Source organism: Streptomyces tauricus (assembly GCF_014650955.1).
GTDB classification, from domain to species: Bacteria; Actinomycetota; Actinomycetes; order Streptomycetales; family Streptomycetaceae; genus Streptomyces; species Streptomyces tauricus.
Genome location: NZ_BMVY01000003.1, coordinates 1 through 57,671, shown reverse-complemented (window position 1 = coordinate 57,671; position 57,671 = coordinate 1). Strand labels below are relative to the sequence as shown.

The window sequence follows — 57,671 nt, the reverse complement described above, 5'->3', positions numbered from 1 at the left end:
GCCGGCAGCGGGCGTCGCCCTGTGGGATTCGGCGTTCACGCGTCGTATTGTGCCGCGCTCGGGCGGACGGCGCACACGGCCGGAGGCGGTCCCGGCGCTCGAAGAGCCGGACCCGCCTCCTGAGCGGCCCGCCGGGGTCAGCTCTCGGCCGACGCGACCTGGTGGGTCGGGTGCGAGTTCTTCGGCTGGCCGAGGCCCGCCGCGCGCATGGCCATGCCGACCACGCCGCCGAGGACGACGATGACCATGCCGGCCCAGAAGCCCAGCGGGCTGGCCAGCACCATGAAGGCACCGGAGACGCAGAAACCGATGAAGGCGATGATGACACCGGTCCAGGCGGCCGGGGTGTGGCCGTGGCTGCTGCCCGCCATGACGTTGCTCCTCGTTGCTGTACGTGTATGAGCCGGACGCTCCCCCCCATTGTCCCGCACCGCCACACCCACGTTCCCACTGGGGTTCACGGACGACCACACCCCTTCAAGGGCGCCCCAGGGGCGCGGGGAACGGCGCAATCTTTTGTCTTTGCTTTTCGGGGGCGCGGGGAACGGCGCAGTCTTTGACCTTTGCCTTCAGGGGCGCGGGGAACGGCGCAATCTCACGCCCCGGTAGGGTCCTCGCCCCGGTCGAGCGCCTTCCAGATCTCCTCCGGCCGGTCGGGGTCGACCACCGCACGGACCCGCCGAGGCCGAGGCGTCCCGTCCCGCTCGTACCGCCCCGACATGGTCGGCCACGACCGCCCGTACCGCAGCGCCAGAAGCCCCGCGAGCAGCAGCAGCAGACCGCCCACCGCGGCCACGTACGGCCACCCGGTGTGCGTCATCGTGCCCACGGTCGCGGCGGTGTCCCCGGTGGCCGCGGCGGCCTTCTCGTCCAGCGCGGAGCTGTCGGAGAGGCCGAGGAGCGCCGAGGCGATCGTGCCCGCCCCGGAGAGCGCGAGGAGTCCGGCGACCAGGAAGCGCCCGGCCCGGCGGACGGCGAAGACGGCGACGAGGGAGGCGAGTCCCACGATGGCCAGCGAGGCGGGGACGCCCGTGACGTCACTGCCGGAGGCGCTCAGCGGGAAGTCGCCACCGGCCACGGTCGCCGTGCCGCCCGACCAGCCGCGCCGGGTGGCGAGCAGCACGAGGGCCGCGCCGAGCGCGCCGGACAACAGGGCGACGGCGAGGCTTCGGCGGCCGGCCCGGGCGGGCCCAGGGGCTTCGGATCGGGGGTGCGGTACAGCAGTCACGTACCCCACTATCGCCTGAACTCCGGGCGAACCGTCACCCGGGGACACGTGAGCCACGTCGCACTGCCCGCGAATGTCTCCTTGTCGACCTCGTCACGCGTGCCGTCTCGTGCCCTCTCGTGCCCGTCGGGCGGACGCCCGTCAGGAGAGCCGGTTGGCCGTGTGGACCGCGCGCAGGACCGCCGCCGCCTTGTTGCGACACTCGGTGTCCTCGGCGACGGGGTCCGAGTCGGCGACGACCCCGGCGCCCGCCTGCACGTACGCCGTGCCGTCCCGCAGCAGGGCCGTACGGATGGCGATGGCGGTGTCGGAGTCGCCCGCGAAGTCGAGGTAGCCGACGCAGCCGCCGTACAGACCGCGCCGCGAGGGCTCCAGTTCGTCGATGATCTGCATCGCGCGGGGCTTGGGGGCGCCGGAGAGCGTGCCGGCGGGGAAGCAGGCGGTCAGTACGTCGAAGGCCGTGCGCCCCTCGGCGACCTTGCCGGTGACGGTCGACACGATGTGCATGACGTGCGAGTAGCGCTCGATGGACATGAAGTCGACGACCTCCACGGAGCCGGGCTCGCAGACCCGTCCCAGGTCGTTGCGGCCCAGGTCGACGAGCATCAGGTGCTCGGCGCGCTCCTTGGGGTCGGAGATCAGTTCGTCGGCGTACGCCTGGTCCTCCTGGACGGTGGCGCCGCGCGGCCGGGTGCCCGCGATGGGGTGGACCATCGCCTGTCCGTCCTCGACCTTGACCAGGGCCTCCGGGGAGGAACCCACGACGTCGAAGCCGTCGAAGCGGAAGAGGTACATGTACGGGGAGGGGTTGGTCGCCCGCAGGACCCGGTAGACGTCCAGCGCGCTCGCCGTGCACGCCGTCTCGAAACGCTGGGAGGGGACGACCTGGAAGGCCTCGCCGGCCCGGATGCGCTCCTTGATGTCGTCGACGGCGACCTGGTAGTCGGGGCCGCCCCACAGCGCGGTGTACTCGGGGAGTTCGGACGGCGGGAGTGCGGCCGGGGGCTGCGAGACGGGCCGTGAGAGGTCCGCCTCCATGGCGTCGAGGCGGGCCACGGCGTCGTGGTAGGCCTCGTCGACGCCCGTGTCGAGGTCGTTGTGGTTGATCGCGTTGGCGATCAGCAGGACCGAGCCGTCCCAGTGGTCCAGGACCGCGAGGTCGCTGGTGAGCAGCATGGTCAGCTCGGGCAGCTTCAGGTCGTCGCGTTCGCCGGGGCCGATCTTCTCCAGGCGGCGCACGATGTCGTAGCCGAGGTAGCCGACCATGCCGCCCGTGAACGGCGGGAGCGCCTGGCCGTGGGCGAGGTCGTGCGGGGTGTGCAGGGTCTCGATGGTGGCGCGCAGGGCCGCGAGGGGGTCGCCGTCGGCCGGGACCCCGACGGGCGGGGTGCCCAGCCAGTGCGCCTGTCCGTCGCGCTCGGTGAGGGTGGCGGCCGAGCGGACCCCCACGAAGGAGTAGCGGGACCACGTGCGGCCGTTCTCCGCGGATTCCAGGAGGAAGGTGCCGGGGCGTTCGTCGGCGAGCTTGCGGTAGAGCGCGACGGGCGTGTCGCCGTCCGCGAGGAGCTTGCGGCTGACGGGGATGACACGCCGGTCGGTGGCCAGCTTGCGGAAGGTGTCGAGGTCCATGGCGGCTGACCTTACTGATCCACGGCCGGTACGCCGGAACCGGCGTCTCCGGACTCCCCGCCGTCTCCGGACTCCCCGACGCCCCCGGCGTCCTTGAGGAGCACGTCGGCGTCGAAGCAGGTGCGGTCGCCGGTGTGGCAGGCGGCGCCCACCTGGTCGACCTTGACCAGCAGGGTGTCGGCGTCGCAGTCGAGGGCGACGGACCTGACCCACTGGAAGTGCCCGGAGGTGTCGCCCTTGACCCAGTACTCCCGGCGGCTGCGCGACCAGTAGGTGCACCGGCCGGTCGTCAGCGTGCGATGCAGCGCCTCGTCGTCCATCCAGCCGAGCATCAGCACCTCACCGGTGTCGTACTGCTGGGCGATGGCGGGTACGAGCCCGTCGGCGCTGCGCCTGAGGCGTGCGGCGATCTCGGGGTCCAGGCCGCTGGGCCTGCTGGGCGTGGGCGTGCTGGTCATGCCGACCATTGTGCCGCGCCGGCCGTACGTACCCGGACGGCGTCCACTGGATGAGAGGCGCGGTGGGGCGGAAACCCGTCAACGGGATATCGGTGGCCCGCAGAAGTGGGCGGACCGCCGGGGCGGTCGTAGGCTGGCAGACATGTCGACCCATGCGAAGCGTGAACGACTCCTCCTCGCCGATCTGTTGGAGGCGGAGGGACCGGACGCCCCCACTCTGTGCGAGGGCTGGAACACCCGCGATCTCGCCGCCCATGTCGTGGTGCGCGAGCGCCGCCCGGACGCCGCCGGCGGTCTCCTGATCAAGCAGCTCGCGTCTCGGCTCGACCGGGTGATGGCGGAGTTCGCCGAGAAGCCGTACGAGGAGCTGATCCAGCTGATCCGTACGGGGCCGCCGCGTTTCTCGCCGTTCTCCCTGAAGCAGATCGACGAGGCGTCGAACGCGATCGAGTTCTACGTCCACACCGAGGACGTACGCCGTGCCCGGCCCGACTGGGTTCCCCGGGTGCTCGACCCGGTCTTCCAGGACGCCCTGTGGTCCCGTCTCGAACGCGCGGCCCGTCTGATGGGCCGGGGCGCGCCCACGGGTCTGGTCCTGCGGCGCCCGGACGGGCAGACGGTCGTCGCGCACAAGGGCACCCCCGTCGTCACGGTCACCGGTGAGCCCTCCGAGCTGGTCCTCTTCGCCCACGGCCGCCAGGGCGTGGCCGATGTGGAGGTCGACGGCGACAAGGACGCGATCGTCAAGCTCCAGGAGACGAAGCAACTGGGTCTGTAGGCCGGTCATGGCCACCCGCGCTCCGCACGGGCGCGGGTGGCCGCACAGGTGGCGGCCTCACCGCGGGAGTTCCGCGCGCCGCAACGCCCCGGAGCCGAGCCCCGCCAGCCCGCCGAGCGCGCACACGCCCGCGCCGGCGGCGAAGACCGGGCCGGTCCCCCAGAGCGCGATCGCCGCGCCGGTCAGCGGGAACGTGAGCGGGGCGAGCCCGAGGCTGAAGAGGCTCGCCACGGAGGTCACCCGTCCGACGAACGCGGGATCCGACTCGGTCTGTATCAGCGCCCCGCACAACGCCCCGCTCAGCCCGGCGAGCAGGCCGACGGCGAGCGCCACGCCGACGGCCGCGGCGAGCGTCGGCACGTACGCGACCGCCCCGACGGCGACGGCTCCGACGGCGATCGTCACGGACAGCACCAGCCCCGCGCGCGGCACCCGCCCCCGCACGGTCAGCAGCAGGGACATCGCGCCCGCCCCGGTGCCGAAACCCGCCAGCACCCAGCCCATCCCCGAGGCGCCCCAGCCGCGTTCGTCCGCGAGCAGGGCCAGTCCGACGTTCAGCGGTCCGACGAAACCCAGGTCGCTCAGCGCGATGACCAGCATGAGCCGGGCGAGGACGGGGTTGCGCCGGATGTGGTTCAGGCCGTCCCGCAGTTCCCGCGCGGCGGTGGGCCGGGCGGCCCGCTCCCGTCCGGCGGCCGCCTCCCGCGGCAGGCGTCCGATCCGGACGGCCGCCAGCAGCGGCAGCGCCACCGCGAAGAAGAGCGCCGCCGCGCCGAAGGCCGCCGCGGCGCCGCCGAGGGCCACTCCGAGGCCGCCGAGCGGGGCGCCCAGGACGCCCGCGAGCCGGTTCGCCATGCCGCGCATGCCCTGCACCCTGGCCAGTTGGCCGCGGGTGGTGATCCGGGCAGGCAGCGCGCCGAGCGCGGGCATGAGCGCGGCGTCGACCACGCCGAAGAGCAGGGCGAGCACCCCGAGCAGCCACAGTCCGGGGCTGCTCACCAGCAGCACGACGGCGACGGCGGCCACCACCGCGCACCGCACGCCGTTGCCGGTGATCAGCACGCGACGCGGGCCGAAGCGGTCGGCGATCACTCCCCCGCCCAGCATGAGCAGGGCACGCGGCACGGCGCTCGCGGCCATCACGAGCCCGGCCTGCGAGGGCGTACCGGACTGCACGGCGGCCCAGGACAGCGCCACGTAGTAGACGTTGTCGCCGATCGCCGAGGAGGTGTACGCGCCGAGCCAGCGCAGGACGTCGGGGTCGCGGTGGGCGGGGCGCTCCCCGGCCGGCGGGGCACCTGCGGAGATCGCGGGCGTGACGGTCACAGCGACGGCCTCTCAGGTGCGAAGTCTCAGGAACGAGGTCTCAGGAACGAGGTCTCAGGTGCGGAACGGGAAGGCGAGCGCGTGCAGCGCGACGTTCTCGCGCCCCTCGGTCTCGCCGGCGGCCTCGGCGGCACGCCCCTTCTCGTCGTACTTCTTCGCGAGGGCCAGCAACTCCGCGCTCAGCTCGGCCAGTTCGGCGGCGGTCAGCCGTAGCAGCGACTCGTTGTCGGGGGCGGCGGAGTTCCACTCGGGGCCCCAGGTGAGGCGTTCGTCGAGGTAGCGGCGGTACATGTCGGACCGCTGCTGGTGGAAGAGCCGGGTGGCGGCGAGGTGCGCGGCGGCCCGCTCGGGTGCGTACCGGAAGTCCTGGTCCCGGATGCTCACGCCCTGCGTGGCGGGCTGCCACCAGCGCTCACGGCCGTCGCCGCTGCGCCCCTCGGCCGCCTCGATCAGCCCGTGCTCGGCGAGTTTGCGCAGGTGGTAGCTGACCAGGGAGACCGCTTCGTCGACCTGCTCGGCGAGCTGGGAGGCGGTGGCGGTGCGGGCGACGCACAAGCCCCGGTAGAGCTGCATCCGCAGGGGGTGGGCCAGGGCCTTGAGGGTGCCGAGGTCCGTGATCGGTTGGTTCTCCGTGCCGCTCATGGCACCGACCGTAGATACAGAAGAAAAGTTGCGCAATAAAAACTGCGCAACTTTTCTTTCTCATCTCCCCGCTCCGGACAGACGAGAGCCCCGGCCGCGTCCAGCGGCCGGGGCTCTCGTCGACACGACGTCAGGGGGACGTCACCGCACAGGGTGCCCGGCCTCCCGCAGCGTCTGCTTCACCTGGCCGATCCGCAGATCGCCGAAGTGGAAGACGGAGGCGGCCAGCACGGCGTCCGCGCCCGCGGTGACGGCCGGCGCGAAGTCGTCCAGCCGCCCCGCGCCGCCCGAGGCGATGACCGGCACCGTGACGTGCTTGCGCACGGCCCCGATCATCTCCAGGTCGTAGCCGTCCTTCGTGCCGTCGGCGTCCATCGAGTTGAGCAGGATCTCGCCCGCGCCCAGTTCGGCGGCCCGGTGCGCCCACTCGACGGCGTCGATGCCGGTGCCCTCGCGGCCGCCGTGGGTGGTGACCTCGAAGGTCCCGGCGGCCGTCCTGCGCGCGTCCACCGACAGGACGAGGACCTGCCGGCCGAAGCGCTCCGCGATCTCGCGGATCAGGTCGGGGCGGGCGATGGCGGCCGTGTTGACGCCGACCTTGTCCGCGCCCGCCCGCAGCAGCTTGTCGACGTCCTCGGCGGTGCGCACGCCGCCGCCCACCGTGAGCGGGATGAACACCTGCTCGGCGGTGCGGCGCACCACGTCGTAGGTGGTCTCGCGGTTGCCGGAGGACGCGGTGATGTCCAGGAACGTCAGCTCGTCGGCGCCCTCGGCGTCGTACACCTTGGCCATCTCGACGGGGTCGCCCGCGTCGCGCAGGTTCTGGAAGTTGACGCCCTTGACGACCCGGCCGTTGTCGACGTCCAGGCAGGGGATCACTCGTACGGCGAGGGTCATGAGGCGGACTCCTCCCGAGGCCCCGGCGCCGCCTCCCGGTACGCCTCCACCTCGACCTCGACGACCAGGCCGGGGTCCACGAAACCGGAGACGATGATCATCGAGGCGGCCGGCCGGACCACGTCGAAGAACTCCTTGTGGGCGCGGCCGATGTCCTCCACGTCCCGGGCGTGTGTGAGGTACATCCGCGTACGGACGACGTGCTCGCGGCCGAGGCCGAGCTGCTCCAGGGCGGCGAGGGCGACCTTGAAGGAGTTGACGGCCTGCTCGTACGGGTCTCCCCCGGCGATCTGGCCGTCCACCACGGAGGTGCAGCCGGAGACCAGCACGAGGCCGTTCGGCAGTTCCACCGCGCGGGAGTAACCGAATGCCTCCTCCCAGGGGGCGCCGGTCGTGACGCGTCGCACGGCGCTCATCCGGCCACCGCCGCGAGCGCCTCTTCCAGGGTGAACGCCTTGGCGTACAGGGCCTTTCCGACGATCGCGCCCTCGACCCCGAGGGACACGAGGTCGGCGAGGGCGCGGAGGTCGTCCAGCGAGGAGACGCCCCCGGAAGCGACGACGGGACGGTCGGTGGCCGCGCAGACGTTCTTCAGGAGCTCCAGGTTCGGGCCCTGGAGAGTGCCGTCCTTGGCGATGTCGGTGACGACGTACCGCGCGCAGCCCTCCTTGTCGAGGCGCGCCAGCGTCTCGTAGAGGTCGCCGCCGTCGCGGGTCCAGCCGCGGCCGCGCAGGGTGGTGCCGCGTACGTCGAGGCCGACCGCGATCTTGTCGCCGTGCTCGGCGATGACCTTGGCGACCCACTCGGGGGTCTCCAGGGCGGCGGTGCCGAGGTTCACGCGGGTGCAGCCGGTGGCGAGGGCGGCGGCGAGCGTGTCGTCGTCGCGGATGCCGCCGGACAGCTCCACCTTGATGTCCATGGCGCGGGCGACCTCGGCGATCAGCTCCCGGTTGTCGCCCGTGCCGAACGCGGCGTCCAGGTCCACCAGGTGCAGCCACTCGGCGCCGGACCGCTGCCAGGCGAGGGCGGCCTCCAGCGGGGAACCGTACGACGTCTCCGTGCCGGACTCGCCGTGCACGAGCCGGACGGCCTGGCCGTCACGGACGTCGACGGCGGGGAGGAGTTCGAGCTTGGCCATGGTCTACAGGGTTCCGATCCAGTTGGTGAGCAGCTGGGCTCCGGCGTCGCCGGACTTCTCGGGGTGGAACTGGGTGGCCCACAGGGCGCCGTTCTCGACGGCCGCCACGAAGGGCTTGCCGTGCGTGGACCAGGTGACGAGCGGTGAGCGCATCGCCGGGTTCGCGGTCTCCAGGGACCAGTCGTGGACGGCGTACGAGTGCACGAAGTAGAAGCGCGCGTCGGCGTCGAGGCCGGCGAAGAGCTTCGTGCCGGCCGGGGACTCGACGGTGTTCCAGCCCATGTGGGGCACGATGTCGGCCTGCAGCGGCTCGACCGATCCCGGCCACTCGTCGAGGCCCTCGGTCTCGACGCCGTGTTCGATGCCGCGTTCGAAGAGGATCTGCATGCCGACGCAGATACCGAGGACCGGGCGGCCGCCGGCGAGGCGGCGGCCGACGATCCAGTCGCCGCGCGCGTCCCGCAGGCCCTTCATACAGGCGGCGAAGGCGCCGACGCCCGGGACCAGCAGGCCGTCCGCGGCCATGGCCTTGTCGTAGTCGCGGGTGATCTCGACCTCGGCGCCCGCGCGCGCGAGGGCGCGTTCGGCGGACCTGACGTTGCCGAAGCCGTAGTCAAAGACGACCACTCGCTTGGAAGGGGTACTCAATTCCACACCTCCAGGCGGACGACACCGGCCACGAGGCACATGGCCGCGCCGATGGACAGCAGGATGATGAGGCTCTTGGGCATCTGCTGCTTGACGAAGGAGTACACGCCGCCGAGCAGGAAGAGCCCGACGACGATCAGGACGGTGGAGAGGCCGCTCATGGCTTACAGCGCGCCCTTCGTGGAGGGAAGGATGCCCGCCGCGCGCGGGTCGCGCTCGGAGGCGTAGCGCAGGGCCCGGGCGAGGGCCTTGAACTGGCACTCCACGATGTGGTGGGCGTTGCGCCCGTACGGCACGTGCACGTGCAGGGCGATCTGCGCCTGGGCGACGAAGGACTCCAGGATGTGCCGGGTCATCGTCGTGTCGTACTCGCCGATCATCGGCGCCATCTTCTCGGGCTCGGTGTGCACGAGGTAGGGGCGGCCCGAGAGGTCCACGGTGACCTGGGCGAGCGACTCGTCCAGCGGGACGGTGCAGTTGCCGAAGCGGTAGATGCCGACCTTGTCGCCGAGTGCCTGCTTGAAGGCGCCGCCGAGGGCGAGGGCGGTGTCCTCGATGGTGTGGTGCGAGTCGATGTGCAGGTCGCCCTCGGTCTTGACGGTCAGGTCGAACAGACCGTGCCGGCCGAGCTGGTCGAGCATGTGGTCGTAGAAGCCGACGCCTGTCGACACATCGACCTTTCCGCTGCCGTCGAGATCGATCTCGACGACGACGGAGGTCTCCTTGGTGTTCCGTTCGACACGGCCTACGCGGCTCATGCGCTCTGCTCCTTCGGGTCCTTCGGGCGGGGTGTGGGGGTGGCTCCCACGGATTTCGGCGGCTCACGCCGTAGGTCGCGCGACAGCTCACGGACCGCGTCGAGGAACGCGTCGTTCTCGGCGGGGGTGCCGGCGGTGACCCGCAGCCACCCCGGTACGCCGTTGTCCCGGACCAGGACGCCCCGGTCGAGGATCCGTTGCCAGGCCTCGTGCGATCCGCTCGCGCCGTCGAACCGGCCGAACTGGACGAAGTTGGCGTCGGACTCGGTCACCTCGAAACCCAGCGCGCGCAGTTCGGCCACCAGCCGGTCACGCTCGGTCTTCAACTGCTCGACGTATCCGAGCAGGGTGTCGGTGTGCTCCAGGGCGGCCAGCGCGGTCGCCTGGGTGACGGCCGACAGGTGGTACGGCAGCCGTACGAGCTGGACGGCGTCCACGACGGCCGGGTGGGCGGCGAGGTAGCCGAGGCGCAGCCCGGCCGCGCCGAACGCCTTGGACATGGTGCGCGATACGACGAGATTCGGCCGATCTTCGAGCAGCGGGAGCAGTGACTCACCGTGACTGAACTCGACGTACGCCTCGTCGACGATGACCATCGCGCCGGCGGTCCCGGCCCTGGCCGCCTGCGCCGCCTCGTACAGCGCGAGGACGGTGGCGGCCGGAACCGCGTTGCCCGTGGGGTTGTTGGGGGTGGTGATGAACACGACGTCGGGCCGGTGCGCGGCGATGGCCTCCGCAGCGGCGACCGCGTCGATCGTGAAGTCGTCGTTGCGGGGGCCGGAGATCCAGCCCGTGCCGGTGCCGCGCGAGATGAGCCCGTGCATCGAGTACGAGGGCTCGAAGCCGATCGCGGTGCGGCCGGGCCCGCCGAAGGTCTGCAGCAGCTGCTGGATGACCTCGTTCGAGCCGTTGGCCGCCCACACGTTCTCGACGCCGACCACGTGCTTGCCGGTCTTCGTCAGATAGGCGGCCAGCTCGGTGCGCAGCTCCACCGCGTCCCGGTCGGGGTAGCGGTTGAGATGGCGCGCGGCCTCGCGCACCCGCTCGGTGATCCGCTCGACGAGCGGTTCGGGCAGCGGGTACGGATTCTCGTTGGTGTTCAGCCGTACGGGCACGTCGAGCTGGGGGGCGCCGTACGGGGACTTGCCGCGCAGCTCGTCGCGGACGGGCAGGTCCTCCATACCGAAGGAGCTGCCGGAGGAGCTGTCGGAGGAACCGCCGAAGGTACTCACTTGCCGGGCACCTTCCAGCCGAACCGGGCCTTGACCGCGGCGCCGTGGGCGGGGAGGTCCTCCGCCTCGGCGAGCGTCACCACGTGGTGGGCGACCTCCGCGAGCGCGTCGCGGGTGTAGTCGACGATGTGGATGCCGCGCAGGAACGACTGGACGGACAGGCCCGAGGAGTGGCAGGCGCAGCCGCCGGTCGGCAGGACGTGGTTGGAGCCGGCCGCGTAGTCGCCCAGCGAGACGGGCGCCCAGGGGCCGACGAAGACCGCACCGGCGTTGGTGACCCGGTCGGCGACCGCGTGCGCGTCGGCGGTCTGGATCTCCAGGTGCTCGGCGCCGTACGCGTTGACGACCCGCAGGCCCTCCTCCACGCCGTCCACCAGCACGATCGCGGACTGCCTGCCGGCCAGCGCCGGGACGATCCGGTCCTCGATGTGCTTGGTGGCGGCGACCTGCGGTTCCAGTTCCTTGGCGACCGCGTCGGCCAGGGTGGGCGAGTCGGTGACGAGGACGGCGGCGGCGAGCGGGTCGTGCTCGGCCTGGCTGATCAGGTCGGAGGCGACGTGCACGGGGTCGGCGCTGTCGTCGGCGAGGATCGCGATCTCGGTCGGTCCCGCCTCGGCGTCGATGCCGATCCGGCCCGCGAAGTAGCGCTTGGCGGCGGCGACCCAGATGTTGCCGGGGCCGGTGACCATGTTGGCGGGCGGGCAGGACTCGGTGCCGTACGCGAACATCGCCACGGCGGTCGCGCCGCCCGCCGCGTACACCTCGTCGACGCCGAGCAGCGCGCAGGCGGCCAGGATCGTCGGGTGGGGCAGGCCACCGAAGTCGGACTGGGCGGGTGAGGCGAGCGCGATCGACCCGACGCCTGCCTCCTGGGCCGGGACCACGTTCATGATCACGGACGAGGGGTAGACGGACCGGCCGCCGGGCGCGTACAGCCCGACGCGGTCGACGGGCACCCACTTCTCGGTGACCGAGCCGCCGGGGACCACCTGGGTGGTGCGGGTGGTGCGGCGCTGCTCGCGGTGGACGATCCGGGCGCGGCGGATCGACTCCTCCAGGGCCGCGCGGACGGACCTGTCGAGCTGTTCGAGCGCGTCGGTGAGGGCCTGCGCGGGGACCCGTACGGACTCCAGACGGACGCCGTCGAACTTCTCCGCGTAGTCGATCAGCGCCGCGTCACCCCGATGATGCACGGCCTCGCAGATCGGACGCACCTTCTCCAGGGCGGCCGAAACGTCGAAGTCGGCTCGGGGCAGCAGGTCGCGCAGGGCGGGGCCCTCGGGGAGGGCGTCGCCGCGCAGATCGATTCGGGAGATCACGTAGCTAATTCTCTCAGACGGCCGTCGGGCGTCGGACGGCTGTATCAATCGCTGATACGAGCCGCTACTCCCCGGGCGGCGGGTGGCTTGATCCGGCCCCCCATGGTCACGCAGAGCAACGACGGTCACTCTCGGCGTTCAGGCGCCGACTCAGCGGGCATCACAGGGACGGCTGTACGAACTCGCGAGTAACTGAGGAGTGAGAGAAAACCGTGACCGATGGGGCCGGCCTGCGCGTCGGCGAACTGCCCGACGACCTGAGCGCGGCCGAGGCCGGCATGTGGCAGGCGTTCCGCAACGGGAGCGTGTACGACCTGCGTGCCGGGGACACCGTGATCGACGATCCGCACGGCGGGCACCCCTGGGGCCCGGAGCGCACGGTACGGGCCCGGATCGTGTGCTGGCTGCTGCTGGACGGGCCGCCCGCGCTCGACGGCCGGGTGGCCTCCCTGAAGCTGGCCGGGGTCCAGATCGTCGACCCGCTCGATCTCGCGGGCGGCACGATCGAGCCGTACGTCGAGATGAAGGGCTGCCGTTTCGAGAAGGAGATCGTGCTGCCGGAGTCCCGGTTCACGACGCTGCGGCTGGTGGACTGCGCGATACCGCGGCTGGAGGCGGCCCGGCTGCACACCGAGGGCGATCTGCATCTGCCGCGCTGCCGCTTCCACAACGGTGTGCGCCTCACCGACGCGCACATCGGCACGGACCTGCTGCTCAACCAGGCGGTGATCTACCGCGACCGGCGCGACAACTCCCTCGTCGGCGACGGCATGACCATCGGGCAGGATCTGCAGGCCGAGATGATGGTGTCGCACGGCGAGCTGAGCCTGCGCGGCGCGAAGGTGGGCGTCTCGCTCAGCCTGCGCGGCAGCCGGCTGGCCAACCCGTACGGGCGCCGGGCGCTGAACGCGCCGCAGCTGACCGTCGAACGCACCCTGTACCTGACCCCCGCGGGCATCGGCGACCCCGTGCTGACCAGCGGCCGGACCCCCGCGCACGGCACCCGGGTACAGCGGTTCGAGTGCGAGGGCGGGATCCGGCTGGACGACGGCCGGTTCGGCGACGCGGTGGACTTCGAACAGGCCCGCCTCACACTGCGCGACGACCAGGAGATCTCGCTGCGCCGCGTCCAGGTGCCCGAGCTGCGGTTCCTCGGCCGGCGTCCGCAGCGCGGCCGGGTCGTGCTGAACGGGGCGCGGGTGGTCACCCTCATCGACCAGGCGACCAGCTGGCCGGGCGCGGGCCAGCTGCAGATGGGCGGCTTCCAGTACGAGTACCTGGTACCGCGCGGCCCGTTCCCGCTGGCCCGGCGCCTGCAGTGGGTGGCGGCGGCCACGCCCGAGTACAACCCGGAGCCGTACGAGCGGCTGGCGACGGTGCTGCGCAACGGCGGCGAGGACGAGGAGGCGCGCGAGGTGCTGCTCGCCAAGCAGCGCCACCGGCGCGAGAACCTGCCGATCGCGGCGAAGCTGTGGGGTTACGTACAGGACTGGACGGTCGCCTACGGATACCGGCCGGGGCGTGCGGCCGTCTGGATGGGCGTGCTGTGGGCGGTGACCTCCTTCGCCTTCGCGCACGCCGCCCACCCGCCGCTCAAGAGCGGTGAGCATCCGCCGTGGAACCCGTCGATCTTCGCCCTCGACCTGCTGCTGCCGCTCATCGACCTCGGCCAGGCCGGCTACTGGCAGCTGCGCGGCGGCTGGCAGTGGCTGGCCGCGGCGGTGATCCTGCTGGGCTGGGTCCTGGCGACGACGGTCGCGGCGGGCGCGAGCCGCACACTCCGCAGGCACTGAACGGCGCCGGCCGCATGGGCGCCGTACAGCCGCCCGGCACCTGAGCAACAGTCACCTTTTACCTGCCCTTGACCAATCCCCACGCAACCAAACCACGGTTACGAAAGCGTCACCGCACATCCCCTGGTACACGTCCGACCTGCGGTTTTCAATGGACCCACCATGGCACTGCTGCGAGCGCTCCTCCGTACGGTCCGGATGGCGCGGAACACTTCGAGTCTCGCCGCCGGTCTGCCCGACGACGACGAGGTGCTGCTCGACGCCCCGGACGAACGGCTCGGCCCGGCCCTGGTCGCGGCGGGCCGCGGTGAGTACGGCCCGGCGGGCAAACTCCTGTCCACCACCCGCGAGTCCGCCGAGTGGGAGAACCGCGACCGGTACGCGACCCGCCTCGCGGCCTTCGCCCTCTCCCGCGGCGAATGGTTCGACGACTGGCGCTCCGCCGCCCCGCACGACCCGGACGCGGCCCTGGTCAAGGCCGAGCTCGCGGTGTGCCGGAGCTGGCGCTCACCGGCCCGCGCCGAACTCCTGCGCCAGGTCGGACCGCTGATCTCCGCCGCAGCCGAGGGCGCCCCGCGCGACCCCGTGCCGTGGCGGATCGCACTGGACCACGCCCGCGGCACGAACGCGCCGCACACCGAGTTCGAGCAGCTGTGGGCGCAGGCCGTCCGCCGCTCCCCGCACCACTACGGCTGCCATGTGGCCGCCCTGCAGTACCTGTCCGCCGCCTGGTACGGCTCGCACCGCGAGTGCTTCGACTTCGCCGAACGCGCCGCCCACGACGCGCTGCCCGGCTCCCTGGTCCAGGCGCTGCCCGTGCGGGCGGCCTTCGCCTATCTGACCGAGGGCGGCGGGGCCGCCGTCGGCCGCGCACGCCTCGACTCGGCGGCCGACCTGGCGATCGCCCTCTCCGCGGAGTACCAGGACGCCGACCCGTGGCCCGCGGAGGTCCGCAATCTGCTCACCTATGTGCTGGTCAGGCTGGAGCGCTGGGAGGACGCGCTGGAACAACTGCGCCGGATCGGCCCGTACGCCACCTCGTTCCCCTGGGACCGCGTCTCGGACGATCCGCTCGGCCAGTTCCTCGAACTGCGCGACGGGATCCGCCTCCAGGTGGCCTCGGACCGACCCCTGAGGGCACCGATCGGGGATCTTCCGCATCCACGGAGTGAGCACGGCGGACGTACGCCCTCCGGTGACCATTAGGCTTTCGCGTCGTGACCACCGTCCGGCTCCCACTCTTCCCCCTGAACTCGGTGCTGTTTCCCGGGCTCGTCCTGCCGCTGAACATCTTCGAGGAGCGCTACCGCGCGATGATGCGCGATCTGCTGAAGACCCCGGAGGACGAACCGCGCCGGTTCGCCGTCGTCGCCATCCGCGACGGCCACGAGGTCGCGGCCACCTCACCCGGTATGCCCGACCAGACGGCCGTGCCGCAGCGCGGGCCCTCGGCCGGGTTCGGCGACGACCCGCTCAAGGCCTTCCACTCGGTGGGCTGTATCGCCGACGCGGCGACGATCCGGGAACGGGCCGACGGCAGCTTCGAGGTACTGGCCACCGGGACGACCCGGGTACGGCTGGTCTCCGTGGACGCCTCCGGGGCCTATCTGACGGCCGAGCTGGAGGAACTGGCGGAGGAGCCCGGCGAAGAGGCCGGGGCGCTGGCGGAAGGGGTGCTGCGGGCCTTCCGGCAGTACCAGAAGCGGCTGGCGGGCGCGCGGGAGCGGTCGCTCGCCACCGGGGCCGACCTGCCGGACGAGCCGTCCGTCGTCTCGTACCTGGTCGCGGCGGCCGCGATGCTGGACGTCCCGGCGAAGCAGCGGCTGCTCCAGGCACCGGACACGGCCTCCCGGCTGCGCGAGGAGCTGACGCTGCTGCGGGCCGAGACCGCGATCATCCGCAATCTGCCCTCGCTGCCCGCGTCGGAACTGACGCGCGGGCCGACGAGCCTCAACTGAACGGGTTCACGAGCCCCAGTCCGTAAGAAGGGTCTTCTCTTGGCGAAGAAGGCGAAGAAGCAGCAGCAGGCGGGCGGGACACCGGCGACCGTGGCACTCACCGCGGCCGGGGTCGAGTTCACGGTCCACGCCTACGAGCACGACCCGGCGCACCCCTCGTACGGGGAGGAGGCCGCCGAGGCCATGGGCGTGTCCCCCGACCGGGTCTTCAAGACGCTGGTCGCGGACGTCGACGGGGACCTGACGGTCGCCGTCGTACCCGTGGCGGGCTCCCTCGACCTGAAGGCGCTGGCGGCGGCGGTCGGCGGCAAGCGGGCCGCGATGGCCGACCCGGCCGCCGCGGAGCGCACCACGGGGTACGTCCGCGGGGGCATCTCGCCGCTCGGGCAGCGCAGGCGGCTCCGTACGGTGCTGGACGCGTCCGCGCGCGGGCACGCCACGGTCTGCGTCTCCGCCGGGCGGCGGGGGCTGGAGGTCGAGCTGGCCCCGGACGACCTCGCGCGGCTCACCGACGCGGTGGTGGCGTCCGTGGGGCGTGCGTGAACCCTCGACGGGGGGCGGGTTCTCGGTTAAGTACCGAGGACATGTCGAAGAAGACGCGCAAGCGGAAGTGGCGGGTTCGTAAAGGGCGGGCGAACCACGGGCGGCGCCCGGCGTGAGCGGGGGCGCTCCACTGGTCCGTGAGTTGCCCCCGGGCCGGCGGGTCGGCCGCGGGTGCGTCGTGGCCGGGCGCGCGGTTCCCCGCGCCCCGGTGGGGCGCCCCTGCGGGGCTGCCCCGCCCCAGGTCGCCGTCCAGCCGGGGCGCCGTCAGACTTGTGGGCTCTTCGGGTAGTACGGGGAGTCGAAGGGGTCCGGGTCCCTGGGGGCGAAGAGGGCTGTCAGGCCCAGGTGGACCAGCAGGGCCGAGACGGACCAGGCGAGCAGCGCGCCCTTGGCACCGAGCTCCAGCGGGGCGTCGAAGGTGACGCCCTTGCCGGCCTCCTTGGCGTGCGCGACCACGTCCTGGGTGGGGCCGAGCCAGATGCCGAGGCGCCAGGCGACCAGGGACCCCAGGACCCCGCCGACGGTGAGGGCGACGACGAGCGCGATCCCGCCCCGGCGCCGCAGCAGGAACACCGCCAGCGCGCTGACCAGGCCGAGGGCGAGTGCCAGCAGAGTGAACGTCCCGTCCACGCCGATGGCCTGCTCCCCCTCCGTGTCCTTGAGGTAGACGGTCGTGTCGTCCGAGACGAGCGGCACGTGCGGTGCCAGCCACCACCACAGGACACCGAGCAGGAGCCCGCCGACCGCCATCGCGACCGTGACGATCGCGGCCTCGCGCAGCTCTGTCTTCATTCCGGGACCGTCCTCCTGATGACCGAGCCCGTACCCGGCGGGCGGCGCCTGCCAGGCGTCGTGCGGCGGCTGGTGGTGCGGCGGCGGAGGCGGGTTCAGCGGTGCGGTCACACCGACATCGTGCCAGGCCCGCCTGTCGGGCGCGTCACCGGACGGCCGCCCGGCGGTAGGCCCAGGTCGCGACGGCGAGCGAGGCGACGCCGACACCCGCGCACACGGCGAGGTCGAGCAGCACGAGACCCCAGTCCGGGTCGGGCCCGAAGGTCAGCCCGAGCGCCTCGACCCCGTAGGTGGAGGGCATCAGATCACGCGCCCACTGCACGAACGTGGGCAGCCGGTCCGGCGGCAGCACGCCGAGCAGCAGCGCGGCGGACATACCCAACTGGCCGAGGAGTGTGGCCAGTTCGGGTCGGGGCGCGAGCAGTCCGAGCGCCGCTCCGAGGCCGGCGAGCGCCGCGCCCGCGAGCGGGATGACGGCGACGAGGATCCACAGGTGCGTCAGCGGCAACTGGAAGAGGACGCTGCCCACGACGGCGGTCACGAGCGTCCCCGGCACGGTGAAGGAGGCGTACGCGGCGGCCGCGCCGAGCACGACGGCGGCGGGCGGTACGGGCAGCGTCGCGTAGTGGTCGAGGCCGCCGCTGGCGCGCAGCTGGCCGAAGTACTGGGCGAGCAGGTTGAGCGCGACGAACGCGACCACGAGGACCGACGAACCGGCGACCACGGCCCGTGCCTCGCCGCCGCCGTCCACGACCCCGCGCATCAGGACCATGATCCCGATGGACTGGAAGGTCGCCACGAACAGCAGCGGGATCCGCGCCACCCTGGCCCGGGAGAGCTGTGCCCGGTAGACGGCCGCCAGCGCCGGCCACAGCCGGGCGCGCGGCCCGAGCAAGGCCACGACCCGGGCACCGTCCTCGGTGTCCACGCTCCGGCTCCCGTCCACACGGGCTGCGCCGGGCAGGACCTCGGCGGGTACGACACTCACGTCGAGCGGCTCCTGTTCGCTTCGGCTGTCGTCCTGTACGTCCTGTACCTGATCCGTCTGTGCCTGTTGTGTCCGCACCTGTTCCGTCCGCACCTGTTCCGTACGGACGCGGAGGCCCGAATGCTCACGCCTTGACCAACCCCCGTACGCTCCCGGCGCTGCCGCCCAGTGCCAGGTACACGTCCTCCAGACTCGGCGTGGCGAGGGTGAAGTCGTCCAGGGCGGCGAAGGCGGCGCCGCCGGTGACCGCCGCGACGGCCGCGCGGGCCTCTTCGGGAGAGAGCCGCAGCGACCAGCGACGGCCCGACTCTACGGCGCGGTCGCGCAGGGCCGCGACCTCGGGCACGTCGAGCGGGGCGCGCTCGCGCCAGACGAGTTCGAGCCGCACCTCGCCGGCGACCTGTTCCTTGAGCCCGGAGGGGGTGTCGCAGGCGATGACACGTCCGCGGTCGAGCACGGCGACCCGGTCGAGCACGGTCTCCGCCTCGATGACGTTGTGGGTGACCAGGAGGACCGTCGTGGCGTGCTCGGCCCGGCGCCGGTCGACGGCGCTCCAGACGGCCCGGCGGGCGACGGGGTCCATACCGGTGGTGGGCTCGTCGAGGACGAGGAACGGCCGTGCGCCGACGAGGGTGGTGGCGAAGCAGGCGAGCCGCCGCTGTCCGCCGGAGAGCTTCTTCAGGGGTCGCGAGGCGAGCGCGGTGAGCCCCAGTTCCTCCAGGACGGCGTCCCGCTCGGCCCGTGCGCTGCGCACGGCGAGCCCGCGCAGCCGGCCGGTGGTCTCCGCGGCGAGTGACACGGTCAGCTCGTCGAGCGCGGTGGACTCCTGCCCGAGGTACGCGAGGATCCGCGATGCCCGCTCGGGGTGGCGCACGATGTCGTGCCCGAGGATCTCGACACTGCCGCGGTCGGGGCGCATCAGCCCGGTCAGCTGGCGTACGAGGGTGGTCTTGCCGGCGCCGTTCGGCCCGAGCAGCCCGAAGATCTCGCCCTGCCGGATGTCGATCCGGACCCCGTCGGTGGCCCGCACCTCGGGCGTCCCGGGTGCCCCACGGCGACCGCGCACCGCCGGATACGTCTTCGTAAGATCCCGCACGGCACACACGACATCCCCACCGTGCCCGTCCCGGACTGCCTGTGCGGTGCGCGTACTCACGAGCATTGAGACTACGGGGTCCCACCCCCCGAACAACGCCCGGGTCGGACATACCACCTTCCAGACCCACGAAGAACGGCACAGCCTTGCGCGGTCAGGGGCGCGGGGAACGGCGCAATCTTTAGCTTTTTGGGGGCGCGGGGAACGGCGCAATCTTTGGCTCTTGGGGGCGCGGGGAACGGCGCAATCTTTGGCTCTTGGGGGCGCGGGGAACGGCGCAACCTTGCGCTGTCAGGGCCGCGGAGAACGGCGCAGCCTCGCGCTTCAAGGGGCGCGGGGAACGGCGCAACAAGCCCCACCGGACCGCAGCCGACAACACCCCCGGCGGGAGGCCACCCCCACCTACTCCCCTGCGGGAGCATGCTCCGCAGTGCTCCGCGCATCGATCTCCCGCCAGAACCCCGCCCGAATCGCATACCGGTCATGCTCATCGATCTGATCGTCCTTGTGCGCGAGCAACCCGAACCGCGCCGCGTACCGCAACAACTCCCCGTCGATCCGGTGCGGCACCCGCGGATACATCGTGGACAGCTTCGGCAGTTGCGCCTGGTCGGCCAGCCGCTCCATCCACCGCCGTGCGAACACCTGCCCGACCTCGAACGGATCACCGCCCACCGTGGTGATGTCCTCCTCCCGGTCGGCCCACCGCTGCTCCGCCGAGGTGAGCTGCGCGAGCGTCGGCAGCAGCGCGGCCTCCGCGTTCTCGGCGGCGGTGCCGGGCCGGTCCACCCACCCCTTGTCGGACGACCAGCGCAACGTCGCGTTGGCGGGATGCTGCGCCCCCGGGCCCCCCGGCGCACCGGACGGCCCCGGCGCCCGCAGCGCGGCCAGATCCTTCGGCGTGGGAACACCCTTCGCCGCCGGCACCCGCGCCTCCGTGCCGTTCTCGCCCGGCGCGGCCTGCGTGTGCTCGGCCTCCGCCAGGGCCCGTTCCCCCACGGTCCGCTCCCCCACGGCCCCCTCACCGGCGGAGCCGAGCGTGGAACTCAGCGCGGACTCGGGCAGCGGCGCGGAGAGGATCGCGGCGATCTCGGGCCGCGGCGCGGGCGGCGGCGCGCAGACCCCGCCGAGTTCCTTGGCCCGGACGGCCTTGGTGATCCAGATCCGGTCGAGCACGCGCCGCTCGTCGGCCTCCGCGACCAGGTCCTCGGACTGGTTGTAGTCGCCGTCCGCGGCCTGTACGGCCCACAGGTGCACGGCGACCCCGTGTTCCTTCGCGGCCATCATGCCGGGCAGCAGATCACCGTCACCGGTGACGAGCACGACGTCGGAGCAGGCACGGTTGCGCGCCAGCTCGGTCAGCTCGGCGTGCATGGCGGCGTCGACGCCCTTCTGCGCCCACCGCCCGTCGCTGCGGGTCAGCGCGCCGAGGCGCACCGTGACCCGGGGCATCACCCGCAGCCTGCGGTGCTCCGGCTGCGGTACGCGGTCGGGGGCGCCGTCGAACCAGTAGATGCGCAGCAGGGGCCGATCCGTCTCGGACTCGGCGCGCTCGCGCAGCCCCTGGATGAGGGCGGCGTGGTCCACGGTGATCCGGGATCGTGAGGGTTCCCCGGCGAGAAGACTGGCAGCGGCCCCGAGCAGATAACCGGCGTCCACCAGGACAATGCAGCGGTCCACGCGATCCACCCTCTTTCCGGGAGGTTTGCTTCGGGCTTCCTTCGAGTCTGCCCGACCACGCGGAGGTTAACGGCCGGAACTCGATCTTCGGCGTGGCGGATCGGCGTATCCCTCGCCCACAGCCCTTATTACGCACGGTAATTCTCCGAAATGCGCGACTCCTCAGCCTATGTGAGTCTGAGTCCGGCCCTAGGGGGCTTGGGCCCCCTGATCCCCCGTAGGAGGCAGTCATGGCCAAGAACAAGAACCGTAAGCAGGGCGGCGAACAGGACCGCTCGTCGCAGCCGGAGCGTGCGCAGGAGCAGTCCGAGCGGTCCTCGGCACAGGCACAGCAGTCGCCGGTGTCGCAGATCCAGGGCAGCCCGGCCGATGTCGCCCGCAAGCACCAGAAGCGTTTCGGCCACAACTGAGCCGAGCGCACGGGCCCTTACGGCCCTGGCACACGCCGAGGGGCGCACCCGTGCACGGGTGCGCCCCTCGCGCCGGTCCGAAGCCGGAGGTCCGGAAGTCCGGGGAACCGGAGGTCCGGGAAGCCGTCAGCCGGTTGTCGCCAGGCAGGCCGGCCCCAGCAGCACCTTCAGATCGCCGAAGAGCGCGGGATCCGCCTTCACCCGGTGCCGGTCGAGCCGCAGGACCGTGGTCTTGCTCGGGCCCTGGAGCCGGATCCGCACCTCGCTCTCGCCCCGGTGGTGGCTGAGGATCTCACCGAGCCTGCTCACCATGGGCGGAGTGATCTTCAGCGCCGGGATGGTGAGGATCACGGGCGCGTTGGTGCCCGCGTTGGAGAGGTCCGGGACCTGGAGCTCCATCGCGACCAGCCGCGGCACGTCCTCGCGCTTGTCGAGGCGGCCCTTGACGAACACCACGGCGTCCTCGACGAGTTGCGTCGACACCAGCTGATAGGTGGCCGGGAAGAACATGCACTCGATCGAACCGGCGAGGTCCTCCACCGTGGCGATCGCCCACGCGTTGCCCTGCTTGGTCATCTTGCGCTGGAGGCCGGAGATGATGCCGCCGATGGTGACGACCGCGCCGTCCCCGTGCTCACCTCCGGTGAGCTGGGCGATGCCCGCGTCGGCCTTGTCGGACAGCACGTGCTCCAGGCCGAAGAGCGGGTGGTCGGAGACGTACAGGCCGAGCATCTCCCGCTCCTGGGCGAGCAGATAGGCCTTGTCCCACTCGTCGGTGGTGAACTCCACGTCGAGTCCGAAGCCGGGCTCGGTGTTGTCCGCCTCGCCCATGCCGCCGAAGAGGTCGAACTGCCCCTCGGCCTCCTTCCTCTTCACCGCGACCACGTTGTCGATCATCGGCTCGAAGTGCGCGGTGAGGCCCTTGCGGGTGTGCCCCATCGTGTCGAAGGCGCCGGCCTTGATGAGTGATTCCGTGGTGCGCTTGTTGCAGGCGGCGGCCTCGACCTTGTCGAGGTAGTCGGGGAACGAGTTGTACTTCCCCTTGGCCTTGCGGCTGCGGATGATCGACTCGACGACGTTCGTACCGACGTTGCGCACCGCGGAGAGGCCGAAGAGGATCACGTCGTCGCCCTGCGCGGCGAAGTTCTGCTCGGACTCGTTGACGTTCGGCGGCAGGACCTTGATCTTCATACGGCGGCACTCGTTGAGGTAGACCGCCGACTTGTCCTTGTCGTCCTTGACCGAGGTGAGCAGCGCGGCCATGTACTCGGCCGGGTAGTTCGCCTTGAGATAGCCGGTCCAGTACGACACCAGTCCGTACGCGGCGGAGTGCGCCTTGTTGAACGCGTACCCGGCGAACGGGACCAGGACGTCCCACAGGGCCTGGATCGCCTCGGCGCTGTAGCCGTTCTTCTGGGCGCCCTCCTGGAAGAGGACGAAGTTCTTCGCCAGTTCGTCGGGCTTCTTCTTGCCCATCACGCGGCGCAGGATGTCGGCCTCGCCGAGCGAGTAGCCGGCGATGATCTGGGCGGCCTTCTGGACCTGCTCCTGGTAGACGATCAGGCCGTAGGTGACCGCCAGGACCTCTTCGAGCGGCTCCTCCAGCTCCTTGTGGATCGGGGTGATCTCCTGGCGGCCGTTCTTGCGCTCCGCGTAGTTGATGTGCGAGTTCATGCCCATCGGGCCCGGCCGGTAGAGGGCCGAGACGGCGGAGATGTCCTCGAAGTTGTCGGGCTGCATCTGGCGGAGCAGCGAGCGCATCGGGCCGCCGTCGAACTGGAAGACGCCGAGGGTGTCACCGCGGCAGAGCAGTTCGAAGGTCTTGGGGTCGTCCAGCGGCAGGGAGAGCATCTCCAGGTCGATGCCCTTGTTGGCCTTCACCATCTTGATGGCGTCGTCCATGATCGTGAGGTTGCGCAGGCCCAGGAAGTCCATCTTCAGCAGGCCGAGCGACTCGCACTGCGGGTAGTCCCACTGGGTGATCGTCACGTTGTCGGTGTGCCGCACCCAGACCGGGGCGTGGTCGACGATGGGCTCGCTGGACATGATCACGCCGGCCGCGTGCACACCCATCTGCCGGACCAGGCCCTCGACGCCCTTGGCGGTGTCGATGACCTTCTTCACGTCCGGCTCGTTCTCGTACATCCCGCGGATCTCGCCGGCCTCGCCGTAGCGGGGGTGCTTGGGATCGGTGATGCCGTTCAGGTCGATGCCCTTGCCGAGGACGTCGGCGGGCATCGCCTTGGTGAGCCGGTCGCCCATCGCGTACGGGTAGCCCAGCACACGCGCGGAGTCCTTGATGGCGTTCTTCGCCTTGATCTTGCCGTACGTGCCGATCATGGCGACCTTGTCGGCGCCGTACTTCTCGGTCACATACCTGATCACCTCGACGCGCCGACGCTCGTCGAAGTCGATGTCGACGTCGGGCATGGAGACGCGCTCGGGGTTGAGGAACCGCTCGAAGATCAGACCGTGCGGGATCGGGTCGAGGTCGGTGATGCCCATGGCGTACGACACGATCGAACCGGCCGCGGAGCCTCGGCCGGGGCCGACCGCGATGCCCTGCTTCTTGGCCCACATGATGAAGTCGGCGACGACGAGGAAGTACCCCGGGAACCCCATCTGGATGATGACGTCCATCTCGTACTCGGCCTGCTTCTGGCGGTCCTCGGGGACGCCGCCGGGGAAGCGGCGCTCCATGCCGCGGCGCACCTCCTCCTGGAACCAGGTGACCTCGGTGAAGCCCTCGGGGATGTCGAACTTCGGCATGAGGTTCTTCGCCTCGAACATGCCGGTCGTGTCGATCTGCTCGGCCACCAGGAGCGTGTTGGCGCACCCTTCCTGCCAGGCGTCCGAGGAGTCGACGGCGTACATCTCGTCCGTCGACTTCAGGTAGTAACCGGTGCCGTCGAAGCGGAAGCGGTCCGGGTCGGAGAGGTTCTTGCCGGTCTGGATGCACAGCAGCGCGTCGTGGGCGGTCGCCTCGTGCGCGTACGTGTAGTGCGAGTCGTTCGTCACCAGCGGCGGGATGCCCAGCTTCTTGCCGATCCGCAGGAGGTCGTCACGGACCCGGCTCTCGATCTCGATGCCGTGGTCCATCAGCTCCAGGAAGTACCGGTCCTTGCCGAAGATGTCCTGGTACTCGGAGGCCGCCTTCAGCGCCTCGTCGAACTGGCCGAGGCGCAGCCGGGTCTGCAGCTCACCGGAGGGGCACCCCGTGGAGGCGATCAGGCCCTCGGACCACTGGGAGATGGTCTCCTTGTCCATGCGGGGCCACTTCTGCAGCCAGCCCTCCGCGTACGCGTCCGAGGAGAGCTTGAAGAGGTTGTGCAGGCCCGTCCGGTTCGCCGCCCAGATCGTCTTGTGGGTGTAACCACCGGAACCGGAGACGTCGTCGCGCTTCTGGTGCGGCTGGCCCCATTTGATCTTGCGCTTGTTGCGCCGCGACTCGGGCGCGACGTACGCCTCGATGCCGATGATCGGGGTGACGCCCGCCTTCTTGGCCGAGTGGAAGAAGTCGTACGCCCCGTGGAGGTTGCCGTGGTCGGACATCGCGATGTGCGACATGCCCATCTCGTTGCACGCCTCGAACATGTCCTTGAGCCGCGCGGCACCGTCCAGCAGCGAGTACTGGGTATGGACGTGCAGGTGCGTGAACGGCGGCTTTGACACGGCTTCGGCCTCCAAGAAGAACGGGCGTCGACGAGATCCCTACCGGCTGCGAACAGTCTGGGGGACAGCCACGAAGTGTATGCCTGAGGACTGACACTCCGAGCGCTCTCCCCCGTACCTTCGTGCGTACCTTCGTCGGACGGTGAACGGGCACTCCCGTGGACCCCCGTCCGTTGGAGGATGACGGAGACAACCGCTCCGGCGGACCGCACATTCCGTCCCACTCGTCATGCAGTACCTGCACCAGGAGGCACCCAGCGATGTCGGTTCCGCAGCTCAGCGCCGAGCAGCGCGGCGAAGAGATCCTCGCCGTCTTCCATACCGCCTTCGGCGATCTGCTGGCCGCCGATCCGGCCGCGTTCCGCGTGAAGTTCCGGAAGATGGCGGCCTCGGCGTTCGCGTTCTACCGCGGGACGGCAGGGCTCTTCTACCACGACCTGGAACAGGAGAGGCGGGGCGGCCCGTACCTGGACGAGCGCACCTCCCGGGTGTGGATCCACGGCGACCTGCACGCGGAGAACTTCGGCACGTACATGGACGCCCAGGGCCGGCTGATCTTCAACGTGAACGACTTCGACGAGGCCTACGTCGGCCCGTTCACCTGGGACCTCAAGCGCCTCGCCGCCTCCGTGGCCCTGATCGGTTACGCGAAGGCGCTGAGCGACGAGCAGATCACCACCCTGGTCCGGACGTACGCGGCGGCCTACCGCGAGCGCATCCACGCGCTGGCGACGGGCGCCAAGAGCGACGAGGTGCCGCCCTTCACGCTGGACACCGCCCAGGGGCCCCTGCTGGACGCCCTGCGGGACGCCCGCTCGCTGACCCGCTTCGGGCTGCTCGACTCGATGACCGAGATCCGCGACTTCGAGCGCCGCTTCGCGCCGGGCGGCGGCTCCATCGAGCTGGACGCGGCCACCCGCTACAAGGTCCTGGCCGCGTTCGACGGCTATCTGGAGACGCTGCCCGAGTCGTCCCTTGACCGCCCGGACTCGTACCGGGTGAAGGACGTCGTGGGCCGCCGCGGCATCGGCATCGGCTCGGCGGGGCTGCCCTCGTACAACATCCTTCTGGAGGGTGCGACCGACGCCCTGGAGAACGATGTGGTGATCTACATCAAGCAGGCCCAGACCCCGGCCGTCTCGCGGCACATCACGGACTCCTCGATCCGTGAGTACTTCCAGCACGAGGGTCACCGCACGGTGATCTCCCAGCGCGCGCTGCAGGCGCACGCCGACCCGTGGCTGGGCTGGACCGAGCTGGACGGCGCGGGCCAGCTGGTCGCCGAGGTCTCGCCGTACGCGGTGGACCTCGACTGGGGCGACATCGACGACCCGGAGGAGATCGCCGCCGTCGTCGCCGACCTCGGCCGGTCCACCGCCACCATGCACGCCGCCGCGGACGACGAGAGCGGCCACTCGGAGCTGGTGCCGTTCTCCACCGAGCGCGCCATCGACGCGGCGATCGCGGGCGACGAGGACAGCTTCGGCGACCTCCTCGTGGACTTCGCGCACGCGTACGGGGCCCGCGCGCGCGAGGACCACCAGATCTTCGTGGACCTGTTCCGCAACGGCCGGATCCCCGGCCTGTAGCCGCCCGCCCACCGACCGCGACCACCCACAGGAACCCTTTAGGGGTCCCCTACAGGAGTACGTGACAGACTCTTCACCGCTATGGACATATCCGGGACCCAGCTCAGAGCCGTGCGCGCGGCGGTGTTCACGACCCTGGTCGTGACGCTCAGCACCGCGTCGCACGTGCTGCTGTCCCGGGTCCCCCTGCCGCTGGCCACCGTGGCCGCTCTCGCCGGTGCCGTCTTCGTCGTCGCGTACGCGCTGGCGGGCCGCGAGCGCGGCTTCGGGCGGATCGCCGCCCTGCTGATCCCGCTGGAGCTGGCCGCCGACACACTGTTCACGGCCGGCCAGCACGCCTGTTACGGCAAGGCCGGCGGCCCGGTCGCCGGCCCGCTGCGCTCGGTCGGCCTCGACGTGCTCTGCGGGGGCGGCGAGGTCGGCACCCCGCTGGCCCGGGTGACGGGCGGCGAGACCCCGCCGGCCGCGGCCCTCCTCGCACAGGCCGACCCGGGCGCCGCCTGGCTGCTGCTCGGCGCGCACATCGGTGTCGGCCTCCTCGCCGCCGCCTGGCTGCGCCGCGGCGAGCGGGCCCTGGCCCAGCTCCTGGACGCGATGGCCGCCGCCACGTTCCGCCCGCTGCTGGTCGCGGTCGCCGCGGTGACCGTGCACCTCACTCCGGTGCGCCGGCTGCCCAGGCCCACGCGCCGGGTCGCCGCCACGCGTACGCGGCTCTTCGTGCACTCGATGGGACGGCGTGGACCGCCGTGCTCGGCGCTTGCCGCCTGAGCACCACAGTCCCCGTACACACCTGCCATCACCACGGAGAACCCATCATGAGCAAGCGGAACAGCCAGGCCTCGAAGTCGGCGGCCCGTGAGCGGCTGCGCGTCGAGCGCGAGCGCCAGGCCAAGCGTGAGAAGGCCAAGCGGCAGATCATCGTCGCCGGTTCGATCGTCGCGGTCCTCGCGATAGCCGGCGGCATCGGCTACGCCGTCGTACAGAACAACGAGCCCTCCAAGTGGGACGCGGCCGCCGACGCGAAGGTCGTCGCCCCCGCCAACACCAGCGGCAAGAACGGCACGACCGTCGTCATCGGCGAGTCCAAGACCGACAACACGGTCCACCTCTACGAGGACCCGCGCTGCCCGGCCTGTGCCTCCTTCGAGCAGACGGTCGGCGAGACCGTCAACAAGGGCATGACGGACGGCGACTACAAGCTCTCCTTCACCCTCGGCACGTTCCTCGACGGCAACCTCGGCGGCGAGGGCTCGAAGAACGGCGTGAGCGCGCTCGGCGCCGCCCTGAACGTCAGCCCCGAAGCGTTCCTGGAGTTCAAGACCGCGCTGTACTCCACGAAGTACCACCCGGAGGAGACGACCGACGACCTCGCCAAGGACAGCTACCTGATCAAGGTGGCGAACACGGTCGACGCCCTGAAGGACAACAAGAAGTTCCAGGACGCCGTCAACAAGGGCACGTACGACGCCTGGGCGATGAAGATGAGCAAGACGTTCGACGACGCCAAGGGTGTCGACTCGACGCCGACCATCAAGATCAACGACAAGGTGATCACGAACCCGAGCACGGTCGCCGACTGGCAGAAGGCGCTCAAGGACGCGGGCGTCACCAAGTAGCGGGTTCCGTATGACGCGTTCCGTAAGGGCGGGCGAACTTCTCCGCGTTCGCCCGCCCTTCACGTCGTTCGCCTTACGAAAAGCCCTACCCATCAGTAATCTGACCGGCCGTGACCAGTCGCATCAGATCCCTCACCAGCCCCTCCGGCCCTTCCGGCCCCGACTCCCCCGCCCCCAGCCGCCGTACGGTTGTCAAGGCGGCCGCGGCCACCGCCGTGCTCGGGGCCCCGCTCGCCGCCGCGCTGCCGGCCCGCGCCGCCGAGGCCCCCGCGTTCCTGCACGGCGTCGCCTCGGGCGACCCGCTGCCGGACGGCGTCCTCCTGTGGACCCGGGTGACGCCCACCGCCGAGGCGACCCCCGGCTCCGGGCTCGGCCCGGACGTGGAGGTCGGCTGGACGGTGGCCGCGGACAAGGCGTTCACGACGGTCGTCGCGAAGGGCTCCACCACCGCGACCGCCGCCTCCGACCACACCGTCAAGGCGGACATCCGCGGCCTGAGGCCCGCCACCGACTACTGGTTCCGCTTCTCCAGCGGCGGTACCGACTCACCGGCCGCCCGCACCCGTACCGCCCCCGCCCACGACGCGGCCGTCGCCGGGATGCGCTTCGGCGTGGTGTCCTGCGCCAACTGGGAGGCCGGCTACTTCTCCGCGTACCGGCACCTCGCCGCGCGCGGCGACCTGGACGCCTGGCTGCACCTGGGCGACTACATATACGAGTACGGAACAGGCGAGTACGGCACGCGGGACACCGTCGTACGCCCGCACGCCCCGGCGCACGAGATCGTCACCCTCGCCGACTACCGCACCCGGCACGGCCGTTACAAGACCGACCCCGACCTGCGCGCCCTGCACGCCGCGGCTCCGGTCATCGCGATCTGGGACGACCACGAGTTCGCCAACGACGCCTGGGCGGGCGGCGCCGAGAACCACACCGAGGGCGCCGAGGGCACCTGGTCCGCGCGCCAGGCCGCCGCCAAGCAGGCCTACTTCGAGTGGATGCCGGTCCGGCCCGCGGCGGAGGGGACCACCTACCGGCGGCTGCGCTTCGGCAAGCTCGCCGATCTCTCGCTGCTCGACCTGCGCTCGTACCGCTCGCAGCAGGTGTCGACCGGCAGCGGCTCGGTGGACGACCCGGACCGTACGCTCACCGGGCGGGCCCAGCTCGACTGGCTGAAGACGGGCCTGCGTTCCTCCGACACCACCTGGCGGCTGGTCGGCAACTCGGTGATGATCGCCCCCTTCGCCATAGGCTCGCTCTCCGCCGAACTCCTCAAGCCCCTCGCCGAACTGCTCGGTCTGCCCAAGGAGGGCCTCGCCCTCAACACCGACCAGTGGGACGGCTACACCGACGACCGCCGCGAACTCCTCGCGCACCTGCGGGACAACGCGATCCGCAACACGGTCTTCCTCACCGGCGACATCCACATGGCCTGGGCCAACGACGTGCCGTACAACGCCGGTACGTATCCCCTGTCGGCCTCCGCCGCCACCGAGTTCGTCGTCACCTCGGTGACCTCCGACAACCTGGACGACCTCGTCAAGGTCCCCGAGGGCACGGTCTCGGCTCTGGCGTCACCGGTGATCCGCGCCGCCAACCGGCACGTCCACTGGGTCGACACCGACCGCCACGGCTACGGCGTCCTCGACCTCACCGCCGAGCGGGCACAGATGGACTACTACGTCCTCTCCGACCGCACGACCCCGAACGCGACGGCGTCCTGGGCCCGTTCGTACCGCACGCGCAGCGGCACGCAGAGGGTCGAGCGGACGTACGACCCGGTCTGAGCCCCCTGCACAAAGGCTGTCGCCCGTCGTCTACAGGGTGTCGAGGAAGCCGTCTACAGGGTTTCGAGGAAGCCGAGTGCCACCCGCCAGGTGGCCTCGGCGGCCTCCTCGTCGTAGTCCGGGAGACCGGGGTCGGTGTAGAGGTGCCCGGCGCCCGCGTATCTGTACACCTCCACGTCGGCCCCCGCCTTGCCCATCTGCAGGTACCAGGCGGTCAGCCAGTCGTCGGGCTCGAAGGCGTCCGGCTCGGCGACGTGCAACTGGACCGGCAGCTCGTCCACCGAGGCGGTCTCCGCGATGTCGGACGTGCCGTGCAGGAGCAGCAGCCCGCGGGCCTTGTCGTCGCCGAGCGCCAGGGTCTGCGCGGTCGCCGCGCCCAGCGAGAACCCCGCATACACGAGCCCCCGCTCCGAGTAGGGCGCCGCGGCCAGGATGGCGCGCTTGAGCAGCTCGTCCTTGCCCAGCTCGTCCTTGAAGGCCATGCCCTCCTCCACGGTCTCGAAGGTGCGCCCCTCGAAGAGGTCGGGCGTCCACACCTCGTGTCCCGCGGCGCGCAGCCGGTCCGCCGCGTCCCGCACCGCGGGCCGCAGACCGTAGGTCGAATGGAAGAGCATGATGTTCATGAACCCATCGTGCCAGCCACCACCGACAACGCGGGCACCTCAGATATGACCCGGCCCACAGGTTAGCCACCCCTTGCGCCGGTTACGGTCGAAGGCATGGAGAACGTGCTTCGCCCGCTGATCGTGATCGGCGGCTCGCTCGTGGTGACGCTGCTCGTCGGCTGGCTGGTCGACCTGCTGCTGCGACGCGCCGATCAACGCCACCACCAGGTCCCGCTGTGGGGCCTGCTGCGCCGCTGCCGTCTTCCGCTGCAGTTCGCCATGTGCGCCGCCATGCTGAGAGGGCTGTACGACCAGGCGGAGATCGCACCCAAGCACTCCGCGGGGATCGGCCAGGTCCTGACCCTGGTCCTCATCGGATCCACGGCCTGGCTCATGGTGCGGATCGCCACGGCCGTCGTCGAGTCCTCGTACTCCCGCTACGCCCACGCCCACCGCGACCCGGCCAGGGTCCGCCGGGTCCGTACGCAGGTGACGCTGATCCAGCGTGTCGTCTCCGCGATCGTCGGTGTGGTGGCGGTCGCCGCCATGCTGCTGACGTTCCCGGCGATGCGCGCGGCCGGTGCCTCACTGCTGGCCTCGGCCGGCATCCTCGGCATCGTCGCCGGTGTGGCCGCGCAGTCCACGCTCGCCAACATGTTCGCCGGTCTGCAGATCGCGTTCGGCGACATGGTGCGGCTCGGGGACACGGTGGTGGTGAACGGGGAGTGGGGCACGGTCGACGAGATCACGCTCACCTTCCTGACCGTCCGCACCTGGGACGAGCGCCGGTTCACGATGCCGGTGTCGTACTTCACCTCGCAGCCGTTCGAGAACTGGTCCCGCGGCGGGGTGCAGATGACCGGGACGGTCTTCTTCCACCTGGATCACAGCGCGCCCGTCGAGGAGATGCGCAACAAGCTCCGGGACATCCTCCGTGAGTGCTCCGCCTGGGACGGACGCGACTACGGCCTCGCCGTGACCGACTCCACGCCCAGCACGATGGAGGTGCGCGCGCTGGTCACCGCGAAGGACGCGGACGACGTCTGGACGGTGCGGGTCACCGTCCGCGAACAGATGCTCCGCTGGCTGACCGTCCACCACCCGTACGCCCTGCCCCGCGTCAACACGGCCGACGCGATCCTTCCGCCGGGCACGGCGAGCCAGAACGGCACGGAGAACCACCGCCCGCGCGCCCGGGGCCGAGCGGTGGAACCCCCGCGAACAGGCCGAGGCTGACCCACCCCGGCCCGGCGGGGTCCGTTCGCGCCGTTCCCCGCGCCCCTGTTTCCAGGGGCGCGGGGAACGGCGCAATCTGTTGCCTTCAAGGGCGCGGGGAGCGGCGCAACAAGCCCCCACCGAACCCGCACCCGCACCCACCCACAACGCCAGGCCACGGCCTACCTCAAGCTGCGCACATCCAGATGGCGCAGAACCCGGTCGACGACCTCAGGATTCGCCCCCGGCTCACTACGCGCCGCCAGCACCTCGTGCCGGGCCGCGGACAGCATCTCCCCCTGGATCCGCCGCACCAACTTGATCCGCCGAGCCCGCTGATCATGCGCCTCGCGCCGCTCGTCCTCCCCCAGGTCGGGACTGATCCGGTACCCGATGTCGAACGCCCTCCGCAGCAACTGCTCGGTCAGCTCGTCGGACAGATCCTCCGTCTCCCCCAGCTCCCGCAGCCGCTGCTTCGCCACCTTGGCCGCCCGGACGGCGAGCGTCTTCTCGAACTCCTTCTCCTGGTCGGTGTCGGCCTGCACACCGAGCTTGCGCACCAGCCATGGCAGACTCAGCCCCTGCAGCACGAGCGTGGCCATGATCACCCCGAACGCGATGAAGATCATCTCTTCCCGGTTGGGGAACGGCTCCCCGTTCTCCATCTTCAGCGGGATGGCCAGCGCCAGCGCGACGGAGGCCACCCCGCGCATCCCGGCCCACCACATGACGACGGTCTCCCGCCAGGACGTCGGGATGTCCTCGTCGAGGTCCCGTTTCGCGTGCAGCCGCTTGGTCAGCCAGGTGGCGGGCAACAGCCACGCCAGGCGTACGAACACCACGACCCCCACGATCGCGGCGGCCCAGCCGAGCAACTCCCCCCAGCGCCCCGACGCGGTGCGGATCGCGTTGTGCAGCTCCAGTCCGATGAGCCCGAAGGCCACCCCGGTGACCAGCGTGTCGACGATGTTCCAGAAGGTGTGCCCGGCCAGCCTCGTCATGACGTCGTCGGCGTCGTTGGCGTACTCCGCCAGGAACAACGCCGTGGTGAGCACCGCCAGCACCCCGGACCCGTGCAGCTCCTCCGCGAGCACGTACGAGGCGTACGGCACGAGCAGGGTCAGGCTGATCTGCAGCGTCGGGTCCCCGAGGGAGTCCATCAGCCGGTTCGTGGCCCAGCCGAGCCCGAACCCCACGGCGACCGCGACGACGGCGGACAGCAGGAAGTCGAGGGCCGCGCCCGGCAGCGAGAAGGAGCCACTGATCGCGGCGGCGATGGCCACGTGGTAGAGCACGATGGCCGTCACGTCGTTGAACAGCCCCTCGCCCTCCAGGATCGACACCAGGCGGCGTGGCAGCCCGAGCTGGCCCGCGACGGCGGTCGCCGCGACCGGGTCGGGCGGCGCCACCAGCGCGCCGAGCGCCACGGCTGCGGCGATCGGCAGGCCGGGCACGATCGAGTGGGCGACCGCGGCGACCACGGCGGTGGTGACGAACACGAGGGCCACGGCGAGCAGGAAGATCGGCCGTTTGTTGGCGGTGAACTGCCGCCAGGAGGTACGCCGTACGGCCGCGTAGAGCAGGGGCGGAAGCAGCGCGGGCAGGATCAGATCGGGCGGGATGTCCACGTTCGGTACGAAGTCGAGGACGGCCAGCACGATCCCGAGCAGGGTCATCAGCACCGGCGAGGGAAGCCCGAAGCGGTCCCCCAGCGGAACGCTGACGACGGCCCCGAGCAACAGCACGAACAACAGGGCCAACTGGTCCACTTTCAGGACTCCAGAGGTCTAGACGATCACAACAGTCCAAACCCCAAGCGTGCCACCGCAACCACATTCCACACGCAGACGCCCCGTCAGGAACGCGGAGAACGCCGCAGCCTTCGACCGTCAGGGGCGCGGGGAACGGCGCAGTCTTCTGCCTTCAGGTCTTTCGGAGCCGCGAGGAACGACAAACCTTCGCCCTCCAGGGGCGCGGGGAACGGCGCAATCTTTTGTCTTTGGAGCCGCGGGGAACGGCGCAATCTTCGCCCTTCAGGGGCGCGGGGAACGGCGCAATCTTTTGTCTTTGGAGCCGCGGGGAACGGCGCAATCTTCGCCCTTCAGGGGCGCGGGGAACGGCGCAGTCTTTCAGGGGCGCGGGGAACTGCGCGACCAGCACCCCAACGGGCCCGCACCCGAAGAACGCCCCGAGCCCTCCCCCGAGCACCTAAAGAACGCGCCGCATGGCCCGATGCGGAATCCCCGCGTCAGGAAACTCGGGCCCGTAGGCCACATACCCCAGTCGCTCGTAGAACCCCACCGCGTGCGTCTGCGCGTGCAGATCCACCGCCGTCAGCCCGCGCGCGCGTGCCGCGTCCTCGATGCCCCGCACGAGCGCGATCCCGACGCCGAGCCCCCGTGCGGCCTTCACGACGGCGAGCCGCCCCAGGGCGCCGACACCGGGCTCCCCGCCGGTCCTGCCGGCCGCCGCCTCACCGTGCAGCAGCCGCCCCGCGCCGAGCGGCCGCCCGTCCTCGCCCACGGCGAGCACATGCACGGCACCGGCGTCGTACGCGTCGTACTCCAGTTCCTCAGGAACCTGCTGCTCGACGACGAAGACCTCCTTGCGCACCGCGAAGCAGGCCTCGCGGTCGGTGAGATCGTCGGCGACCCGCACCACATAGGGCGCCGAACTCGACGACGGGCTCATGCGTTGCTTTCCTCCCGGACGCGGTCCAGCGCCTGCTGCAGGTCGTCGGCGTAGCCGGCCTCGAACTCGACCCACTGCCCGTCCCCGGGGTGCTCGAATCCGAGCCGTACCGCCTGCAGCCACTGCCGGGTCAGCCCGAGCCGCTTGGAAAGCGTCGGGTCGGCCCCGTACGTCAGGTCGCCGACGCAGGGGTGCCGGTGGGCCGACATGTGGACGCGGATCTGGTGGGTGCGCCCGGTCTCCAGCTTGATGTCGAGCAGCGAGGCCGCGCGGAACGCCTCGATCAGGTCGTAGTGGGTCACGGAGGGCTTGCCCTCGGCGGTGACCGCCCACTTGTAGTCGTGGTTCGGGTGCCGGCCGATGGGCGCGTCGATGGTGCCGCTGGTCGGGTCGGGGTGGCCCTGGACGAGCGCGTGGTAGCGCTTGTCGACCGTGCGCTCCTTGAACTGGCGCTTGAGCGACGTGTACGCGTACTCCGACTTGGCCACCACCATCAGGCCGGACGTGCCCACGTCGAGGCGGTGCACGATGCCCTGGCGCTCGGCGGCGCCCGAGGTGGAGATCCGGTACCCGGCGGCGGCGAGGCCGCCGATCACGGTGGGGCCCGACCAGCCGGGGCTGGGGTGCGCGGCGACCCCGACCGGCTTGACGATCACGACCACGTCGTCGTCGTCGTGCACGATCTCCATGCCCTCGACGGGTTCGGCGACGATCTGCACGGGCGGGGCGGCCTGTGGCATCTCGACTTCCATCCAGGCGCCGCCGTGCACCCTCTCGGACTTCCCGACCACCGAGCCGTCGACCGTGACCTTCCCCGCCGCGGCGAGCTCGGCGGCCTTCGTACGGGAGAAGCCGAACATGCGGGAGATGGCGGCGTCTACACGCTCGCCCTCCAGGCCGTCGGGCACGGGCAGGGTACGGATATCGGGAACGGTGCTCACTCGTCGAGTATGCCGGACGGGTGAGACACCGGCTTACGGCAGCCCGCGCACCCGGTGCTCCCCCGCCCGCTCAGTCCTTGTGGACGGTGCCGTCCGGGTCCAGGCCCCGGAAGGACAGCAGCACGATGAGGATGCCGCCGCAGACGATCGCGGAGTCCGCGAGGTTGAAGACCGCGAAGTGCTTGGGTGCGATGAAGTCGACGACCGCGCCCTCCAGGACCCCCGGCGCACGGAAGATCCGGTCGGTGAGGTTGCCGAGGGCGCCGCCGAGCAGCAGACCGAGCGCGATCGCCCAGGGCAGGCTGTAGAGCTTGCGGGCGAGCCGGGCGATCACCACGATCACGGCGGCGGCGATCACCGTGAAGATGATCGTGAAGGCCTCGCCGAAGCCGAAGGCCGCGCCGGCGTTGCGGATCGCCTCGAACTTGAGCCAGTCCCCGATGATCTCGATCGGCTCGTGGTGCTCCAGCTTGGCGACCACGATCAGCTTGCTGATCAGGTCCAGCGCGTACGCCAGGGCGGCGACGGTGAAGAGCACGGCGATCCGGCGCCGGCCCCTGGGAGCCGCCGCGGCCTCACCCGAGGCCTCAGGCGCCTCGGACACCGAGGACGCGCCAGCCGTCCCAGCCGCCTCGTCCGAGGCCCCCTGGGGGGTCGCACTCCGGTCGGACCGCTCCGGCTCGGGTCCGGCGCTCCCGTCGGGCTGCTCCGGCTGGGCTCCCGCCGCGCCCGGGGTATCCGGCGTACCGATGATGCGCTCCGCCTCTGCCACGTGAGTAAGTCCCTCGACCTAGGTGCCTGACTGAGCACGAGGGTACGGCACGGTCCGCCGCGGCCAGGTGCCCAGTGGCACACCGGGCGGATCGGTGTCCGGTCAGCGGGCCGTCAGTAGCGGCGCTCCTGCTTCTGCTTGCACTCGACGCACAGCGTGGCCCGCGGGAAGGCCTGCATACGGGCCTTCCCGATGGCGTTGCCGCAGTTCTCACAGAGCCCGTACGTACCCGCGTCCAGGCGCTCCAGGGCGCGCTCGGTCTGCTCCAGCATCTCCCGCGCGTTGGCCGCGAGGGCCATCTCGCTCTCGCGCGTGATGTTCTTGGTGCCGGTGTCCGCTTGGTCGTCGCCCGCGCCGTCCCCGGAGTCGCGCATCAGCCCCGCCAGGGACTCCTCGGAGTGCGTGATCTCGGCCCGCAGCCGCAGGGCCTCGGAGAGCAGTTCCTCGCGCGCCTCAGCGGCCTCCTCCGGCGTCCACGGGTCCTCGCCGGGGCGTACCGCGAGCTCGCCGGGTTCCGCCGCGGCGACCCGCGCCTTGGGAACCGCGGTGGGCTTGTCCGCCGCCGCGGCCGTGCCAGAGGTCTTCTTCGCAACCACCGTCGTGGCTCCCGTCGTCTCGGCGGCCTGTGCCGCTGCTCCGTCGGCCGCGGAAGCGACCGCCTTCCTGGCCGTGCGTGCGCCCTTCGCGGCGGTCGCCTTCCGGGGCGCTCGCTTCACCGGCGCGGCGGACTTGTCGGCCGCCTTCCCTGCCGCCTTCCCGGCCTTCGCGGAGACGGGCCGCGTACCGGCTGTCTTCGCGGGCGCCGCCCCGCCGACGGCCTTCTTCGCGGAAGCCGCCATCTCCTTGGACGCCGCCGTCCTCTCGGAGGATGCCGTCCGGCCGGAAGCCGTCTTCGCGTCGACCGTCCCGGCCGAAGCCGTCCTCGCGGCGACCGTTGTCGTACGAGCCTTCTTCGTAGGTGCCTTCTTCGTGGAGGCCTTCTTCGTAGAGGCCGTTTTCGTGGGCACCGTCTCTGCGGAAGCCGCCCCGGGGTCACCGGCCGCCCCCATGGATCTGCCGGACGCCGACTGCTGTACGGCGGTCTTTTTCGCCACCATGGCCGCGGCCCCTTCACATATTGTGACCTTGCACGCGAATCGTGCTGGGACGATAAATCGACTTGAGTCCCGCGGCAACGGGGCACGCCGCCCGATCCGCCCGCCCCGCGCGTACCGCACAGCGAGTCTGCAAGCGTTGTGCCCAGCTCCCCGCCGGGTAATCCGCCGCGCCGACCGTCCCAGGATGCGAACACCGGCGCCTCGGCATTCGGGTCAGTGACCCCCTCCTCAAGACGGCGGCGCCCGTCCTCCGAGGGCCCTGTAAAACCGGTCGGCCGCTGTCGGCGCGGCGCCGTACACTGGGCGCAGCGAGAAGCGTGGATGGGGACGAGTAGCGGCGTAAGCGGCCAGGAGCGACCCGGGGACGGTGTGAGCCCGGGGGCGAGCGCGACGCGAAGATCACCCCGGAGCCGCCGGAAGAAAGCCGCAGCGAGCCCGCAGCGGCCGGTAGAACCGGTATCGCGACCCCAATGAGGGGGCTCACCGGCGTGCGGAAAGCGCCGGAGGGCCAAGGAGGGTGGTACCGCGGGAGCGCGCCGCACACGGCGTAGGTGACAACACAGCTCTCGTCCCTCCGGACGGAAGGCAGAAGTCCGCCGGAGGAAGTTCGTTGGATACGCAGCCGAGTACACAGCCGCAGTACCGCCAGGTGCCGGCCCAGGTCGACCTGCCCGCTCTCGAGCACGCCGTGCTCGACTTCTGGAGCGAGCAGAAGATCTTCGCCAAGACCCTGGAGCAGTCCGAGGGCCGCCCCGAGTGGGTGTTCTACGAAGGCCCGCCCACGGCCAACGGCATGCCGGGCGCCCACCACATCGAGGCCCGCGTCTTCAAGGACGTCTTCCCGCGCTTCCGCACCATGCGCGGCTACCACGTGGGCCGCAAGGCCGGCTGGGACTGCCACGGCCTCCCGGTGGAGCTGGCGGTCGAGAAGGAACTGGGCTTCAACGGCAAGAAGGACATCGAGGCGTACGGCATCGCCGAGTTCAACGCCAAGTGCCGTGAGTCCGTGACCCGCCACACCGACGCGTTCGAAGAGCTCACGACCCGCATGGGCTACTGGGCCGACCTGAACGACCCGTACCGGACGATGGACCCGGAGTACATCGAATCCGTCTGGTGGTCGCTCAAGGAGATCTTCAACAAGGGTCTGCTGACCCAGGACCACCGCGTCGCCCCCTGGTGCCCGCGCTGCGGCACGGGCCTGTCCGACCACGAGCTGGCGCAGGGCTACGAGACGGTCGTCGACCCTTCGGTGTTCGTCCGTTTCCCGCTCACCTCCGGTCCGCTCGCGGGCGAGGCCGCGCTGCTGGTGTGGACGACGACCCCGTGGACCCTGGTGTCCAACACGGCGGTCGCCGCGCACCCCGACGTGACGTACGTGGTCGCGACGGACGGCCGGGAGAAGCTCGTCGTCGCCGAGCCGCTCGTCGGGAAGTCCCTCGGCGAGGGCTGGGAGACCACCGGCCAGTCGTTCACGGGCGCCGAGATGGAGCGCTGGACGTACCAGCGCCCCTTCGAGCTCGTCGAGTTCCCGAAGGACGAGCCCGCCCACTACGTGGTCAACGCGGAGTACGTGACGACCGAGGACGGTACGGGTCTGGTCCACCAGTCCCCCGCCTTCGGTGAGGACGACCTCAAGGTGTGCCGTGAGTACGGACTGCCGGTGGTCAACCCCGTGCGCCCGGACGGCACCTTCGAGGAGGACGTCCCCCTCGTGGGCGGTGTCTTCTTCAAGAAGGCCGACGAAAAGCTCACGGAAGACCTCCAGGACCGCGGTCTGCTCTTCAAGCACATCCCGTACGAGCACAGTTACCCGCACTGCTGGCGCTGCCACACCGCGCTCCTCTACTACGCGCAGCCGTCCTGGTACATCCGCACCACGGCGGTCAAGGACCGGCTCCTCCAGGAGAACGAGAAGACCAACTGGTTCCCGGACTCGGTCAAGAACGGCCGCTACGGGGACTGGCTGAACAACAACATCGACTGGGCGCTGTCCCGCAACCGCTACTGGGGCACCCCGCTGCCGATCTGGCGCTGTGAGGACGACCACCTCACCGTCGTGGGCTCCCGCGCGGAGCTCACCGAGCTGACGGGCACCGACCAGTCGGAGCTGGACCCGCACCGCCCGTTCATCGACGAGGTCACCTTCGCCTGCCCGAGCTGCGAGAAGACGGCCACGCGCGTGCCGGAGGTCATCGACGCCTGGTACGACTCGGGTTCGATGCCGTTCGCGCAGTGGGGCTACCCGTACAAGAACAAGGAGCTGTTCGAGAGCCGCTACCCGGCGCAGTTCATCTCGGAGGCCATCGACCAGACCCGCGGCTGGTTCTACACGCTGATGGCGGTCGGCACGCTGGTCTTCGACAAGTCGTCGTACGAGAACGTGGTCTGCCTCGGCCACATCCTCGCCGAGGACGGCCGCAAGATGTCCAAGCACCTGGGCAACATCCTGCAGCCGATCCCGCTGATGGACCAGCACGGCGCCGACGCCGTGCGGTGGTTCATGGCAGCCGGCGGCTCTCCCTGGGCGGCCCGCCGCGTCGGCCACGGCACCATCCAGGAGGTCGTCCGCAAGACGCTCCTCACGTACTGGAACACGGTCGCCTTCCAGGCCCTGTACGCGCGCACGGCGGGCTGGGCGCCCAGCGAGGCCGACCCGGCCCCGGCGGACCGCCCGGTCCTCGACCGCTGGCTCCTGTCCGAACTCCACGCACTCACCGACCAGGTGACGCAGGCTCTGGAGTCGTACGACACCCAGCGCGCCGGCAAGCTGCTCTCGGCCTTCGTCGACGACCTGTCGAACTGGTACGTACGCCGCTCCCGCCGCCGCTTCTGGCAGGGCGACAAGGCGGCGCTGCGCACCCTGCACGAGGTCGTCGAGACGGTCACGCGACTGATGGCGCCGCTGACCCCGTTCATCACCGAGCGGGTCTGGCAGGACCTCGTGGTGCCGGTGTCCGCCGACGCCCCGGAGTCCGTGCACCTGTCGACCTGGCCGGAGGCGGACCTGTCCGCCATCGACCCGGAGCTGTCGAAGCAGATGGTGCTCGTACGCCGTCTCGTGGAGCTGGGCCGTGCCACGCGCGCGGAGTCGGGTGTGAAGACCCGCCAGCCGCTGTCCCGCGCTCTGGTCGCGGCGACCGGTTTCGGCTCCCTGGACCGTGAGCTGCACGCGCAGATCACCGAGGAGCTGAACGTGAGCTCGCTCGCGTCACTGTCCGAGGTCGGTGGTTCACTGGTGGACACGACGGCCAAGGCGAACTTCCGCGCGCTGGGCAAGCGGTTCGGCAAGGGCGTCCAGGCGGTGGCGAAGGCCGTCGCCGAGGCGGACGCGGCAGCGCTGTCGCTGGCCCTGCGCGAAGGTACGGCGTCGGTGGAGGTCGACGGCGAGACCGTCACGCTCGCCCCGGATGAGGTCATCATCACAGAGACCCCGCGCGAGGGCTGGTCCGTCGCCTCGGACTCCGGTGCCACGGTCGCGCTCGACCTGGAGCTGACGGAGGAGCTGCGCCAGGCGGGCCTGGCGCGGGACGCCATCCGCCTGATCCAGGAGGCCCGCAAGAACAGCGGCCTCGACGTGGCCGACCGGATCGCCCTGCGCTGGACGTCCACGGACCCGAAGGTCATCGCGGCCCTCACGGAACACTCCACCCTGATCGCCGACGAGGTCCTGGCAACAGACTTCGCCCAGGGCGAGCCGGACGACACCTACGGCCCCGCCTTCACGGACGACCCGCTGTCCCTGACATTCCACCTCCGCAAGCACTCCTAGCCCCTCCCAGCTGCGGGCATCCGTGCCGCTAGGGGCGGCACGGGTGGGCGCAGCGGCACCCTGCAAGCGCAGGCCGCCACCGACGCCGCGTGACCCGAGCCCCAGCCCAGCGCACCGAAAAGGCCCCGGCCCACCAGAAACTTGGTGGACCGGGGCCTTACTCGTCCCGCCTCGCAGACACGAAAGTGGCGACGAAAACGGGCGGAGCCCCCGGATAACCGGGGGCTCCGCCCTGAACGCTGCCGACGCCTAAGGCGTACCGGAGGCCGTCAGTTGTCGTCCTCGTCGATCAGAAACCCACGCATCGGCGAAGGCGCCTGCTGCATGGGCGAGGGCCCCTGCGGCCGAACCGGCGCCATCGGCTGCGTCATGGCCGGCGACATCTGCTGCTGGCCGCCGTAGGACGGGGCACCGGGACCGGGCCCACCCATCGGGTTGCCACCGTAGGACGGCGCGCTCGCCCCGGCCGGAGCCATGGACGGGCTGGGCGACGACGGAAGCGAGGCGGTCGCCGGGGTACGCGGCGGAGCCAGCGAGTCGTCGGCCTGGGTCTCCAGCTGACGCAGCTGCGACTCCAGGTAGGACTTCAGACGCGTACGGTACTCGCGCTCGAAGCCCCGCAGGTCCTCGACCTTGCGCTCCAGCGTGGCGCGGGCGGACTCCAGGGAGCCCATCGCGACGCGGTGCTTCTCCTGCGCGTCCCGCTCCAGGGCGTCGGCCTTGGCACGGGCGTCGCGCTCCAGACCCTCGGCGCGGCTGCGGGCCTCACCGACGATCTTGTTGGCCTCGGAACGGGCCTCGGCGATCGCCTGGTCGGCGGTCTGCTGCGCCAGCGAGAGCACCCGGGCGGCGCTGTCGCCACCGGGGCCCTGACCGGGCTGTCCCATCTGCGGGCCGTGCCCGCCCATCGGACCACCCATGGGACCGCCCATCGGGCCGCCCATCTGCTGGGGCATCTGCTGCTGCATCTGTCCCTGCATGGGGCCGGGACCCTGTCCCATACCGCCCTGGCCCATTCCGCCCTGACCCATGGGGCCCTGGCCCATCGGACCCTGACCCATGGGGCCCTGGCCCATCTGACCGGGACCCTGCTGGCCCTGGGAGCTGGGGCCGGCGGGAAGCTGCGGGGCGCCGCTCGGCAGCTGGGGCGGGCCGCCCATGGGGCCGCCCATCTGCTGCTGCGGCGGGCCCGATATGCCGGCGGGCACGGGAGCGCCGGGACCGCCTCGCATGCCCTGCGGCGGACCCTGCTGTTGCTGCTGATCCTGCTGTTCGGGAGGCTTGCGCATGCCCTGTTGCTGGTTCTGCGCGGCGGCGCGTGTGGCGGCGGCCAGCTTGGCGCGCAGGTCCTCGTTCTCGCGGAGCAGGCGGGTCAGTTCGGCTTCGACCTCATCGAGGAAGGCATCGACCTCGTCCTCGTCATAGCCTTCTCGGAGGCGGACGGTCGTGAACTGCTTGTTCCGCACGTCCTCGGGGGTCAACGGCATCTCTTCACCTCAACGTAGTCGTCGGCATCGTCGGCGTTCGGCAAGACCGTATCGTTCACAGCCGGCTCACAACGGAGATCAGGATGTAGACGATGATCATCAGTACGAAGAAGGACAGGTCGAGCGCCACGCCCCCGAGACGTAGCGGCGGAATGAACCGCCGCAGAAGCTTGAGCGGTGGATCAGTGACAGTGTAGGTCGCCTCAAGAACGACCACCATCGCCTTGCCGGGTTGCCATGAGCGGGCGAACTGGAACACGTAGTCCATGACCAACCGGAAGATCAGCACGATGAGGAAACACATCAGCACGACGTAGAGAACCTGCCCGACCACGCTCATGATTCCGTGCGTCCCTCTCCCCTGTTTCCCTGCTGCTCCGGTCCTGCGTCTCAGCTCTGGTTGAAGAACCCGCCCTCTGCGATGCGAGCCTTGTCCTCCGCCGTGACATCGACGTTAGCAGGCGACAACAGGAACACCTTCTGCGTCACCCGCTCGATGCTCCCGTGGAGACCAAACACCAAACCAGCCGCAAAGTCGACAAGTCGCTTGGCGTCCGTGTCATCCATCTCGGTCAGATTCATGATCACCGGGGTGCCCTCACGGAAGTGTTCCCCGATGGTACGGGCCTCGTTGTAGGTCCGGGGGTGCAGCGTGGTGATCCTGTACGGCTCTCGTTCCGACACGACCTTGGGCATGATCACCGGTGCGTTCTTCTCCAGGCTTTGACGTTCTTGTGTGATGGACGCCACGGGGGCGATGCGGGCCGGGCGGCCGGATTCCGCGCCCAGCGAAGCGGAATGGGGCACGGGCTCGCGCTGCACCGGTGGATGCACCACTCGTACCGGTTCGTCCCTTTGGGACTGGTGTGGCTGGTGCGACTGATGCGACGGCTCGTGCCGTCGGCGGTCCCGCTCGGGCTCAGGATCAAGCTCGGGCTCGAAGTCGTCATCGGGGTCGAAGCCCCTGCCGTCGTACCCATCGTCCTCCACGAGGCCGAGGTAGACCGCCATCTTGCGCATCGCGCCGGCCATGCTCTGAGTCCTCCGCTCTGTGGTGGATCGGCTGACTGTTGCCAAGTGCCCGCGATCCACGAGGTCGTCTGCCCGCCAGCGGCGGTAATGACCATATTTTCTGCTGTGGTCCGACTTCTTGGCGACGTTACCCGAGCCTGGGGCGGACGCCGAGTACCGCAGTGCCGACGCGTACATGTGTCGCTCCGGCCGTCACCGCGTGTTCGAGGTCCGCACTCATCCCTGCCGAGACCATCGTGGCAGCCGGATGAGCCCGGCGCAGGTCAGTCGACAAATCCATCAGGCGCTCGAACGCCGCCTGTTCACGCCCCGCGTACGGGCCGGTGAGCGGAGCGACGGTCATCAGTCCGGCGAGCCTCAGACCCGGGGACCGGGCGACGAGTTCGCCCAACTCCTCGACGCCGTCGACCCCTACACCACCGCGCTCCCCCAGTCCACCCTTTCCCGTCGCGGACTGCTCCGCGTCGAGCGCAACCTGGATGAGACAGCCCACCTCGCGCTCCGTCCGCACCGCTTCCTTGGACAGGGCGGTGACGAGCCTGGCCCGGTCGACCGACTGCACGACATCGGCGTAACCGACCACGGAACGCACTTTGTTGGTCTGCAACTGGCCCACGAAGTGCCAGGACAGGGGCAGATCGGAACAGGCCGCGGCCTTGGGCGCCGCGTCCTGGTCACGGTTCTCGGCGACGTGCCGCACACCGAGTTCCGACAGGATCCGCACATCCTCGGCGGGGTAGGTCTTGGTGACCACGATCAGGGTCACCTCTTCACGCTTGCGCCCGGCCGACGCACAGGCGGCGGCGATCCGCTCCTCCACGTGCGCCAGATTCCCGGCGAGTTCGGTCCTGCGGTCCGTCATACCCGATCAGTCCAGCCACACATAGCCCGCGAGGCGGCCGGTGAGGCCGTCCCGACGGTACGAGAAATGATCGTCCGACTCGATCGTGCAGACCGGCGACTGCTCCCGGTCGCGCACCCCGAGCCGTTCCAGCTGCGCGTGCACCCCCGCGGTCACATCGACCGCCGGCGTGCCCCAACTGGTCTCGGCGTACGCCGCGGGCTCGACGGCCGCGACCTCGGCCCGCATCGCGTCCGGCACCTCGTAGCACCGTCCGCAGACGGCGGGGCCGGTGCGGGCGACGATCCGCGCCGGTTCGGCGCCGAGTTCCGCCATGGCCCCGACCGCGGCGGGTACGACCCCGGCGACCATGCCCGGCCGTCCCGCGTGGGCGGCGGCCACGACCCCGGCGACGGGGTCCGCGAGCAGCACGGGGGTGCAGTCCGCGGTGAGCACGGCGAGGGCGAGGTCACGGCGAGCGGTGACGACGGCGTCGACCTCCGGCACCGGGCGCTCGCCCCAGGGCTCGTCGACCACGGCCACGTCGGGTCCGTGGACCTGGTTCATCCAGACGACCCGCGCCGGGTCGAGACCGAGCGACTTGGCCGCCAGTTCACGGTTGGTCCGTACGGACTCCGGGTCGTCGCCGACCGCCCCGCCGAGATTGAGCTCTTCGTACGGAACGGCGCTCACCCCGCCCCACCTGTCGGTGAAGGCGAAGTGCGCGCCGCTCACGGTGCTCACCGAGGAGCGCCGTCCTATCACTTGAGGAAGTCCGGCACGTCCAGCTCCTCCGCCGCGCTGTCGGAGTAGGTCCGCGAGGACGGGACCGGCGGGGAGACGGGCGGCAGTTCGCTGCTCGCGGGCTCCGGAGCGGGCTCCGGCGCCTCCTTGGGCGTGACGCTGCCGAGCGAACCGAAGGACGGCCGGCTGTCGCCCGCCCGGGCCGGTGCGGGCTCGTCGCGCTTGGCCGAGGACGAGCCGAGCACGGTGTCCCGCTTGGACGGGGGCTGCCCGCCGTCGAACCCGGCGGCGATGACGGTGACCCGTACCTCGTCGCCGAGCGCGTCGTCGATGACCGCGCCGAAGATGATGTTGGCCTCGGGGTGCGCGGCCTCGCTCACCAGCTGGGCGGCCTCGTTGATCTCGAACAGGCCGAGGTCGGAGCCGCCGGAGATGGAGAGCAGGACGCCCCGTGCGCCGTCGATGGAGGCTTCCAGGAGCGGCGAGGAGATCGCCATCTCGGCGGCCGCCACCGCGCGGTCGTCGCCGCGGGCCGAGCCGATGCCCATGAGGGCCGAACCGGCCTCGGACATCACGGACTTGACGTCGGCGAAGTCGAGGTTGATCAGACCGGGTGTGGTGATGAGGTCGGTGATGCCCTGAACACCGGAGAGCAGGACCTGGTCCGCCGACTTGAACGCGTCGAGGACCGAGACCTGGCGGTCCGAGATGGACAGCAGCCGGTCGTTCGGGATGACGATGAGGGTGTCGACCTCTTCGCGGAGTTCCGCGATGCCGTCCTCGGCCTGGTTGGCGCGGCGCCGGCCCTCGAAGGTGAAGGGGCGGGTCACCACGCCGATGGTGAGCGCGCCGAGCGAGCGGGCGATGTTGGCCACCACCGGCGCGCCGCCGGTACCGGTGCCGCCGCCCTCGCCGGCCGTCACGAAGACCATGTCGGCCCCCTTGAGGACCTCCTCGATCTCCTCGCGGTGATCCTCCGCGGCCTTGCGGCCGACGGCCGGGTTGGCTCCGGCGCCGAGTCCGCGGGTGAGTTCGCGGCCGACGTCGAGCTTGACGTCGGCGTCGCTCATCAACAGCGCCTGGGCGTCCGTGTTGATGGCGATGAACTCGACACCCTTGAGACCGACCTCGATCATCCGGTTGATGGCATTGACACCACCGCCGCCGACACCGATGACTTTGATGACTGCGAGGTAGTTCTGCGGTGCTGCCACGTCGAAGGCCTCTCGCCTCGAGTTACGTGTCGTCGCCTCGCACGGTCGCGATCCGACGACTGATGCCGAATGGGACGGTCCGAACGCCGACCCGAACCCTAACGCTGAAGTTTAGGGTTACCAGTGTGTCTGTTCCTTGGACTCTTCCGAACAGGACACTAAGTCGACAAGTGGCGCACGTTCAACGAACACGCCGAACCTCCCGTTTTTCTTTTCACCCTATGTGATCAGCCATGTCGCTGCCCAACCAGGGTGCTGGCCTGCGCAGATGTGCGTCAACTCCCTGATGACGCAGGGGCGGTGGGAACACTTACGTCGAAGTGTCCCGCCCCTGGAGCGGCTTTCATGAGAGCGATGAGCGTATGCGCCTTGGCGCGGCCCTTCTCACCACTGCCCCAGTCGACGGTGCGGTCCCCGCTCAACTCCAGCGTGACGGAGTCGTACGAACGGACCTTGACGACCTGGGTGGCGCGGGCGACCGCGGCCGGAAGGGAACGGGCCACGAGCACCGCCTCGCGCACCAGCCGGTCGGTGCCGAAGCGGCGCAGACCCGCGGTGTGGGACACCGTCAATTCCAGTACGGGTACGCCCTGCGGGGCACGCGAAACCGTGGCATATCGCACACCCTTGGCGTCCACTTCGACGAACTTTCCGCCCTTTTCGACAATCAGGACCGGCCTACGCTCAGTTACTTTCAGCCCGATTCCATGGGGCCAGGAGCGGACGACGTCAACCGAGTCAATTCGGGGCAATTTCCGGAGCAGTCTTGCCTCAATCACAGCGGTGTCGACTGAAATCAACGGTGATCCGACCGGGACGTCGGCCGCCTCGACGACCTGTGCGGCCGTCAGGACCCGGGTCCCGGTGGCCGATACCCGCTCCACGCGCGTCCACTGCGAGCCGTAGAGGATCCAGGCCCCGCTCGCGGCGAGCAGGGCCAGACAGACCATCACAACAATGAGCGTTCGAGGCTTCGGCAGCCTCTTCAGCCTTTCGAGGAGCGGCGGCCGGGGCGGGCCGGAGGCCGGATCCTGCCGGTCTTGCCGTGCGCCGCGTTCGGCGGTGGTCGGTCCGGCCACGCTCCCCTGCCTTCTGCCACGCGCTAGCGGCGTGACGCGATCGCCTCGTACACCATCCCGACGAGCAGGTCGTCGGCGTCCCTGCGGCCGAACTCGGAGGCCGCGCGGGACATCTCGAACAGCCGGTGCGGATCGGCGAGCACGGGCAGGACATTGCCCTGGATCCACTGCGGCGTCAGTTCCGCGTCGTCGACCAGCAGTCCGCCGCCGGCCTTGACCACCGGCTGGGCGTTCAGCCGCTGTTCGCCGTTGCCGATGGGCAGCGGGACGTAGACGGCCGGGAGCCCGACGGCGGAGAGTTCGGCGACGGTCATCGCGCCCGCACGGCAGAGCATCATGTCGGCCGCGGCGTACGCGAGGTCCATCCGGTCCACGTACGGTACCGGGATGTACGGGGGCATCCCCGGCATCTGGTGGACCTGCGGCAGTTCGTTCTTCGGGCCGACCGCGTGCAGGATCTGGATACCGGCCTGCTGGAGGTACGGGGCGGTCTGCTCGATCACCTGGTTCAGGCGGCGGGCGCCCTGCGAGCCGCCGGAGACCAGCAGCGTCGGCAGGGAGGGGTCGAGCCCGAACGCGGCGCGGGCCTCGGGGCGCACGGCGGCCCGGTCGAGGGTGGCGATGGAGCGGCGCAGCGGGATGCCGATGTAGCGGGCGTTGCGCAGTTTGCTGTCCGGGGTGGAGACGGCGACCTGGGCCGCGTACCGGGAGCCGATCTTGTTGGCGAGTCCGGGCCGGGCGTTGGCCTCGTGGACGACGATCGGCACGCCGAGGCGCTTGGCCGCGAGATAGCCGGGCAGGGCGACGTAGCCGCCGAAGCCGACGACCGCGTCCGCCTTGGTGCGTTCCAGGATCTGCTCGGCCGCCTTGATCGTGCCGCGCAGCCGTCCGGGGACGGTGATCAGCTCGGGGGTGGGCTTGCGCGGCAGCGGTACCGCGGGGATCAGCCCGAGTTCGTAGCCCCGTTCTGGTACGAGTCGGGTCTCAAGTCCGCGCTCCGTGCCCAGGGCCGTGATTCCCACGGTCGGGTCCTGCCTGCGCAGGGCGTCCGCGAGGGCGAGCGCGGGCTCGATGTGGCCGGCGGTCCCCCCACCGGCGAGTACGACATGCACCGAAATTCACCGCTCTCCGGACGAACGCGCCGAGGCACGCCGTCGCATCGTGTTCCACTTCCGAGGCCCCCGGACAGCGGAGCCTCTCACCGCAGCCCGCTTTCTGCCAAAGCGGGGTTGCCGCATCGCGAGCGCCGTCCGCGCAGCGGGATCCTCACGCGCGAAGGCGATCAGGAGCCCGATGGCGAACATGGTCGGCAACAGGGCGGAACCCCCGTAGGAGAACAGCGGGAGCGGGACTCCGGCGATCGGCAGCAGACCGAGCACCGCACCGATGTTGATCACGGCCTGAGCCGTGATCCAGGTGGTCACGCCACCCGCGGCGTACCTCACGAAGGGGTCCTCCGTGCGTCCGGCCACGCGGATACCCGCATAGCCTAGAGCCGCGAAGAGTGCGAGTACCGACAGAGTGCCCGCCAGACCGAGTTCCTCACCTGTGATGGCGAAGATGAAGTCCGTGTGGGCCTCGGGGAGTTGACCCCATTTCTCCACACTCGCCCCGAGGCCGGAGCCGAACAGGCCGCCGGAGGCGAGGGCGTAGATGCCGTGCACGGCCTGCCAGCAGGAGTCGCCGGGACCCGGTTCGGTGGCGCCGAGACAGGCGAGGCGGGCCATGCGGTTGGGGCTGGTCCTGATGAGGATCACGCCGAGGGTCAGCGCGATGGCGAGGACGCCGCCGAAGAGCCGGGTCGGCGCTCCCGCGAGCCACAGCAGGCCGAAGAGGATCGCGGTGAGGATGATCGCCGTGCCCATGTCGCCGCCGAGCATGATCAGCCCGAGCAGCATGAAGGCGACCGGCACGAGCGGCACCAGCATGTGCTTCCACTGGGTCAGCAGCCGCTTGTCCTGCTTGCGGGCGAGCAGGTCGGCCCCCCACAGGACGAGGGCGAGCTTGCCGAACTCGCTGGGCTGGAGCTGGAAGGGGCCGCCGACGGAGATCCAGTTCTGGTTGCCGTTGACCGCGACCCCTATCCCCGGCACCTGGACGAGGATCATCAGGAAGACCGAGCCCAGCAGTATCGGGTACGCGAGTGCCCGGTGGAGCTTGGACGGCATCCGGGAGGCGGCCAGCATCAGCAGGCCGCCGAGCACGGCCGCGAGGAACTGCTTGCGGAAGAAGTAGCTTCCCGGCAGCGACAGCTGGAGCGCGGTGATCTGGGAGGCGGAGTACACCATCACCAGACCGAGCACGGTGATCAGCAGGCTGCCGCCGAGGATCAGGTAGTACGCGGTCAGCGGCCGGTCCCAGGCACGGCGTGCGCGGCCGTAGAGGCGGGCCACGGGGTTGTCCCGCGGGGGCCGGGGGGCCGGGGGCCTCCGGGGGGCCCGCTGGACGGGAGGACGCCCTGTACGGCTAGTGGGCACGACGGGCTCCTCTCGGGGCGGGAGGGCACACGGGCCCGGGGCCGCACGGCGCGAGGCCACCGGCAGAGGGCTGTCGGTCCACCGACCACGATGGCGTCACGTGTCGCTCCCAAGGATCCCGGGCGCCCGGGCCGGCCCAGGGGCCTGCCGTCAGGCGCCCGCGGCGCCGAGTTCGCGGACCGCTTCCGCGAACATGTCACCGCGCTGGTTGTAGTTGGCGAACATGTCCATGGAAGCGCAGGCCGGTGCCATGAGCACCGTGTCGCCGGCGCGGGCGAGTCGTGCCGCCTCCTGGACCGCCGCGGGCATCGCACCAGTGTCGGTCCGGTCGAGGTCGACCACCGGTACTTCCGGCGCGTGTCGCGCGAGGGCTTCCCGGATGAGGGCCCGGTCCGCGCCGAAGAGCACGACGCCCCGCAGCCGCTTCGCCGACCGGACGACGAGTTCGTCGAAGGTCGCGCCCTTGGCGAGGCCGCCCGCGATCCACACGATCGACTCGTACGCCGCCAACGAGGCTTCCGCGGCATGGGTGTTGGTGGCCTTGGAGTCGTCCACGTAGGCGACGCCGTCCACATCGGCCACGTGCTCGATGCGGTGGGCGTCGGGACGGAAGGCCCTCAGACCGTCCCTGACGGCCTTGGGGGGCACTCCGAAGGCGCGGGCCAGGGCCGCCGCCGCGAGGGCGTTGGCGATGTTGTGCGGGGCGGGCGGATCGACGTCCGCGACCTCAGCGAGTTCCTGGGCCTGCTTGTGCCGGTCCTCGACGAAGGCGCGGTCGACCAGGATGCCGTCCACGACGCCGAGTTGGGAGGGACCGGGCGTGCCGAGCGTGAAGCCGACGGCCCGGCAGCCCTCCTCGACGTCCGCCGCGCGCACCAGGTCCTCGGTCGCCCTGTCGGCCACGTTGTAGACGCAGGCCACCTGGTTGCCCTCGTAGACGCGGCCCTTGTCGGCGGCGTACGCCTCCATGGAGCCGTGCCAGTCGAGGTGGTCGGGGGCGAGGTTGAGGACGGCCGCGGAGTGGGCGCGCAGGGAGGGCGCCCAGTGCAGCTGGTAGCTGGACAGTTCCACGGCGAGCACGTCGAGATCGGCGTACGCCTCGTCGTCGCCCAGCACCACGTCGACGATCGGCGTGCCGATGTTGCCCACCGCGGCCGTACGCAGGCCCGCGGCGGCCAGGATCGAGGCGAGCATCCTGGTGGTGGTGGTCTTGCCGTTGGTGCCGGTGACGGCCAGCCAGGGCGCGGCCCTGCGGCCGTCGTGGCCGCGCAGCCGCCAGGCGATCTCGACGTCGCCCACGACGTCCACGCCCGCCTTCGCGGCGGCCTGGAAGAGGGGGCTGCTCGGCTTCCAGCCCGGCGAGGTGACCACCAGGTCGGTGCCCTCGGGCAGGGTGTCGGCGTCCGCGAGGCGGACCGCGATGCCCTGCTGTTCGAGGGGGACGGCCCGCTCCCGGTGCGCCGGGGAGTCGCCGCCGTCGACGACCGTGACGGACGCGCCGAGGCCGGCCAGGGCGCGGGCGGCGCTGATGCCGCTCACGCCGAGACCGGCGACGGTGATGTTCATGCCCTGCCAGGCGGAAGCGGTGGTCACTTCTTGGCTGCCCATCCCGCGTAGAAGAGGCCGAGTCCGACGATGACGCACATGCCCTGGATGATCCAGAAGCGGACCACCACAAGGACTTCGGACCACCCCTTGAGTTCGAAGTGGTGCTGCAGCGGTGCCATCCGGAAGACGCGTTTGCCGGTGAGGCGGAACGAGCCGACCTGGATGACGACCGACATGGTGATGAGGACGAAGAGGCCGCCGAGCAGGGCGACCAGCAGCTCGGTGCGCGAGCAGATCGCGAGACCGGCCAGCGCGCCGCCGAGCGCCAGGGAACCGGTGTCCCCCATGAAGATCTTGGCGGGCGAGGTGTTCCACCACAGGAAGCCGAAGCAGGAGCCCATCAGGGCCGCGGCGACGACCGCGAGGTCCAGCGGATCTCGTACCTCGTAGCAGGCGCCGGGGTTGGTGAGGGTCTGCGCGTTGGCGCAGGACTCCTGGAACTGCCAGACGCCGATGAACGTGTAGGCGCCGAACACCATGGTCGCGGCGCCGGTGGCCAGGCCGTCCAGACCGTCCGTCAGGTTCACGCCGTTCGACATCGCGAGGATCATGAACAGCGCCCAGACCACGAACAGCACCGGGCCGATGGACCAGCCGAAGTCCTGCACGAAGGAGAGCCTGGTGGAGGCCGGGGTGTTGTTGCGGTTGTCCGCGAACTGCAGTGCGAGGACCGCGAAGGCGATGCCGACGATCAGCTGGCCGGCCATCTTCGCCTTGGCCCGCAGACCGAGCGACCGCCGCTTGACGATCTTGATGTAGTCGTCCAGGAAGCCGACCACGCCCATGCCCGTCATCAGGCCGAGCACCAGCAGTCCCGAGAACGTCGGCGGCTTCCCCGTGATCACCTTGCTGAGGAAGTACGCCAGCAGCGTGGCCAGGATGAAGGCGATACCACCCATGGTCGGCGTACCGCGCTTGGCGTGGTGCTCGCGCGGGCCGTCGTCGCGGATGTACTGGCCGTAGCCCTTGCGGGCCAGCAGCTTGATCAGCAACGGGGTGCCGATCAGGGTCAGGAAGAGACCGATGACTCCCGCGAACAGGATCTGATTCATCATCGGACGGCGACCTCACCCTCGGTGCCCTCGACGAGCGCCTGCGCGACCCGTTCGAGACCGACCGACCGGGACGCCTTCACGAGTACGACGTCTCCCGGGCGCAGCTGACTGCGCAACAGGTCGACCGCCGACTGTGCGTCGGACACGTGCACCGACTCCTCACCCCACGAACCCTCGTTATATGCGCCCAGTTGCAGCCAGGACGCTTCCCTGCCCCCGACCGCGACGAGCTTGCTGACGTTGAGCCGGACGGCGAGCCGTCCGACCGCGTCGTGCTCGGCGAGCGCCTCGTCCCCGAGCTCGGCCATCTGACCGAGCACCGCCCAGGTCCGCCGCCCCTTGCCCATGGCCGCGAGCGCCCGCAGGGCGGCTCGCATGGACTCGGGGTTCGCGTTGTAGGCGTCGTTGACGACCGTCACGCCGTCCGGGCGCTCGGTGACCTCCATCCGCCAACGGGAGAGGGAGCCCGCCTCGGAGAGCGCGGTGGCGATCTCGTCTGCGGACATGCCCAGCTCATGGGCGACGGCGGCGGCGGCGAGCGCGTTCGACACGTGGTGCTCACCGTACAGGCGCATGGTCACTTCGCTGCACCCGGTGGGTGTGTGAAGGCTGAACGAGGGCTGTCCGTTCCCGGTGAGCCGCACGTTCTCGGCCCGTACGTCCGCTTCGTCGGACTCTCCGAAGAGGAGCACGCGTGCTTTCGTCCGCGAGGCCATGGCCCGTACGAGGGGGTCGTCGGCGTTCAGGACGGCTGTTCCGTCCTCCGGGAGACACTCCACCAGCTCGCCCTTGGCCTGGGCGATCTGCTCGCGGCCGCCGAACTCGCCGATGTGGGCGGTGCCGACGTTGAGGACGAGGCCGATCTTCGGGGGCGTCAGATCCGCGAGGTAGCGGATGTGGCCGATCCCGCGGGCGCCCATCTCCAGGACGAGGAAACGGGTCTCCTCGGTGGCGCTGAGCGCGGTGAGCGGCAGCCCGATCTCGTTGTTGAGGGAGCCGGGCGTGAAGACCGTCGGCGCCTTGGTGCGGAGCACCTGGGCGATCAGGTCCTTGGTGCTGGTCTTGCCGGCCGAGCCGGTGAGGGCCACGAGGGTCGCGCCGAGCCGCGCCACGACGTGGCGTGCGAGGGCGCCCAGCGCGAGCAGGACGTCGTCCACGACGATCGCGGGCACTCCGACGGGCCGGGAGGCCAGGACGGCCACCGCGCCCGCCGCCACGACGTCCGCGGCGAAGTCGTGGCCGTCCACGCGCTCGCCCACGAAGGCGACGAAGAGACTGCCGGGCTCCACTTCCCTGGAGTCCCTGACGACTTGTCCGGTGACCTGGACCGACGCATCCGGTATGTCGTGGGTCTGCCCGCCGACGACTGAGGCGATCTCGGCGAGTGAGAGGGCGATCACAAGTTCATCCCTGGGTCTTCTGGATAGCTGCGCGGAGCACCTGGCGGTCGTCGAAGGGACGGATCACCCCGGCGATGTCCTGGCCCTGTTCGTGGCCCTTGCCCGCGATCAGCACGGTGTCGCCGGGCTGTGCGCGGGCGACGGCCGCTTCGATCGCGGCGGCCCGGTCCTCGAAGACCTGGACCTCTCCGCGCTCGTGCGCCGGCACCTCGGCGGCGCCCGCGAGCATCGTGGCGAGGATGGCGAGGGGGTCCTCGCCGCGGGGGTTGTCCGAGGTCAGTGTGGCGGTGTCGGAGAGCCGGACCGCGGCGGCGCCCATCGGCATCCGCTTGGTCTTGTCCCGGTCGCCGCCGCAGCCGAGGACGATGTGCAGTTTGCCCTCGGTGACCTTGCGCAGGGCCTTCAGGACGGATTCGACGGCGTCCGTCTTGTGCGCGTAGTCGACGACCGCCAGGTAGGGCTGTCCGGCGTCCACGCGCTCCAGGCGGCCGGGCACGCCCGGTACGGCGGCGATGCCGTCGGCGGCGGTCTGCGGGTCGATCCCGGCGGTGGCGAGGGCGACGATCGCGGCGAGCGTGTTGGCCACGTTGAAGGTGCCCGCGAGCGGTGACCTGGCGGTGATCCGCTCACCCTTGGGGCCGACCGCGACGAAGACCGAGTCCATCGGGCCGACCCGGACGTCCTCGGCGCGCCAGTCGGCGTCGGGGTGCCCTTCCGCGGAGAACGTCACCACGGGGACGCCGGCCTCCTTGACGAGCCTGCGGCCGTATTCGTCGTCGAGGTTGACCACGCCGAGCCTGCTGCGCTGCGGCGTGAACAGCTGCGCCTTGGCCTGGAAGTAGTCCTCCATGCCGGAGTGGAACTCCATGTGTTCCGGGCTGAGGTTGTTGAAGACCGCGATGTCGAAGACGCAGCCGTCGACCCGGCCGAGGACCAGGGCGTGGCTGGAGACCTCCATGACGACCGCCTCGACGCCGCGCTCGCGCATGACCGCGAACAGCGCCTGGAGGTCGGTGGCCTCGGGGGTGGTGCGTTCCGACTTGATGCGCTCGTCGCCGATGCGCATCTCCACGGTGCCGATCAGCCCGGTACTGCGGACGCCCTTGAGGCCGCCTTCGACGAGGTACGCCGTGGTGGTCTTGCCGGACGTGCCGGTGATGCCGATCTGCAGCAGGTCGGGGCCCGGATGGCCGTAGATCGAGGCGGCCAGTTCGCCCATCGACCCGCGCGGGTCGTCCACGACGAGGACCGGCAGGCCGGTGGCCCGGGCGCGGTCGGCTCCGGTCGGGTCGGTCAGCACGGCGACGGCGCCGAGGCCGGCGGCCTGCGTCACGAAGTCGGCGCCGTGCATCCGGGCACCGGGCAGCGCGGCGTAGACGTCGCCCGGGCGGACGGCGCGGGAGTCATGGGTGATGCCCGTGACCCCGACGGCGCCCGCGGCGCTCTGTGGGTGGTCCGCACCCAGCTGACCGGCGAGCTCCGCGAGGGGTGTGGCGGGGTTCTGAACCGGTCGCGGCGGCCCCGGATATGTCACAGGGACGCCCTTCTGGGTGGTTTGGGACTGATCAGCGTGTGGCACGGCGGTGAGCGTACCGGGCACACCCCCGCCGGAGCGAAGCGAGGGGCGTGGCGGGACGGGCGGCGAGCCGTCGTTGCCGGGGTCGGGAGTGATCGTTGTCACGAGCTTGTTCCTGGTCGGTGTTCCGGGCGGTGCACGGGGTGTTCCGGTCGGTGCCGAGGGATGCCGTCGAAGGCGTCCGCGGCGTCGGTCAGGGCGTGGATTCGGTCAGGGCGTGAAGGTGACGGGGAGTCTGTCGGTGGTGTCCCCGGTGGGCGGTACCTGGAGGGTCTTCAGTGCGAATTCCAGGACCTCCTTGTAGACGGGCCCGCAGATCTGGCCGCCGAAGTAGCTGCCCTTGGTGGCGTTCTGGATGGCGCAGTACACGGTGACGCGGGGGTTGTCGGCGGGCGCGAACCCCGCGAAGGACGAGGTGTAGCCGCGGTAGCGGCCGGTGGCCGGATCCACACGGTTGGCCGTGCCGGTCTTGCCCGCCACGCGGTAGCCGGGGATACGGGCCTTGGTGCCGGTGCCCTCCTCGTCGTCCACGACGGACTCCAGCATGTGCGCCAGGGTCTTCGCGGTCTTCTCGCTGACGACCCTTGTCCTCTTGGGCTCGGCCGCCGGGGTGAACTGTCCGTCGGCTCCCTTGGTGCCGCGGACGAGGGTCGGTTCCACGCGTACGCCGCCGTTGGCGATCGTCGAGTAGACGGAGGCCGCCTGCATCGCGTTGACGGACACGCCCTGGCCGAAAGGGATCGTGTACTGCTGGGAGGTCGACCACTGGTCGGCGGGGGCGAGGATGCCCTTCGTCTCGCCGGGGAAGTCCAGGCCGGTGTATCCGCCGATGCCGAACTTGCGCAGGTACGAGTGGAGGACCTGGTTGGCCTCCCGCTGGGTCTTGCCGAGCTGCCCGGTCGCCAGGATGGTGCCGATGTTGCTGGACTTGGCGAGGACGCCGTTGAGCGTCAGGTACCAGGTCGGGTGGTCGATGTCGTCCTTGAAGAGGCGGTCGCCGCGGTGCAGCCGGTTGGGCACGGTGACGTGCGTGGCGGGTGTGGCGACGCCCTCCTCCAGGACGGCGGCCATCGACATCACCTTGGCGGTGGAGCCGGGCTCGTAGGCGTCCTCCAGGCCCCAGTTGTGCAGGGCTCCCCCGTCGGCCTTGGACAGGTCGTTCGGGTCGAAGCCGGGCGAGTTGGCCATCGCGAGGATCTCGCCGGTCCGGTTGTCCTGCACTATGACGTACCCGCGGTCCGCCTTGGACTTCTCGACCTGCTCGGCGATGGCGTGCTGCGCGGCCCACTGGATGTCGCGGTCGATCGTCAGCTCCACCTCGGAGCCGGCCACCGCGGGCTTCTCGGTGGAACCCGCGGTCGGTACCTGCCGTCCGCCGGACTGGGCGTAGCGGATCTCGCCGTCCTTGCCGGACAGGTCCCCGTTGAGCTGCTGTTCGATGCCGCCGCCGCCCTTGCCGTCGGCGTTGACCCAGCCCAGTATCCCGGCTCCGAGCTCCCCGTTCGGGTAGACCCGCTTGCTGCTGGGTTCCTGGAGGACGCCCGCCAGGATGTTCGCGGGACCGCCTTCGCCTGCCTTCTCGGCGAGAGTGCTCTTGAGGTCCTTGATCTGCGTCCAGACCTGGGGGGTCTGCCGGCGGGCGAGCACGACGTAGCGGGTGTTCTTCGTCCGGAGCTTGGCGGCGAGTTCGTCGGTGTCCTTGCCGAGGATCGGGCCGAGCAGGGCTGCGGCCTGCTCGGGGGCGTCACCGGTCTTCGTCGCCTTGCGGGTGAAGAGCGTGGGGTCGGCGGTGATGTCGTTCGCGTCCACGCTGATCGCCAGGTCGACGCCGTTGCGGTCGGTGATCCCGCCGCGCGCGGCGGCCAGCGTACGGCTGAGGTACCGGTTCTTCTCGGCCTTGGCGGTGTACTCGCTCGCGTCGACCGCCTGCACCTGCAGAAGCCGCACGACGAAGGCGGTCAGTACGAGGGCCAGGGCGAGGCTGACCAGGCGCAGCCGCGGGCGGGGGCTGCCGAGCCGGATGACGCGCGGCGCCTTGGAGCGGGGCGGCGCGGGCCGGCGTACGGGCCGGGCGCCGGACCCGGGGCG

Annotated in this window: 52 protein-coding genes (1 of these 52 running past the window's edge); 12 read left to right on the top strand and 40 right to left on the bottom strand. The window is 70.8% G+C overall.

Annotated elements, in window-relative coordinates; translation table 11 throughout:
- The 5 genes from IE278_RS07355 to hisI form a co-directional block, all read right to left on the bottom strand.
- Positions 1–48, bottom strand: partial view of a DUF2752 domain-containing protein gene (locus tag IE278_RS07355; RefSeq protein ID WP_189770486.1) — the start only. The gene continues 402 nt to the left of window position 1, outside the view; only the first 48 of its 450 coding nucleotides appear in the window; its start codon is at positions 46–48; the stop codon falls past the left edge of the window.
- 89 nt (positions 49–137) lie between these two features.
- Entirely contained in the window at positions 138–371 is a 234-nt protein-coding gene (locus tag IE278_RS07350; protein ID WP_189770002.1) for an HGxxPAAW family protein, read from the bottom strand.
- Positions 372–595: 224 nt separating this feature from the next.
- The gene (locus IE278_RS07345; RefSeq protein ID WP_189770485.1) at positions 596–1,237 is read right to left on the bottom strand and encodes a TIGR02234 family membrane protein; all 642 of its coding nucleotides are present in this window, start codon (positions 1,235–1,237) and stop codon (positions 596–598) included.
- A 132-nt stretch (positions 1,238–1,369) separates the two neighbouring features.
- Positions 1,370–2,857 carry an anthranilate synthase component I gene (locus IE278_RS07340; protein WP_189770000.1) on the bottom strand — a complete coding sequence of 496 codons (1,488 nt, stop codon included), beginning with the start codon at positions 2,855–2,857 and terminating at the stop codon, positions 1,370–1,372.
- Positions 2,858–2,868: 11 nt separating this feature from the next.
- Positions 2,869–3,315: a phosphoribosyl-AMP cyclohydrolase gene (hisI, locus tag IE278_RS07335; RefSeq protein ID WP_189769998.1), complete on the bottom strand. Its 447-nt coding sequence runs from the start codon at positions 3,313–3,315 to the stop codon at positions 2,869–2,871.
- Between the two features lie 142 nt (positions 3,316–3,457).
- On the opposite strand from hisI, the gene IE278_RS07330 reads away from it, so the two are divergent.
- Positions 3,458–4,093: a TIGR03085 family metal-binding protein gene (locus IE278_RS07330; protein WP_189769996.1), complete on the top strand. Its 636-nt coding sequence runs from the start codon at positions 3,458–3,460 to the stop codon at positions 4,091–4,093.
- Positions 4,094–4,150: 57 nt separating this feature from the next.
- On the opposite strand, the gene IE278_RS07325 is transcribed toward IE278_RS07330, so the two are convergent.
- The 10 genes from IE278_RS07325 to hisD all read right to left on the bottom strand — a co-directional run bounded on the left by IE278_RS07325 (position 4,151) and on the right by hisD (position 12,053).
- Complete coding sequence (locus IE278_RS07325; RefSeq protein WP_189769994.1) at positions 4,151–5,419, bottom strand: MFS transporter; 1,269 nt, start codon at positions 5,417–5,419, stop codon at positions 4,151–4,153.
- 54 nt (positions 5,420–5,473) lie between these two features.
- Complete coding sequence (locus tag IE278_RS07320) at positions 5,474–6,061, bottom strand: ArsR/SmtB family transcription factor (RefSeq protein ID WP_189769992.1); 588 nt, start codon at positions 6,059–6,061, stop codon at positions 5,474–5,476.
- A 141-nt stretch (positions 6,062–6,202) separates the two neighbouring features.
- The gene (hisF, locus tag IE278_RS07315) at positions 6,203–6,958 is read right to left on the bottom strand and encodes an imidazole glycerol phosphate synthase subunit HisF (protein ID WP_189769990.1); all 756 of its coding nucleotides are present in this window, start codon (positions 6,956–6,958) and stop codon (positions 6,203–6,205) included.
- A complete protein-coding gene (locus tag IE278_RS07310; RefSeq protein ID WP_189769987.1) occupies positions 6,955–7,374 on the bottom strand; it encodes a RidA family protein in 420 nt (139 codons plus the stop codon). Before IE278_RS07310 ends, hisF begins: the two co-directional genes overlap by 4 nt.
- Positions 7,371–8,096 carry a bifunctional 1-(5-phosphoribosyl)-5-((5-phosphoribosylamino)methylideneamino)imidazole-4-carboxamide isomerase/phosphoribosylanthranilate isomerase PriA gene (gene priA / locus IE278_RS07305; protein ID WP_189769985.1) on the bottom strand — a complete coding sequence of 242 codons (726 nt, stop codon included), beginning with the start codon at positions 8,094–8,096 and terminating at the stop codon, positions 7,371–7,373. Before priA ends, IE278_RS07310 begins: the two co-directional genes overlap by 4 nt.
- 3 nt (positions 8,097–8,099) lie before the next feature.
- Positions 8,100–8,750 carry an imidazole glycerol phosphate synthase subunit HisH gene (gene hisH, locus IE278_RS07300; RefSeq protein WP_189769983.1) on the bottom strand — a complete coding sequence of 217 codons (651 nt, stop codon included), beginning with the start codon at positions 8,748–8,750 and terminating at the stop codon, positions 8,100–8,102.
- Entirely contained in the window at positions 8,741–8,905 is a 165-nt protein-coding gene (locus tag IE278_RS07295) for a CG2302 family histidine operon protein (protein ID WP_189769981.1), read from the bottom strand. The genes hisH and IE278_RS07295 overlap by 10 nt, the downstream gene beginning before the upstream one ends.
- 3 nt (positions 8,906–8,908) lie before the next feature.
- On the bottom strand, positions 8,909–9,502 hold the full coding sequence (gene hisB / locus IE278_RS07290) for an imidazoleglycerol-phosphate dehydratase HisB (RefSeq protein WP_055518513.1): 594 nt from the start codon (positions 9,500–9,502) through the stop codon (positions 8,909–8,911).
- On the bottom strand, positions 9,499–10,683 hold the full coding sequence (locus IE278_RS07285; protein ID WP_189770484.1) for a histidinol-phosphate transaminase: 1,185 nt from the start codon (positions 10,681–10,683) through the stop codon (positions 9,499–9,501). Before IE278_RS07285 ends, hisB begins: the two co-directional genes overlap by 4 nt.
- 47 nt (positions 10,684–10,730) lie before the next feature.
- A complete protein-coding gene (hisD, locus tag IE278_RS07280) occupies positions 10,731–12,053 on the bottom strand; it encodes a histidinol dehydrogenase (RefSeq protein WP_189769979.1) in 1,323 nt (440 codons plus the stop codon).
- 212 nt (positions 12,054–12,265) lie between these two features.
- Between hisD and IE278_RS07275 the strand changes: the two genes are divergently transcribed.
- The 4 genes from IE278_RS07275 to ybaK all read left to right on the top strand — a co-directional run bounded on the left by IE278_RS07275 (position 12,266) and on the right by ybaK (position 16,347).
- Positions 12,266–13,846 carry an oxidoreductase gene (locus tag IE278_RS07275; protein ID WP_189769977.1) on the top strand — a complete coding sequence of 527 codons (1,581 nt, stop codon included), beginning with the start codon at positions 12,266–12,268 and terminating at the stop codon, positions 13,844–13,846.
- Positions 13,847–14,008: 162 nt separating this feature from the next.
- Positions 14,009–15,052, top strand: coding sequence for a hypothetical protein (locus IE278_RS07270; RefSeq protein WP_189769975.1), 1,044 nt, complete (start codon positions 14,009–14,011; stop codon positions 15,050–15,052).
- Positions 15,053–15,063: 11 nt separating this feature from the next.
- The gene (locus IE278_RS07265) at positions 15,064–15,804 is read left to right on the top strand and encodes an LON peptidase substrate-binding domain-containing protein (protein ID WP_189769973.1); all 741 of its coding nucleotides are present in this window, start codon (positions 15,064–15,066) and stop codon (positions 15,802–15,804) included.
- Positions 15,805–15,843: 39 nt separating this feature from the next.
- Positions 15,844–16,347 carry a Cys-tRNA(Pro) deacylase gene (gene ybaK / locus IE278_RS07260; protein ID WP_189769971.1) on the top strand — a complete coding sequence of 168 codons (504 nt, stop codon included), beginning with the start codon at positions 15,844–15,846 and terminating at the stop codon, positions 16,345–16,347.
- 264 nt (positions 16,348–16,611) lie between these two features.
- Here ybaK and IE278_RS07255 read toward each other — a convergent pair whose 3' ends face one another.
- From IE278_RS07255 to IE278_RS07240, 4 genes are all read right to left on the bottom strand, one after another.
- A complete protein-coding gene (locus tag IE278_RS07255) occupies positions 16,612–17,250 on the bottom strand; it encodes an AAA family ATPase (RefSeq protein WP_189769968.1) in 639 nt (212 codons plus the stop codon).
- 34 nt (positions 17,251–17,284) lie between these two features.
- Positions 17,285–18,127 (bottom strand): ABC transporter permease, encoded by an 843-nt coding sequence (locus tag IE278_RS07250; protein WP_189769966.1) that lies wholly within the window; start codon positions 18,125–18,127, stop codon positions 17,285–17,287.
- Positions 18,128–18,251: 124 nt separating this feature from the next.
- Entirely contained in the window at positions 18,252–19,283 is a 1,032-nt protein-coding gene (locus tag IE278_RS07245) for an ABC transporter ATP-binding protein (protein ID WP_373311930.1), read from the bottom strand.
- Positions 19,284–19,625: 342 nt separating this feature from the next.
- On the bottom strand, positions 19,626–20,903 hold the full coding sequence (locus IE278_RS07240; protein ID WP_189769962.1) for an NYN domain-containing protein: 1,278 nt from the start codon (positions 20,901–20,903) through the stop codon (positions 19,626–19,628).
- Between the two features lie 230 nt (positions 20,904–21,133).
- Between IE278_RS07240 and IE278_RS07235 the strand changes: the two genes are divergently transcribed.
- Positions 21,134–21,313 (top strand): hypothetical protein, encoded by a 180-nt coding sequence (locus tag IE278_RS07235; RefSeq protein ID WP_189769960.1) that lies wholly within the window; start codon positions 21,134–21,136, stop codon positions 21,311–21,313.
- A 126-nt stretch (positions 21,314–21,439) separates the two neighbouring features.
- Here the strand turns inward: IE278_RS07235 and dnaE are convergent, their stop codons facing one another.
- On the bottom strand, positions 21,440–24,985 hold the full coding sequence (dnaE, locus tag IE278_RS07230; RefSeq protein WP_189769958.1) for a DNA polymerase III subunit alpha: 3,546 nt from the start codon (positions 24,983–24,985) through the stop codon (positions 21,440–21,442).
- A 260-nt stretch (positions 24,986–25,245) separates the two neighbouring features.
- Here dnaE and IE278_RS07225 point away from each other — a divergent pair, with 260 nt between their 5' ends.
- The 4 genes from IE278_RS07225 (at position 25,246) to IE278_RS07210 (ending at position 29,977) form a co-directional block, all read left to right on the top strand.
- A complete protein-coding gene (locus IE278_RS07225) occupies positions 25,246–26,574 on the top strand; it encodes a DUF2252 domain-containing protein (RefSeq protein ID WP_189769956.1) in 1,329 nt (442 codons plus the stop codon).
- 81 nt (positions 26,575–26,655) lie between these two features.
- A complete protein-coding gene (locus IE278_RS07220) occupies positions 26,656–27,342 on the top strand; it encodes a hypothetical protein (RefSeq protein ID WP_189769954.1) in 687 nt (228 codons plus the stop codon).
- 47 nt (positions 27,343–27,389) lie between these two features.
- Positions 27,390–28,190: a DsbA family protein gene (locus IE278_RS07215; protein WP_189769952.1), complete on the top strand. Its 801-nt coding sequence runs from the start codon at positions 27,390–27,392 to the stop codon at positions 28,188–28,190.
- Positions 28,191–28,300: 110 nt separating this feature from the next.
- On the top strand, positions 28,301–29,977 hold the full coding sequence (locus IE278_RS07210) for an alkaline phosphatase D family protein (protein ID WP_189769950.1): 1,677 nt from the start codon (positions 28,301–28,303) through the stop codon (positions 29,975–29,977).
- Positions 29,978–30,030: 53 nt separating this feature from the next.
- Here IE278_RS07210 and IE278_RS07205 read toward each other — a convergent pair whose 3' ends face one another.
- Entirely contained in the window at positions 30,031–30,600 is a 570-nt protein-coding gene (locus IE278_RS07205) for a dienelactone hydrolase family protein (RefSeq protein ID WP_189769948.1), read from the bottom strand.
- 96 nt (positions 30,601–30,696) lie between these two features.
- Between IE278_RS07205 and IE278_RS07200 the strand changes: the two genes are divergently transcribed.
- The gene (locus tag IE278_RS07200) at positions 30,697–31,818 is read left to right on the top strand and encodes a mechanosensitive ion channel family protein (protein WP_189769946.1); all 1,122 of its coding nucleotides are present in this window, start codon (positions 30,697–30,699) and stop codon (positions 31,816–31,818) included.
- A 161-nt stretch (positions 31,819–31,979) separates the two neighbouring features.
- On the opposite strand, the gene IE278_RS07195 is transcribed toward IE278_RS07200, so the two are convergent.
- From IE278_RS07195 to IE278_RS07175, 5 genes are all read right to left on the bottom strand, one after another.
- Positions 31,980–33,566 (bottom strand): Na+/H+ antiporter, encoded by a 1,587-nt coding sequence (locus tag IE278_RS07195; RefSeq protein ID WP_189769944.1) that lies wholly within the window; start codon positions 33,564–33,566, stop codon positions 31,980–31,982.
- A 439-nt stretch (positions 33,567–34,005) separates the two neighbouring features.
- Positions 34,006–34,488 carry a GNAT family N-acetyltransferase gene (locus tag IE278_RS07190; RefSeq protein ID WP_189769942.1) on the bottom strand — a complete coding sequence of 161 codons (483 nt, stop codon included), beginning with the start codon at positions 34,486–34,488 and terminating at the stop codon, positions 34,006–34,008.
- Entirely contained in the window at positions 34,485–35,429 is a 945-nt protein-coding gene (locus tag IE278_RS07185) for an RluA family pseudouridine synthase (RefSeq protein WP_107017498.1), read from the bottom strand. The genes IE278_RS07190 and IE278_RS07185 overlap by 4 nt, the downstream gene beginning before the upstream one ends.
- 70 nt (positions 35,430–35,499) lie before the next feature.
- The gene (gene lspA / locus IE278_RS07180; protein WP_189769940.1) at positions 35,500–36,201 is read right to left on the bottom strand and encodes a signal peptidase II; all 702 of its coding nucleotides are present in this window, start codon (positions 36,199–36,201) and stop codon (positions 35,500–35,502) included.
- Between the two features lie 113 nt (positions 36,202–36,314).
- The gene (locus IE278_RS07175; protein ID WP_189769938.1) at positions 36,315–37,298 is read right to left on the bottom strand and encodes a TraR/DksA family transcriptional regulator; all 984 of its coding nucleotides are present in this window, start codon (positions 37,296–37,298) and stop codon (positions 36,315–36,317) included.
- 610 nt (positions 37,299–37,908) lie between these two features.
- On the opposite strand from IE278_RS07175, the gene ileS reads away from it, so the two are divergent.
- Positions 37,909–41,070 (top strand): isoleucine--tRNA ligase, encoded by a 3,162-nt coding sequence (ileS, locus tag IE278_RS07170; protein ID WP_189769936.1) that lies wholly within the window; start codon positions 37,909–37,911, stop codon positions 41,068–41,070.
- 269 nt (positions 41,071–41,339) lie between these two features.
- On the opposite strand, the gene IE278_RS07165 is transcribed toward ileS, so the two are convergent.
- The 14 genes from IE278_RS07165 to IE278_RS07100 all read right to left on the bottom strand — a co-directional run.
- The gene (locus IE278_RS07165; protein ID WP_189769934.1) at positions 41,340–42,557 is read right to left on the bottom strand and encodes a DivIVA domain-containing protein; all 1,218 of its coding nucleotides are present in this window, start codon (positions 42,555–42,557) and stop codon (positions 41,340–41,342) included.
- Between the two features lie 55 nt (positions 42,558–42,612).
- Positions 42,613–42,897: a YggT family protein gene (locus IE278_RS07160; RefSeq protein WP_107017493.1), complete on the bottom strand. Its 285-nt coding sequence runs from the start codon at positions 42,895–42,897 to the stop codon at positions 42,613–42,615.
- A 50-nt stretch (positions 42,898–42,947) separates the two neighbouring features.
- Positions 42,948–43,589 (bottom strand): cell division protein SepF, encoded by a 642-nt coding sequence (locus tag IE278_RS07155; protein ID WP_189769932.1) that lies wholly within the window; start codon positions 43,587–43,589, stop codon positions 42,948–42,950.
- 127 nt (positions 43,590–43,716) lie between these two features.
- Positions 43,717–44,451, bottom strand: a complete 735-nt coding sequence (locus IE278_RS07150; protein ID WP_189769930.1) for a YggS family pyridoxal phosphate-dependent enzyme — start codon at positions 44,449–44,451, stop codon at positions 43,717–43,719.
- 6 nt (positions 44,452–44,457) lie between these two features.
- Complete coding sequence (gene pgeF / locus IE278_RS07145) at positions 44,458–45,165, bottom strand: peptidoglycan editing factor PgeF (RefSeq protein ID WP_373311946.1); 708 nt, start codon at positions 45,163–45,165, stop codon at positions 44,458–44,460.
- Between the two features lie 26 nt (positions 45,166–45,191).
- Positions 45,192–46,388, bottom strand: a complete 1,197-nt coding sequence (ftsZ, locus tag IE278_RS07140; protein WP_189769926.1) for a cell division protein FtsZ — start codon at positions 46,386–46,388, stop codon at positions 45,192–45,194.
- A 275-nt stretch (positions 46,389–46,663) separates the two neighbouring features.
- Positions 46,664–47,467: a cell division protein FtsQ/DivIB gene (locus tag IE278_RS07135; RefSeq protein WP_189769924.1), complete on the bottom strand. Its 804-nt coding sequence runs from the start codon at positions 47,465–47,467 to the stop codon at positions 46,664–46,666.
- Positions 47,468–47,490: 23 nt separating this feature from the next.
- The gene (gene murG / locus IE278_RS07130; protein ID WP_189769922.1) at positions 47,491–48,579 is read right to left on the bottom strand and encodes an undecaprenyldiphospho-muramoylpentapeptide beta-N-acetylglucosaminyltransferase; all 1,089 of its coding nucleotides are present in this window, start codon (positions 48,577–48,579) and stop codon (positions 47,491–47,493) included.
- Between the two features lie 6 nt (positions 48,580–48,585).
- Positions 48,586–49,944 carry a putative lipid II flippase FtsW gene (gene ftsW / locus IE278_RS07125; protein WP_189769920.1) on the bottom strand — a complete coding sequence of 453 codons (1,359 nt, stop codon included), beginning with the start codon at positions 49,942–49,944 and terminating at the stop codon, positions 48,586–48,588.
- 150 nt (positions 49,945–50,094) lie between these two features.
- Positions 50,095–51,552: a UDP-N-acetylmuramoyl-L-alanine--D-glutamate ligase gene (gene murD, locus IE278_RS07120; RefSeq protein ID WP_189769918.1), complete on the bottom strand. Its 1,458-nt coding sequence runs from the start codon at positions 51,550–51,552 to the stop codon at positions 50,095–50,097.
- Positions 51,534–52,607 carry a phospho-N-acetylmuramoyl-pentapeptide-transferase gene (gene mraY, locus IE278_RS07115; protein WP_189769916.1) on the bottom strand — a complete coding sequence of 358 codons (1,074 nt, stop codon included), beginning with the start codon at positions 52,605–52,607 and terminating at the stop codon, positions 51,534–51,536. Before mraY ends, murD begins: the two co-directional genes overlap by 19 nt.
- The gene (locus tag IE278_RS07110) at positions 52,604–54,007 is read right to left on the bottom strand and encodes a UDP-N-acetylmuramoyl-tripeptide--D-alanyl-D-alanine ligase (protein WP_189769914.1); all 1,404 of its coding nucleotides are present in this window, start codon (positions 54,005–54,007) and stop codon (positions 52,604–52,606) included. The genes mraY and IE278_RS07110 overlap by 4 nt, the downstream gene beginning before the upstream one ends.
- A gap of 4 nt (positions 54,008–54,011) precedes the next feature.
- Entirely contained in the window at positions 54,012–55,688 is a 1,677-nt protein-coding gene (locus IE278_RS07105; protein WP_189769912.1) for a UDP-N-acetylmuramoyl-L-alanyl-D-glutamate--2,6-diaminopimelate ligase, read from the bottom strand.
- A gap of 105 nt (positions 55,689–55,793) precedes the next feature.
- Positions 55,794–57,671 (bottom strand): peptidoglycan D,D-transpeptidase FtsI family protein (locus IE278_RS07100; RefSeq protein ID WP_246570112.1); only part of this gene is annotated, 1,878 nt, incomplete at its 5' end.

What these genes read in the sequence shown, in the direction of transcription:
- IE278_RS07310 (WP_189769987.1), bottom strand. Translation starts at nt 7,374, where the DNA reads ATGAGCGCCGTGCGACGCGTCACGACCGGCGCCCCCTGGGAGGAGGCA.
- IE278_RS07320 (WP_189769992.1), bottom strand. Translation starts at nt 6,061, where the DNA reads ATGAGCGGCACGGAGAACCAACCGATCACGGACCTCGGCACCCTCAAG.
- hisF (WP_189769990.1), bottom strand. Translation starts at nt 6,958, where the DNA reads ATGACCCTCGCCGTACGAGTGATCCCCTGCCTGGACGTCGACAACGGC.
- hisI (WP_189769998.1), bottom strand. Translation starts at nt 3,315, where the DNA reads ATGACCAGCACGCCCACGCCCAGCAGGCCCAGCGGCCTGGACCCCGAG.
- priA (WP_189769985.1), bottom strand. Translation starts at nt 8,096, where the DNA reads ATGGCCAAGCTCGAACTCCTCCCCGCCGTCGACGTCCGTGACGGCCAG.
- IE278_RS07200 (WP_189769946.1), top strand. Translation starts at nt 30,697, where the DNA reads ATGGAGAACGTGCTTCGCCCGCTGATCGTGATCGGCGGCTCGCTCGTG.
- murD (WP_189769918.1), bottom strand. Translation starts at nt 51,552, where the DNA reads ATGGGCAGCCAAGAAGTGACCACCGCTTCCGCCTGGCAGGGCATGAAC.
- IE278_RS07285 (WP_189770484.1), bottom strand. Translation starts at nt 10,683, where the DNA reads ATGGAGGACCTGCCCGTCCGCGACGAGCTGCGCGGCAAGTCCCCGTAC.
- IE278_RS07330 (WP_189769996.1), top strand. Translation starts at nt 3,458, where the DNA reads ATGTCGACCCATGCGAAGCGTGAACGACTCCTCCTCGCCGATCTGTTG.
- IE278_RS07190 (WP_189769942.1), bottom strand. Translation starts at nt 34,488, where the DNA reads ATGAGCCCGTCGTCGAGTTCGGCGCCCTATGTGGTGCGGGTCGCCGAC.
- IE278_RS07270 (WP_189769975.1), top strand. Translation starts at nt 14,009, where the DNA reads ATGGCACTGCTGCGAGCGCTCCTCCGTACGGTCCGGATGGCGCGGAAC.
- IE278_RS07350 (WP_189770002.1), bottom strand. Translation starts at nt 371, where the DNA reads ATGGCGGGCAGCAGCCACGGCCACACCCCGGCCGCCTGGACCGGTGTC.
- IE278_RS07205 (WP_189769948.1), bottom strand. Translation starts at nt 30,600, where the DNA reads ATGAACATCATGCTCTTCCATTCGACCTACGGTCTGCGGCCCGCGGTG.
- IE278_RS07220 (WP_189769954.1), top strand. Translation starts at nt 26,656, where the DNA reads ATGGACATATCCGGGACCCAGCTCAGAGCCGTGCGCGCGGCGGTGTTC.
- IE278_RS07165 (WP_189769934.1), bottom strand. Translation starts at nt 42,557, where the DNA reads ATGCCGTTGACCCCCGAGGACGTGCGGAACAAGCAGTTCACGACCGTC.
- IE278_RS07150 (WP_189769930.1), bottom strand. Translation starts at nt 44,451, where the DNA reads ATGACGGACCGCAGGACCGAACTCGCCGGGAATCTGGCGCACGTGGAG.
- IE278_RS07340 (WP_189770000.1), bottom strand. Translation starts at nt 2,857, where the DNA reads ATGGACCTCGACACCTTCCGCAAGCTGGCCACCGACCGGCGTGTCATC.
- mraY (WP_189769916.1), bottom strand. Translation starts at nt 52,607, where the DNA reads ATGATGAATCAGATCCTGTTCGCGGGAGTCATCGGTCTCTTCCTGACC.
- IE278_RS07295 (WP_189769981.1), bottom strand. Translation starts at nt 8,905, where the DNA reads ATGAGCGGCCTCTCCACCGTCCTGATCGTCGTCGGGCTCTTCCTGCTC.
- IE278_RS07225 (WP_189769956.1), top strand. Translation starts at nt 25,246, where the DNA reads ATGTCGGTTCCGCAGCTCAGCGCCGAGCAGCGCGGCGAAGAGATCCTC.
- IE278_RS07155 (WP_189769932.1), bottom strand. Translation starts at nt 43,589, where the DNA reads ATGGCCGGCGCGATGCGCAAGATGGCGGTCTACCTCGGCCTCGTGGAG.
- IE278_RS07215 (WP_189769952.1), top strand. Translation starts at nt 27,390, where the DNA reads ATGAGCAAGCGGAACAGCCAGGCCTCGAAGTCGGCGGCCCGTGAGCGG.
- IE278_RS07175 (WP_189769938.1), bottom strand. Translation starts at nt 37,298, where the DNA reads ATGGTGGCGAAAAAGACCGCCGTACAGCAGTCGGCGTCCGGCAGATCC.
- IE278_RS07160 (WP_107017493.1), bottom strand. Translation starts at nt 42,897, where the DNA reads ATGAGCGTGGTCGGGCAGGTTCTCTACGTCGTGCTGATGTGTTTCCTC.
- IE278_RS07235 (WP_189769960.1), top strand. Translation starts at nt 21,134, where the DNA reads ATGGCCAAGAACAAGAACCGTAAGCAGGGCGGCGAACAGGACCGCTCG.
- hisB (WP_055518513.1), bottom strand. Translation starts at nt 9,502, where the DNA reads ATGAGCCGCGTAGGCCGTGTCGAACGGAACACCAAGGAGACCTCCGTC.